Below are 57,671 nucleotides of genomic sequence, written 5' to 3' on the forward strand. Positions count from 1 at the left end.
GGACGTGTTCGGCCGCCCGGCCATAGCGAGTGTCGTAGTCATAATGTTCGTCGCGGCTGTAGTTGCCGGCGGTACCGGCGTCGCCGCTGGTGACCACGTTCCAGCCGGCGCGGCCTTTGCTGATCAGGTCGAGTGAGGCCAGGCGCCGCGCGACGTTATAGGGCGAGTTGTAAGAGGTCGTCAGCGTACCGACCAGGCCCAGGTGCCGGGTGCTTACGGCAAGTGCCGATAACAGCGTCAGCGGCTCCAGCCGGTTCAGGTAGTGGGATGGCGAACCCGGTGTGATGAATTGGCTGTCGACGATGAACATCAAGTCGAACAATGCCGCCTCGGCCTGGCGTGCAATGTCGATGTACCAGTCGACGTTGACGCTGGCATCGGCCGGCAATTGCGGGTCGAGCCACAGATTGTGGCGGCCGGGCCCGCCGCAGCCCATGGTCAGGGCGCCGAGTTTGAGCTGTCTTTTAGTCATGTCCAACGTATTCCTGGAAACGTTCAGGGCTGGGTTCTGGCGACGGCTGGTTGCAAGGACGCCGCGAAGGAGTCGTCGAACAGCTTGGCTGCCGGGTAAGACTTGACCAGTCCCTGGCTTGCGAAAAAGTCCACGGTCTTTTGTGCTTCTACAGGCGACTGGGCTGTCACCGGTTCGACCGTCGTGCGTGCCCGGGCAAACCAGGCGCGGGCAATGTCGGCATCTGCGCGGGTGCGTTTGGCCCAGGCATCTGCATACGCGTCGGCGTTGGCCGGGCTTTGGCGCGTCCAGTCACGGGCTTTCTTCAGGCGTTGGAGAAAATCGCTGATTTGCGCACGCTTGTTATCGACGGCCCTGGTGCTGGCGGCGACGAAACTCTGGGCCGGGATCAGCCCGTCTGCGGTCGCCAATACCCGTGCACCCTGGCGTTCCTGTTGGGTGACGTAGGGTTCCCAGGTGGCAATGACGTCGACCGAACCGCCTTCCAGTGCGTGGGAAGCATCCAGTGCACTGAGGTAGCGCAACTCCAGGGCGTCTTTCGGCACGCCGGCCTTATCCAGTGCGGTCAGCAGCAGTTGCTGGCTCCAGGAGCCTTTCCAGATGGCGGCGCGCTTGCCTTTGAGGTCCGCAAGGCTGTGGATCGAGGAATCCTTTTTCACCAGGATGGCCACGCCCTCGAGGTTTTGCCGGCTGATGGCAATCACCTTGATTGGCGCGCCGAGTGCACCGAGGAACAGCACGGGCGCATCGCCGAGCAGGCCGATGTCGAGGCTGTTGGTATTGAGGGCTTCCGCCACCGGAGACCCGGCGGTGAATTGCTTCCATTCAAGGGTATAGGGCAGATCATCCAGCACCCCCGCCGCTTCCATCACGGCCTGGGCGTTGTAGCTTTGGTCTCCGACCACCAGCGTTTGCGCGTTCGCGGTCAGGCACAGCAGCGTGGCGGCCAACCCGGCCGCCAGTTTTGTCAGGTAACGCACGTTCGTCTCCAGATGCCTTCTCAAGCATTGAAAGTCGATCCGCGCGTGCGGTCTCGGCAGTGTTCGTAGGGAGGGCTACGATGAGGGGCTGACGGCTGCATGTAAAATACTTATAACGCATAACCTAATTCGATATTAATGCGTTAAATGCATTTTTGTGGGTGATCGGCGCGCACGGACATTGCGTACCCGCCTGCACCACCTACACTGATTTGAATTCGGCGACTCTCGCGCCATTTTTTCAGCCGTATGGCCCGATGCCCGCGCACTCATTGCTCAACAAATAAAGCAGTTAACCAACTGATTAATCAGAGTAAATATGAAAGAGCAGCCTCGGCAGCTTGCATCGGCACGGCAACCAGTGGCGCACAGCCGCGCCCTTTTTCGACCACCCCACCTTCTGGCTCCGTTGAGCCTGCTGTGCCTCGCCCTCGCCGGCTGCACCGTCGGGCCCGATTTCTCGCGTCCTGAGGTGCCGGCGAACGCCGATTATTCACGAGAAAAACTCACCTCCACCGCCAAGGCCGATATCGACACCGGCGGTGCGGCGCAGCGGTTGATCGCCGGGATGGATATTCCCGGGCAATGGTGGACGCTGTTCCGCTCACCGGAACTGAACGCGCTGGTGGAGGAAGCCTTGCGCGCCAACCCGGATGTCACCGCCGCCCAGGCGGCATTGCGCCAGGCCAACGAGCTGGTCTATGCCGACCAGGCGTCGCTGTTTCCCTCGGTGAGCGGCAACGTGCAGAAGGCCCGCGAGAAAGTATCGGGCGTCACCTCGGGCCTGCCGGAGTCGCCGATTCTCACGGTGAGTTCGGCGTCGCTGAGCGTGTCCTACGCCCCGGATGTGTTCGGCGGCACGCGCCGGCAAATTGAATCCACCTCGGCCCAGGCCGAGTACGAACGCTTCCAGTTGGAGGCGACCTACCTCACGTTGACCTCCAATGTGGTGAACACCGCAGTCAGCCTGGCCTCTATACGCGACCAGATCGCCGCCACCGAAACCATCATTCGGCTACAGAGTGATCAGCTCGACGTCCTGCAGGCGCAGCGCCGGCTGGGTGCGATCGGTGACACCGACGTGCTCACACAGCAGACCGCGCTGGCGCAAACCCGTGCCACCTTGCCGCCCCTGCAAAAGCAGTTCGCCCAGACCCGCAACCAGTTGATGGCCTACCTCGGCCGGTTTCCCAACCAGGACCGGGACGAGCGCTTCAACCTCGCCTCCCTGCACCTGCCCGAAGAACTGCCGCTCAGCCTGCCTTCGGCCATCGTTGGCCAGCGGCCCGATGTGCGTTCCGCGCAGGCGCAACTGCATCAGGCCAGTGCCAATATCGGCGTGGCCGTCGCCAATCAGTTGCCCCAGTTCAGCATTACCGGGTCGGTGGGCTCCACGGTGGCCAGCGGGACCAAACTGTTTTCGGCGGGCAGTGGGGTCTGGAGCCTCGCCGGGTCGATCACCCAACCGATCTTTGATGCCGGCGCACTCGAACATCGCAAACGCGCTGCCGTGGCCGCCTATGACGCGTCGGCAGCCCGCTACCGTGGCACGGTGATCGGCGCGTTCCAGGACGTGGCCAACGCACTGCGGGCGCTGGAGGCGGATGCCGATGCACTCAACCAGCAGGTGGTGGCCGAGCGCTCTGCCCAAGCCAACCTGGACCTGGTGCAGGCGCAGTTCAAACTCGGTGCCGTGGCGTACATCAACCTGCTCACGGCCCAGCAAACCTACCAGAACACCGTGCTGGCCCGGGTCAGGGCGCAGGCCTCCCGCTACAGCGACACCACCGCGCTCTTCCAGGCATTGGGTGGCGGATGGTGGAACCGTGCCGATGTGGACCCTGCCACCAAGGGCCGGCCTGATCGGTTCGGCCTGCCTTCGTGGAACGAGATCATGCCGGCCAGGAACGAGGCAGCGCCTGCCGATTCGGCACGGTTCAACTGAACTGAACTCTTGAAACAGCGAGAACATCCATGGCTGACGTCATAACCGCCTCTCCCCTGCCCACCGAGCCTGGCGCACCGCGCAAGCGCCGACTGTGGCGGCCGATGATCATCATGATCGTGGTGGTGCTGGTGATTGTCGCGATCATTGCCGGGGTGAAGTTCGTGCAGATTTCGGCGCTGATCGCCCAGTCGAAAATGCCCCTGCCCGCCTCCGTGGTCACGGCCATGAAGGTGCCGTTCAGCGACTGGCAACCGAATGTCAGCGCCGTGGGCTCAATGAAAGCGGTCAGGGGGGTGGATGTGACCACTGAAGTGGGCGGCATCGTGCGCACCATCGGCTTCACGCCCGGGCAAGAAGTGGCGGCTCAGGCGCTGCTCGTCCAGCTGAATGCCGACTCGGACATCGCGCAACTGCATTCCCTTGAGGCCACGGCCGACCTGGCGGTGATCGTCCTCAAGCGTGACAAGGCGCAACTGGCGGTTAACGCCATCTCCCAGGCACAAGTGGACACTGACACCGCCGACCTCAAAGCCAAGCTCGCCGCCGCCGAACAACAGCGCGCGCTGGTGGCGAAAAAAACCATCCGCGCACCGTTTGCCGGGCGCATCGGCATCACCAGCGTCAACCCTGGCCAATACCTCAACCCCGGCGACAAGATCGCCACGCTGCAAACCTTCGATCCGATCTACATCGACTTCACGGTGCCCCAGACTCAAATGGAGGCCATCGCCATCGGCCAAGGGGTTTCGGTAACGGCCGACGGACTGTCGAATCAAACCTTCACCGGCAAGATCAGCACCATCGACACCCAGTTCGACGCCACCACGCGCAATGTCACCGTGGAAGCCACCGTCGACAACCCCAAACAGAACCTGGTGCCCGGGATGTTTGCCCGCGCCGTGGTCAACTCCGGTGCGACGCAGCGCTACCTCACCGTTCCGCAGACATCGGTGACCTACAACCCTTACGGCACCACAGTATTCATTGCCACATCGAGCAAGAACGACAAGGGTGAGGAAGTCCTCACCGCGCAACAGACTTTCATCAAGACCGGGCCGACCCGGGGCGATCAGGTGGCGATCCTGTCGGGCGTGAAGGAAGGTGACCTGCTGATCACCAGCGGCCAGATGAAGCTCAAGAATGGCTCGCCGGTGAAGGTCGATAACAGCGCCGCGCCGCTGAACGATCCTGCGCCGACTCCCCAAGAACACTAAAGGTGTCCCATGAAGCTTACCGATACCTTTATTCAGCGGCCGGTTTGGGCGATTGTCGTCTCGCTGTTCATCCTGATCCTGGGGCTGCGCTCGATCTTCGAATTGCCGGTGAACCAATGGCCACGCACCGAAAATACCGTGGTCACCATCACCACCGCCTACTACGGCGCGGACGCCTCCACCGTTGCCGGCTTTATCACCCAGCCGCTTGAATCGGCCATCGCCCAGGCCCAGGGCATCGACTACCTGTCTTCAACCAGCATCACCGGTGTCTCGACGATTACCGCCACGCTGCGGCTGAATTACGACGCGAGCAAGGCCCTCACCGAGATCAACACCCAGGTCAACTCGGTCAAGAACCAACTGCCGGCGCAGTCCCAGGAGCCGGTGCTGACGGTGGCGGTCGGGCAGACCACCGACGCCATGTACCTGGGTTTCTACAGCGACACCCTGCCCACCAACAACATCACCGATTACCTGGTGCGGGTGGTCAAGCCCAAGCTGGACTCGATCCAGGGGGTGCAAACCGCGGAAATCCTCGGCGGGCGCCAGTTCGCCCTGCGCGCCTGGATGGACCCGAACAAACTGGCGGCGCATAACGTGACCGCCCAGGACGTGTCCACTGCCCTGGCCAACAACAACTACCTGTCTGCCGTCGGTTCCACCCGCGGGCAAACGGTGACAGTCGACCTGACGGCCGGGACCGACTTGCACACGGTGGATGAATTCAAGCGGCTGGTGGTCAAGCAGAAAGGCGATGCCCTGGTGTACCTGGAGGACGTGGCCACCGTCACCCTCGGCGCCGAAAGCTACGACAGCAGCGTGGCGTTTTCCGGCAAGCGTTCGGTGTTCATCGGCATCAAGACGGCGCCGACTGCCAATATCCTGACGGTGGCCGACAGCGTGCGCGAGGCCTTCCCCGAGCTGCAATCCCAGTTGCCCACCGGGGTACGCGGCGAGATCGTGTATGACTCCACGGAGTTCATCAACACCTCGATCTATGAGGTGGTGAAGACCCTGGTCGAGGCGATGATCATTGTGTCGGTGGTGATCTACCTGTTCCTCGGCTCGTTCCGCGCGGTGATCGTGCCGCTGGTGGCGATCCCGCTGTCGCTGGTCGGGACCTTCTTCATCATGTACCTGCTGGGGTACTCGATAAACCTGCTGACCCTGCTTGCCCTGGTATTGGCGATCGGCCTGGTGGTGGACGACGCGATTATCGTGGTGGAGAACGTCGACCGGCATATCAAGGAAGAAGGCAAAGGCGTGCTGGAAGCTGCGCTGGTTGCCGCGCGGGAACTGGGTGGGCCGATCATCGCGATGACCGTGGTGCTGATCGCCGCCTACGTGCCCATCGGGCTGCGCAGCGGCCTTACCGGTGCGCTGTTCAAGGAGTTCTGCTTCTCACTGGCGGGTGCCGTGACCGTGTCGGCCGTGGTGGCGTTGACGCTCTCGCCGATGATGACCTCCCGGCTGTTCAAGTCCGGGCAGGAAGAAGGCCGGTTTGCCCGCAAGCTCGATCAGTACTTCGACTGGTTGCGGGGCCGTTACCACCGCGTACTCTCGGGCGGCCTGAACGTATGGCCGGTGCTGGTGACGTTTGGTTTTGTGCTGTTCCTGCTGGTGGCCGCCAGCGGCATGACCGCCAAAAGCGAACTGTCGCCCACCGAGGACCAGGGGCTGGTGTTCATGCAGATCAAGGGCCCGCCCACCGCCTCGCCGCAGCAGATGGAGCGCATCGCCGACCAGGCCTTCCAGATCGCCAACAAAGAGCCGGAATACGCGCAGATGTTCCAGCTGACCGGGTTGCCTATCCTCAACCAGGGCCTGGGCGGTGTGCTGCTGAAAAACTGGGGCGACCGCTCGCGCTCCCAGGCCCAACTGATATTGGAACTCCAGCAGAAATGGAACCAGGTGCCGGGCGCCACCATTGCGGCCTTCCCGCTGCCATCGCTGCCGGGCGCCCAGGGCTTGCCGGTGCAGTTCGTGATCACCACCACCGACTCGGTGGAAAACCTCAACGAAGTCGCCCAGGCCGTGGTGGCCGAGGCCCAGAAACAACAGCTGTTCTATTTCTCCGACATGGACCTGAAACTCGACAAGCCACAAGCCAAGCTGGTGGTGGACCGGGAAAAAATCGCCGCACTGGGCATGACCCAGGCCGACGTCGGTGCGGCGCTGTCCGCGGCACTGGGCGGCAACTACGTGAACTACTTCTCCACTGCCGGGCGTTCGTACAAAGTGATTCCCCAGGTGTTGCAGGTTGATCGCCTCAACCCGGACCAGATTCTCGATTACTACATCCGCACCCCATCCGGCAGCATGATCCAGGCGCGCACCGTGGCGCATATCGAAACCTCGACCCAGCCGGAATCCATCAACCACTTCCAGCAACTCAACTCGGCGACCCTGTCGGGCGTCAGCGGCGTGGCCCAGGGCGAACTGCTGGCGAAACTGAACACCATTCTGACCAATATTGCGCCGTCGGGTTACACCTCGGACTTCTCCGGCGAATCACGCCAGTTCATGCAGGAATCCGGCGGGTTCTTCGGCCTGCTGATGTTCTCAATCCTGATCGTGTACCTGGCCCTGGCGTTTCAGTTCGAGAGTTTCCGCGACCCGGTGGTGATCCTGTTCTCGGTGCCCCCTGCACTCTTCGGAGCGCTGGCGTTTATCACCATGGGCTTTGCCTCGATCAACGTGTACACCCAGGTGGGGCTGGTGACGTTGCTGGGGTTGATCACCAAGCACGGGATCCTGATCGTGCAGTTTGCCAACGAGTTGCAGCGCGCCGGTCACAGCAAGCGCGAGGCCATAGAAGAAGCCGCCGGCGTGCGTCTGCGGCCGATCCTGATGACCACCGCCGCCATGGTGCTGGGCGTGGTGCCGCTGGTGTGGGCCTCCGGTGCCGGGGCTGCGGGACGGCATGACATGGGCCTGGTGATCTTCGCCGGGTTGTCGATCGGTACCGTGCTGACACTGTTCATGGTGCCGGCGATGTATATGTTTATTGGTTCAACGCACCATCAGGAGACGGAACAGCCGGTCCCCGTGTAGGAGCGAGCTTGCTCGCTCCTGCAGTGGATCAGTGGGTCAGATCACTACCCGCAGCGCCAAGCCTTCATACGCATCCAGGGTGATGGTGAAATCACCCTCGGGTGTCAGATCGCCCTCCACCCGCTCATTGATGATGTCCACCACCGGCCCGGGCGCAATATCGGGCAGGTGCAGGGTTTCAGTAATCGGCGTCGAGCCGAAGTTCAGCGCCGTGATCTGGGTACCTTTGCCCGCCGGCAGCTCGTGCACCATGATCAACAGCCCCGGGTGCTGCACATCCGGCACCAGGATCTGGCGGCTGGCGGCGATGTCGTAGGCTCGGCGCACCGCGAGGATTCTTTGCAGTTGCGAGGCAAACGAATCCGGGTCGGCCAACTGGCTGATCAGGCTGCCATACAAGGTTTTCGGGCGTGGCATCTGCCCGGCGGATTGCTCCGCATCCGGATTCAGGTCCACCAGGTCATAGGCGCCGCGATGGATCCAGCGTGTGTCGCCATCCAGCATCAAGTGGGCCACCTCCTGCGCCGGCAACGGCAATGCGCCCACCAGGTCCCAGCCGGACAGTGCAAACACCCCCGGTTGCATCGCGTTGTACATCACCAGCAGCAGGTGAATCTGGCGGATCTGCTGGATATCCGCCGGGGTAATCGCCTCAAGGTCGCGAATACCCAGCGCCGCCGTGATGATGCTGGCGGTGGTGCAGGACACGCCATTGGTCACGAACTTCAGGTTATACGGCGCGTGTTCGCCAGCCAGGCGTTCGTACATCTGCTCACGGATATGCTCGCGCAGGATGCCGCCGGGAAAGGTCTGCCCCTGATAGAGGTAGGTGTCATGGGCGTGCAACGTCCAGAAGTGCACCAGTTCCAGGGTCAGCTCGTCATGGTTCTGCAAGGCGTGGATCAGCGAGCCGGGGTCGATGCCCAGGGTGTGCATCTCCCGCAGCATCAGGCGCAGGAACTCGGTGTCGCCCATCAATAACGCGTGCTGGTAAGCCGGGCGCGTGATGAAGTCGTAGGACAGGTCGGCGCCGCCGTGGGACATGGCGGCGATGTCGTCCACCGTCAGGTTCAGTTCCTGGAAGCTGAAACCGCCCGCCTTGCGAATCGCGCCGCCCAGGATCTGGTTGCCGGTGATGGACAGCGGATGGCTTTCAGACCAGGCGTTACCTTCCAGTTTTCGTTCCACGCCAAGGAAACCGTTGGCGTCCAGGCGCAGGATTTTCGCCCCCATTACGTCGATGGCGTGCAGGGCGTCGCCGATGATCATCTGCTGCGCGGCGAAGGTCGGGTCCAGCCAGTTCAGCGATGGTTGCCCTTCCTTGAAGTAATGCAGGTACACCCAGCGGCGGGGCTTGCCGTCCACGCCGATGACCACATCAGTCGCGCTCCAGTCGGTTTCCTTGACCCCGGGTTCGAAGAAGATCACCCGTTGCAACTGGCCGACGATGTAGTGCTTGTCCCTGAGCACGTCGACCTGCTGCGGGCTGAGGTTCTGCGCATCGCGGCCCTCGCTGATATCGGGCAGCAGCGGCCAGTCTTCTTCGCGGATCTCCACCATGTGGTAGAGCCCGGGATAGTCCTCGTAGGCCATCTCGGCCAGGCGGAAGTCCGCGCCCTTGCCGGTGTGGGACGGAATCACATCGTCAATGATCACCGCGTTGTGCGCGGCGGCCATGCGGGCCAGCGCCTGAAGCTGGGCTTCGGTGCCCAGTTGCGGGTCGATGTCGAAGCTGATGCGGTCAAAATTGCCGTCAATGGTGGGGGTGTGCTCGGTGCCGGATAGACCGCCCGAGCGTTTCAGCGGGCCGTTATGGATGCCCTGTATGCCGATTTTCGACAGCGCGTGCCACAAGGTTTCATCGCCCAGGGCCTCCAGTACGCTGCCGTTCTCGCGGGTGACGATGGACGCCGGATAGGCCGTGAACCACACCGATGCCAGGGCCGAAGCATCACGGGGCCGGGTATGCGCATACGGCTGTTGCCACAACCGGCCTTGCCCCGAATAAAGCCTGGCGCGTTGCTTGGCGGCATGCAGCATCGATTGTTCCACCAGCCAGGCCACATGTTTCTTATCGGCGTCCGTCATAAATCAATCACCTGCACCCATGAAGTAGTCGGTTGCGGTGGCTGCATATGAACCACCGTTCGTTACTGTATGAGGCCCCGGGCGGCGATTCGTTGCATCCGGGATGGCGACCCTTCCCCGGCCTAGACCCAGCCGCCGTCCACAATGAAGTTCTGTGCGGTACACATCGCCGATACATCAGAGGCCAGGAACAGCGCCATATTGGCGATATGTTCCGGCTCCACACTGCCCGGCAGGCACTGGCTGCGGGCGATCAACTCCCGGGCCGCGTCATCCACCCACATCGCCAGTTGTTTCTCGGTCATCACCCAGCCCGGCACCAGCGTATTGACCCTGATACGGCTGGGCCCAAGCTCCCGCGCCAGGGCCCGGGTCATGCCGTGGGCGGCGGCTTTGCTGGCGGCATATACCGGGTAGCCGCTGGAAGCCATCATCCAGCCGATGGAACCCAGGTTGATGATCGACCCGCCGCCTGCGGCCTTCATCATCGGCACCACGGCCCGGGCCGCGAAAAACCCGTGCTTCAGGTTGACCGAAATCAGTTGGTCGAACCGCTCCGAGTCGATTTCATCCAGGGTGTGCCGAACGTCGTTGGCGGCATTGTTCACCAGCACGTCGATCGGTCCAAGGCTCTGCGCCAGGCACGCTATCGCGGCCTTGTACGCGATCTCGTCGGTGATATCGCAATGGGCGAATTCGACGGCATGGCCCTCGGCCGACAATATCGCCGCCAATCGGTCGCCCTGCCCTTGCGCCCGGTCCACGAAGGCTACCTTGGCCCCCTGGCGTGCGAAGGCACGCACCATGGCCTCGCCTATCCCGGAAGCACCGCCGGAGATCAGCACGGTTTTATCCCGCAGGTCCGGGTACATCGCCTGCGCGCCGGGCTGTTTTTCAGTGTTCATGGGGCAGTCACTCCGCTGTATTTAGTCTTATTTTATATTGCATGTTTTGCGATATTGGCTATAAATCAGCCCTGCAGCCGAATAAATAGTAGAACTATTTAATCAACAACAATAAAGGTAGCTCAGTCATGCGGCAATCCCGATTCCTGCTTACCGGCCTTGGCCTCTCCCTGGCGGTGGCCAGCCTGGGCGCTCAGGCGGCTGGCTTGTCCAGCGAACACAAACCCTTCGGCAAAACCAATGACGGCACCGCCGTCGAGCAGTATGTATTGCGTAACAGCCATGGCGTACAAGCCACGGTCATCACCTATGGCGCGGTCTTGCAGTCGCTGAAAGTACCCGACAAACACGGCCAGTTCGCCGACGTGGTGCTGGGGTTCGATGACGTCCAGGGCTACCAGGCCGGTACCGCGTTCTTCGGCGCGACCATCGGCCGTTTTGGCAACCGCCTGGACAAGGGCAGCTTTGAACTGGACGGCAAACGCTATCAAGTGCCCCTCAACGACGGGCCGAACTCGCTGCACGGCGGCCCGCAAGGTTTCGACAAGCATGTGTGGAAAGCCCAGCCGGTCAAGCAGGACGATTCGGTGGGCGTGACCCTGAGCTACCTGTCCAAGGACGGCGAGATGGGTTTCCCCGGCAACCTGAAAGTCGATGTCACCTATAGCCTCAACGACAAGAACGAACTGCACATCGACTACAAGGCCACCACCGACAAACCCACGGTGCTCAACCTCACCAACCACAGTTACTTCAACCTCGCCGGCGCCGGCAGCGGTGATGTGCTCAAGCAGGTCGCCACCCTGCATGCCAGCCATTACACCCCGGTCAACAGCACCCTGATTCCCACCGGCGAACTGGCCCCGGTCGCCGGCACGCCGATGGACTTTCTCAAGCCCACTGCCATCGGCCAGCACATCAAGGACGATCATCCCCAGCTGAAATTCGCCGAACCTAAACAAGGTGGCTTTGACTTCAACTGGGTGCTGGATGCCAAGGGTGATATCGGCAAACTGGCCGCCGACGTTCGTGACCCGCAGTCCGGTCGCCGCTTGCAACTGTATACCAGCGAGCCTGGCGTGCAGTTCTATACCGGCAACTTCCTCGACGGGACGATCAAGGGCAAGGGTGGCAAGCCTTACGCCCACTGGAGTGCGTTCACCCTGGAAACCCAGCATTTTCCCGACGGCCCCAACCAGCCGAGCTTCCCCTCTACCCGTCTCGATCCTGGCCAGACCTACACGCAGAATACCGTGCTGAAATTCTCTGCTGACTAAACCTGTGGGAGCTGTCGAGCTTTGGCGAGGCTGCGATGACGTCGGCACTATCAATATCCAAGGTACCTGACCCACCGCTATCACAGCCTCCGCTGAAGCTCGACAGCTCCCACAGTACCGGCGTTAGCAGGGCTGCCGGGAAACGTCAGCGGCCATCAGTTCCACAAACCGATCTTTTCCAGCTCCTGTTTGAAGTTCTCGCGGGTGATCAGCGTCACCTCATCCATCGCCGTGTACTTCGGCGGCTCCTTACCCGTAGTGACCCACTCGAACATCATGCTCGCGGTGTTGTAGCCCTCGATGTGCGGGCTGGGCAGCATCGAGCCGAAGAAGCCGCTGTTGGCTTTCTTCAATTCGCCAATGGCATCGGTGCCGTTGATGCCGATGCCGATGACATTCGCCGCCGCAAACCCGGCGCTTTCGGTGGCGCGCACGCCGCCAAGCACGGTGTTGTCATTCATGCCGCCGATGATCAGGTTTTTCGCGCCGCCGGGCAGCTTGACCAGCGCCGAGTTGGTGGCGTCCATGCTGCCGGGGACGTCGAGGGTCTTGAGGGCTGCGTACAGGATGTGGTCATCCGGAATACCCGCAGCCTTCAGGGATTTGACCGAGCCATCAGTGCGCTTTTTACCGGTATCGAGTTCGTTGTAGGTGTTGATCACCGCATAGGTGTCCTTCCAGTCCCAGCCACGTTTTTTCGCTTCAGTGGCCATGGCACTGCCCTGCTTCTCGCCCACTTCAAACGCGGCCATGCCCAGGTAAGGCACGTCTTCCATGAAGTTGCCCTTGGCGTCCACAAAACGGTCATCCACGGCGATCACTTTCAAGCCGTTGGCTTTGGCCTTGGCCATGATCGCCGGGCCGAGGGACACGTCCGGCGGGCAAATCACAAAACCCTTGGCACCGTTGGCCGCCAGGCTGTCGATAGCCGAGAGGGTTTTCTCGCCGTCGGGCACGGCGATCTTGATCACCTCGAAGCCCTTGTCCTTGCCGGCCTTTTCGGCGAAGGCCCATTCGGTCTGGAACCAGGGCTCTTCCGCCTGCTTGACCAGAAAGCCGATCTTCACCGGCTCGGCCGCCAGCAACAGGCTGCTCAGGCCGACGGCGGACACCGCCACAGCGGCGCAGCACAGGGAACGGATACCACGACGACGATTCATAGGGTGACTCCTTGTTGTTGTTTTTGAGTGCGTTAAACAGCCTGTTGGTTATCCTGCAAAGCGGTGGCAGGTTTTCCCCGGCACATCGACCTCAATGGCCAGCACCGCACCGTCCAGCGGGTGATCCAGCGGGCTGGCGGCACTGGTGATGTACAAGGTCTTGAGGTCGGGGCCTGCGAACACGCAACTGGTGGGACGGCTGACCGGCAATTCGATGACCCGGTCAACTTCACCGTCCGGCGTCAGCCGCAGCAGGCAGCTGCCGTCCCAGCGGGCGTTCCAGATATAGCCTTCGGCGTCCATGGCCGAGCCGTCCGGGCCACCCCGGGAGTGAGGCCCGAACCAGACTTGCGCAGGTGCGAGCTGGCCCTGTTCATTAATCGGATATTGATAGAGCGTGCCGTCCAGGCTGTCGCCGAAATGCACGTGGGTGGCGGCGTCGTTCCAGAGCAAGGTGTTGGGAATGCCCAAGCCTTGCAGCAACGGCGTGACCTGCCCGTCGGTATCGACCCGGAACAGGCCGCCGGAACGTCGCAGCACCGGCAAGTCTTCACCGTGCTCGCCGATGTTGTTCTGCATGGTGCCCAGCCACAGCCGGCCCTGGGCGTCGCAGCGGGCTTCGTTGGCACGGTTGCCCGCTTGCGGATCGGCGACGCAAAGCAAGGTCAGGCGCGGATCGCTCGGCGTCGAATCGAGGTCGAGACGATACACGCCGCTGCTCAGGGTCACCAGTGCATCGCCGCTGGCGCACGGAATAAACGCCGAGACCGGCTCAGGCAATTGCCAGGTGTGCAATTGCCCGCCCTGCAGGCGCAAGGCCTGCTGGCCGATGATGTCCACCCAATACAAGGCCTGGCCCGGTACATCCCAGAACGGCCCTTCGCCCAGCCGAGCCCGGTGCGGTGTGACTGCGGTCCACGACATGAAACCTCCTGCTTTCTTGTTGTTTTCAGGTGGTACCGGTTACAGCGCGTCGCGCGACGGCTGCCCATCTACCAGACGCTGAATGCGCAACGGGTTGGCATTCTTCAGCGCGTCGGGGAGCAGGCTATCAGGGTAATTCTGAAAGCACACAGGTCGCAGGAAACGCTCGATCGCCAGGGTGCCCACGGAAGTGCCACGGGCATCCGACGTTGCCGGATACGGCCCGCCGTGGACCATCGCGTCACACACCTCGACGCCCGTGGGGTAGCCGTTGAGCAGGATGCGGCCAACCTTTTGCTCCAGCAGCGGCGTCAACTCGCCGAACTGGGTGAAATCCGCCGGCTCGCCGATGATCGTCGCGGTCAATTGGCCGTGCAGGCCGTGCAACGCCGCAGCGAGTTGGGCCTGGTCGGCGACTTCCACGAACACCGTGGTGGGGCCGAACACTTCCTCCTGCAACACTTCATCGCCGTTGATCAGCAGGCTGGCGTCCGCTTTGAATAGCTGTGGCTGCGCCTGATTGCCGGTTTGCGTCTGGCCCGCCAGGTGCTCGATGCGAGGATGGGCCAGCAGCGTGTGCAGGCCTTTGCCGTAGCTGTTCAAGGTGCCGGCATTGAGCATGGTTTGCGCGGGCTGGCCGCCGATCAGTTGGGCGACCTGTTGGGTGAAGCCTGTGAACGCTGGGGAGGCAATCCCGATCACCAGGCCCGGGTTCGTGCAGAACTGGCCGCACCCCTGCACCACCGAGGCGACCAGGTCGCGGGCGATGGTGTCTGCCCGGGTTTGCAGGGCCTGGGGCAAGACGATCACCGGGTTGATGCTGGACATCTCGGCGAACACCGGGATCGGTTGCGGGCGTGCCGCCGCCATATCGCACAACGCCCGGCCGCCCTTGAGCGAGCCGGTGAAACCCACGGCCTGGATCGCTGGGTGCTTGACCAGCGCTTCCCCCACACCGCCGCCGAAGATCATGTTGAACACGCCGCCGGGCATACCTGTGCGCTCGGCCGCCCGCATGATCGCATCGGCGACCCGCTCGGCGGTGGCCATGTGGCCGCTGTGGGCCTTGAACACCACCGGGCAACCGGCCGCCAGCGCGGCGGCGGTGTCGCCACCGGCAGTGGAAAAGGCCAGGGGGAAATTGCTCGCCCCAAACACCGCGACCGGCCCCAGGCCGATGCGGTATTGGCGCAGATCCGGGCGCGGCAAGGGCTGACGATCCGGCAGCGCCTGGTCGATCCGCGCGCCGTAGAAATCACCGCGCCGCAGTACCTTGGCGAACAACCGCATCTGGCCGCTGGTACGACCGCGCTCACCCTGGATACGCCCGGCGGGCAATGCCGTTTCGCGGCAGACCAGGGCGACAAAGTCATCACCCAGGGCGTCCAGTTCATCGGCTATCGTCTCCAGGAACGACGCACGATGCTGCGCGCTCAGGCTGCGATAGGCCGGGTAAGCCTGAGCGGCGGCGTTCGCCGCGGCGTCGACCTCCTGCGCGGTGGCCTGGTAGAAATCAAAGGGCAATGCCTCGCCACTGGTGGCGTCGATGCTCTGCAGGGTGATGCTGCCGGCAGCGCTGCGCTGGCCGCCGATGTAGTTGTGGCCACAAATCCGGGTCATGCCTGTCTCCTTCAAAGGGTGCCTATGCCGCCAGGTGCCACGCCGCTGTTGGCCACGGCAATGCCGTTGATCAATGGCGCGCCGAATTCGGCCTGGCTGATTTCGAACACATCGCCTGGCTGGGTACGAATGCCGTCGGCAAACGACAAGGTGGCGGTGCCGAAGAAATGGATATGCACGTCACCTGGGCGCAGGAACTGGGTGTATTTGAAATGGTGGTATTCAAGGTTTTCGAGGCTGTGGCACATGTTGGCTTCGCCACTGAGGAATTCGTGCTGCCACAACACCTCGCCATTGCGCACGATACGGCTGGTGCCCGCCAGGTGCCGGGGCAGTTCACCTAGGCGCAACTCGGGACCGTAGCTGCAACTGCGCAGCTTGGAGTGGGCCAGGTACAGGTAATTCTTGCGCTCCATCACGTGGTCGGAAAACTCGTTGCCCACCGCGTAGCCCAGGCGATACGGCTTGCCGTCGTGACCAATCACATACAGCCCGGCGATTTCCGGCTCTTCGCCGGCGTCTTCGGCAAACGCCGGCCACGGGAATGGCTGGCCCGGACGCACCACGATGCTGCCGTCGCCCTTGTAGAACCATTCCGGCTGCACACCGGCCTGGCCAGCAGCCGGTTTGCCGCCCTCCACGCCCCATTTGAAGATGCGCATGCTGTCGGTCATCGCGCTTTCGTCACTGGCGTTCTGGTGCATCTTGTCCCGCGCCGACGCACTGCCCAGGTGGGTCAGGCCGGTACCGCTGACCAGCGTGTGGGCCGGGTCCGGGTGATCCAGCGGTGGCAAGATCTTCTGCGCGGCCAGCAGTTTGGCGTAGTCGTGGCTCTCGGCCAGGCCGAGGTGGTCTATGTGCTGTTGCAGGGTGACGCCAGCCTCGATGGCGGCGAGTGCCAGGTCGCGTACCGTGCGGGCGGCCCGCACCTCGCGTACCTGATCGCCGTCGACCACGCCCACTCGGCGTTCGCCGTTGTTCAATTCAAACTGCACTAACCCCATGAGTGTTCTCCTGATTGCCAATTAAGTACGCGTGGCGCCACGGGCGCTGGCGGCGAACTGGTCGGGCGGCAGCACGTGCCTGCGCTCCAGCAACCGATAGACCACCCCGGTCAACACCACCCCGAACAGCATCACGCACGCCAGGAAGTACAAGCCCGACGCAAGGTTTCCGGTGTACTCCTTGAGGGCGCCGATCACGAACGGCCCGATGTAGCCGCCGAGGTTGCCCACCGAGTTGATCAAGGCGATGCCCGCCGCTGCACTCGCGCCGGCAAAGAAACGTCCCGGCAAGGTCCAGAACACCGCCGTGCAAGAAAACAGCGCAAACGCCACCAGGCACAGCGCTGCCAGTTGCCACAGCGGCACTGTCAGCCAGGCGCTGAGGAACAGGCCGATGGCGCCCAACACGTAGAGCACGGCAAGATGACCGTAGCGATCATTCAGGCGATCGGAACTGCGCGGGACGATCAGCAAACCGATGATCCCGAAGATGTAGGGCACTGCCGACACAAACCCGGTGGTCAGGTCGCTGCCGCCAAACTGCTTGATCAAGGTCGGCAGCCACAGGCCCAGGCCATAAATGCTCAAGGTCACCGGCAGGTAGAACAGCGCCAGCAGCAACACGCGTTTGTCCTTCAGCGCATGCAGCGGGTTGCCGTGCCGGGTCTGGCCGTAGGCTTGCAGGTCTTTGGCCAGCTCGCCGGTGAGCCAGGCCTTCTCCGCCTGGTCCATCCATTTCACCTGTTGCGGCCCATCCGGCAGGTAGCGCAGCACCGGCCAGGTCAGCAGGATCGCCGGGGTGCCGATGACGATGAACAACCACTGCCAGCCGTGCAGGCCGAGTATCCCGTCCATGCCGAGCAAGCCGCCCGCCACGGGGCCGGTGATCATCATCGCGATGGGTTGGGACAGGATGAACAGCCCGAGGATCTTGCCGCGGTGCCTCACCGGGAACCATTGGGTGATGTAGTAGAGGACACCCGGGAAGAACCCGGCTTCGGCGGCGCCCAGCAGAAAGCGCATCACATAGAAACTGTGGGGGCCCTGGACGAATGCCATGCCGATGGTAATCGCGCCCCAAGTCACCATGATTCGTGCGAACCAACGCCGCGCGCCGAAACGGTCGAGCATCAGGTTGCTGGGGATTTCCAGCAGGAAGTAGCCAATAAAGAACAGCCCTGCTCCCAGCCCATACGCCGCATCGCCGATGCCGACATCCGCGCCCATGTGCAATTTGGCGAAGCCCACGGCCGAGCGATCCACGTAGGCAATCAGGTACAGCAAGATCAGGAAGGGAATCAGTTTCAGCGTGATGCGACGTATCAGCCGCTGTTCCTGGCTCATGTGAGCGGTCTCCGATTGTTATTTTTATAGAGCGTTTCGGGTCGCCTCTCGCGGAAAACCGCCAGGGCCAGGCCTCGTTGAATCGGACTATATAGTAATACTATTTAATCAACAACACTTCCAAACACCCGAATTTACGCCTATGTTAAGCCGAGAATGGATCAATATAGTCTTACAATAAGAGAGTCAGCCATGTCCGAGAAAAAGCCCGTCCTGCGCTCCGCCAGCTGGTTTGGTACCGCCGATAAAAACGGCTTCATGTACCGCAGCTGGATGAAAAACCAGGGGATTGCCGATCATCAGTTCCACGGCAAACCGATCATCGGGATCTGCAATACCTGGTCGGAGCTGACGCCCTGCAACGCGCACTTCCGCCAGATTGCCGAGCATGTGAAACGCGGCGTGATCGAAGCCGGTGGCTTTCCAGTGGAATTTCCGGTGTTCTCCAACGGCGAATCGAACCTGCGCCCCACCGCGATGCTCACCCGTAACCTGGCCAGCATGGACGTGGAGGAAGCCATTCGCGGCAACCCCATCGACGGCGTGGTGCTGCTGACCGGCTGTGACAAGACCACCCCGGCGCTGCTGATGGGCGCCGCCAGTTGCGACGTGCCGGCGATCGTCGTCACCGGCGGGCCGATGCTCAACGGCAAGCACAAGGGCCAGGACATCGGCTCGGGCACCGTGGTGTGGCAGCTCAGCGAACAGGTCAAGGCGGGCACCATTACCCTCGACGATTTCCTCGCGGCCGAAGGCGGCATGTCCCGCTCGGCGGGCACCTGCAACACCATGGGCACCGCCTCGACCATGGCCTGCATGGCCGAAGCACTCGGCACTTCCCTGCCCCACAACGCGGCGATTCCCGCGGTGGATGCGCGGCGTTATGTACTGGCGCACATGTCCGGCATGCGTGCGGTGGAGATGGTGCGTGAAGACCTGAAGCTGTCGAAGATCCTGACCAAGGAGGCTTTCGAAAACGCGATTCGCGTCAACGCAGCCATCGGCGGCTCGACCAACGCCGTGATTCACCTGAAAGCCATCGCCGGGCGCATCGGCGTCGAGCTCGACCTGGACGACTGGACCCGCATGGGCCGTGGCATGCCGACCATCGTCGACCTGCAGCCGTCCGGGCGCTTCCTGATGGAGGAGTTCTACTACGCTGGCGGCCTGCCGGCGGTGCTGCGCCGCCTCGGTGAGGCCAACCTGATCCCGCACCCGAATGCCTTGACCGTCAACGGCAAGTCCCTCGGCGAAAACACCCGGGAAGCGCCGATCTACGGCCAGGACGAAGTGATCCGCACCCTCGACAACCCGATCCGCGCCGACGGCGGCATTTGTGTGTTGCGGGGCAACCTCGCGCCACTGGGTGCAGTCCTCAAGCCTTCGGCTGCCAGTGCCGAACTGATGCAGCATCGCGGGCGTGCCGTGGTGTTCGAGAACTTCGACATGTACAAGGCACGGATCAACGACCCGGAACTGGACGTGGATGCCAACTCGATCCTGGTGATGAAAAACTGCGGGCCCAAGGGTTATCCGGGCATGGCAGAAGTCGGCAACATGGGCTTGCCGGCCAAACTGCTGGCCCAGGGCGTGACCGACATGGTGCGGATTTCCGATGCGCGCATGAGCGGCACGGCCTACGGCACCGTGGTGTTGCACGTGGCGCCGGAAGCGGCGGCCGGCGGCCCGTTGGCCGCGGTCAAGGAAGGCGACTGGATCGAACTCGATTGCGCCAATGGCCGCCTGCACCTGGACATCCCGGACGCCGAACTGGCGGCCCGCATGGCCGACCTTGCGCCGCCCGAGCAACTGATTGTCGGGGGTTACCGGCAGCTGTACATCGACCACGTATTACAGGCAGACCAGGGCTGCGACTTCGACTTCCTGGTGGGCTGCCGTGGCGCCGAAGTGCCGCGTCATTCCCACTAATTGGGACGGGAGCAATGCTATGATGCCGCGTATTTCGCCAGAGTAGCCTCCCTGTTATGGATCAGCAGCCGACCAAGCCGCGCAAGAGCATGCACGCCCAAATCGTTCAGGACTTGGGCATGCACATCGTTTCCGGGCGCTTCAAGCCGGAAGAACGGTTGCCCATGGAGGCCACCTTGTGCGAGGAGTACAAGGTCAGCCGCTCGGTATTGCGTGAGGCGACTCGGGTGCTGAGCGCCAAGGGCCTGGTGATTTCCAAGCCCAAGGTCGGCGCTGTGGTGCGCCCTCGGGTGCAGTGGCACTTGCTGGACCCGGACGTGCTGACCTGGCTGATGCAGTCGACACCCCACAGCGAGTTTTTCAACACCCTGGCCGGTGTACGTCGGATCCTCGAGCCGGAAATCGCCGCGATGGCCGCGACCACCGCCACTGACGCCGACATCGCCACCATCGAAAAAGCCTACCTCGGCATGGAAACCGCCAATACCCACGAAACGTTGCTGCAGGCCGACCTGGACTTCCACCGGGCGATTGCCGATGCGACCCGCAACGACTTGCTGGCCTACATGTGCAATATGCTGTCGCTGCCACTTCGCGAGTCCATCAACATCACCAACCGTCGCCCCGACATCCAGGGCCTCAGCCTGCCCCGGCACAAAGCGATCCTCACCGCGATCAAGAACCGTGACGCCCTCGGCGCGCGGCATGCCTCCCTGGTGCAACTGGACGATACCCGGGTGGCGCTGGACACCGTGATGAACGTGCTGACGCCGCTGTAGCGCCAGGCAACCCACCGTCAAGTCGAGGCCGCCCTTGGATTACTTCGCTGCGTTAACCGCCTTTGTCGAAGCCGCCGAGGGCAATAACTTCTCCCGTGCCGCCGACCGGCTTGGCATCAAGGCTTCCACGGTTTCACGCTACGTGAAGGACCTTGAACAGGACCTCGGCATCGCCTTGTTCAACCGCTCTACCCGTACGCTGCACCTGACCGAGGGTGGCCAGACATTCCTGACGCACGCACGCCGGGTGCTGGACGAGCTGGAACAAGCCAAGGCGGCCACCTCCGCGCTGAACGAACAACCACGGGGCGTGCTCAAGCTCAACCTGCCGCCCGCCTTTGCCCGCCACCATATCCTTCCCACCTTGAATGCCTTCCTGGCCCGCTACCCGCAGATCAAGCTGGAACTGGTGCTGGACGACAGCCACGTCAACCTGATTCATGCCGGCGCGGACCTGGCGATCCGCATTGGCACCCTGGCGGATTCCACGTTGAAGGCACGCAAGATCTGCGATGAGCGCTACCGGCTGGTGGCCAGCCCGGCGTTTTGCCGGGAGTATCCGGCGCCGGTCAACCCTGCCGACCTGGCTGCCATGCCGGCGATTCTGGGGGCGGCTGACAGCGCATTTGCCAACGGGCGTGAGGTGTCACCGCTGGTGCATAAAGACAGCATCCGGATCAACGACCTGGACGCACAATTGATCGCCGCACAACAGGGCCTGGGATTTGCCTTGCTGCCCGACTGGCTGGTAGCCAAACCCATTGAAACCGGCGAGTTGCTGGTGTGGTTGCCTGAGTGGGATATCCGCATCGCAGGCCGTGAATCGGCGGTTTGGTTCGTGTATCCACCCAAGCGCATCGTGTCTTCCAAAGTGCGGTGCTTCATCGACTTTATCGTCGAGCAGATGGGCGAAACACCGCACTGGCAGCGTTTCAACTGAAGCGGATATCCAGCGACCGCAGATAGGTTTGCAGCCCCGCATCCTGGATCGGAATCAGGAAGGCTTCCGTATCGGACTCGTTGAAGTGAGCATGCCAGTAGCCTGGCGGGGTGACGAACGCCAGGCCCGGCGACCAGTCGACCCGCACCGGGTTGCGGATCTGCCCATCGGCGTCCAGTTCGGTGCCCACCAGCGAATAGCAGCCCTTGGGGCAATCAATGATGAAATCCAGCGCAATCGACTGGTGTCGGTGGGGCTTCTGAATCGACCCCGGCGGCAGGATGCCGTACATCGCCCACAGCACATGGGTCACGGTGCGAGTCTGCGGGAAGTTGCGATTGCCCAGCAGGATGCTGATACGGCTACGGTCCTGGGCGCGGGGATCATCGGCCGCTTCGCGCAGTTTTGCGTTGGCCAGCTCCGCGGGATACAGCGTCGGCACGAAGCGATCGGCACTGCGGATCACGCCCAGGTAACGCAACAGCGGCTCATCGTGGACGTAATACAGGCGCGCATCCTCCGATGCGCTGAACTGCGCTTGCTGCAGACCTGGCAGCGCAATGAAGCAGCCTTTGGTCCAGTCGATGCGGTGCGCGCCCTGAACCACACTGCCCTGCCCGGCGATGACATAAAACACCTGTGAGGTGGCGTTGGGGTGCAGTTCCAGCGTATCGCCGGCGTTCAGGCGAATGAAGTTCGCACACAGCCCCGGACCGGTGGCCGGACCTTCGCAACCCAAGGCATCGCTGAGGTCCAGCGGCACTACCCGAGAGGGCCCACTGTCGTACAGCGAGGCCGGGAAGCTGTGATAGGGAATGCGGGTGATCAGGTTGGCGCTGATGGGATTGGCGGCCTTGCTGTATTCAAAGTATTCGGCATCGAGCAGGTGCAGCGGTTGGGTATCGGCCACGTCAGGCTTGAATTCGCTATTCATTATGATCACCTCAATCTACGACTGGATTTCGCATGCCCCGTAGGACGTTGCGACGGTGACAGAACTATAGGCACTGTACGGCAGTGGATTAACCCCCCAAGTCGCACAGCAGTTGTGCGACCAGGGGCAGGTAAATTGTTAAAAGTAGTACTTGGCGACCAACTCATACTCATCCTGCCCCGTATAGTCGCCTTGCTTGTTCCTGGCCATATCGAACTTCCTCTCCAGGCCAATCGCCAAAGTGTCATGCAAGGTGATCAGGGCAAAACCGGCCACCGAGTAGCCGCTGCGCCCTGAGCTGTTCTTGTCCGAGAACAGGTTGATCCCGCCATACGCCTTGAAGAATCCCAGCTCGCCCATTTCCGGAAACGAATAGCTGCTGTAAGACTCCAGTGCCTTAGCCTCGCGATAACCACTGGCGGTGGGCGCTGATGCATTCAGGTTGCGGTACTCGCCGTAAACCACCGCGTGATACCAGGGCGCATTGGTGTAGGTCACCCCCGACAACCAGCCTTCGACATTCGGGTGCCGAGTGTTGAGTTGAGCGTGGCCGTCCAGTGAACGCTCGCTCATTTCGGTGTAGCCGTAGGCCAGGCGCAATGACCAATGATCCGCCGGGCGCCAGACAGTACCCACCTGGTACAGCGCATTGCGGGAGCTGTCGACGAATTTGCCGGCGCCCACGCTGCTGGGGTTGACGGAGTTGTGTACCGGGCCGGTGCCCAGGCCATACATCACGCCAAATTCGAAATCGTCGCTTCTTACCCGGTAATACAGGGTTTTGTTCGGCCGGGAGAAGCCCAGCAACTGGTTGCCGCCATACCCATTGAACGTGCCCTGCCCTTTAGTGCCGTAGCCCAAATACCAGTCGGTGATCGAACCCACCATGTCGAAGGTCAGGGACTTTTGCTGACCGTAGCTCAGTTGCCCCCAGCGCGCATTGCGCACGAACACATACTGGAAACGCTTGGTCTGGGCGGCGGTGCCGTCGTAGTAGAACGGGTCGTAGGCCCATTCCTGACGCATGCCCACGGCCCACTGCGAGTCGAGCTGGTGGGTGTAGATCATGTTGATCCGGTGGCCGATGCTGCCGGTGTGACGGCCCTGGATGTAGACCTTGTCGTTTGACGCGAAAATGCCCTGGGCGTGCAGCTCCAACCGATCGCTGTCGGTCTTGATCAGATCGATGGCCATGGCTGGCTGCACGCTGCACAGCGCCAGGAAGCACGCCAGGATAAAACGATGACGCACGCAAAAGCCTTGTCCAGTTGGACGAACAGAGAAATTCATCGGTGAAAGCTCCCGCTGCGCCACCAGGCAATGGCGCAGACGTTCAAGAGGTAGGTGACGCTAAAGCCTGGATATTTTTATTTTTATGGGGTGTAACGGTCAGAACGAGACGACGTGGCTGGCCCTCACGTTGTCCGACGCACTGGCGAGTTTCAAGGTGCGCTGGCCTCGCGGCAGCTCCCAGGATTGGGTCTTCACCGCCCAATACTGGAGCTTGCGCAGCGGCACGGTGATGGACACCGCCCGAGTCTCCCCGGCCTTGAGGCTGACCCGATCAAACCCGACCAGGGTCTGCGGCGCGAACTCGGCACCTTCGACCTTGTGTTGCGGTGCACTCAGGTACAGCTGCGGTACTTCATCCCCCGCAACGCCACCACTGTTGGTCAGTTTGAAATCAACCTTGAGGTCGCCATTGCCCAGGCGATAGGTTTGCAGCGCGCTGTAATCGAAGCGGCTATAGGACAACCCATAACCGAATGGGAACAGCGGTGCCTTATGCTGCGACTCAAACCAGCGGTAGCCGATATTGACGCCCTCGGTGTAACTGACCACGCCATCCAGTTGCTGGCCACGCTCGGGGTACTTGGGATCGGTGGCGGGATAGTCCTGCAGGCTGCGGGCCCAGGTAAACGGCAGGCGGCCTGCAGGGTTGCTGCGGCCGGTGAGGATGTTCGCAGTCGCAGGGCCGCCTTCATCACCTGTCCACCACATCTGCACCAGGCCCTTGACCTTGTCCAGCCATGGCATCGCGACCGGGCTGCTGGTGTTGAGCACCACTACGAGATTGGGATTGATCGCGGCGATTTCTTCGATCAGTTTGTCCTGGTCGCCCGGCAAACCAAACTGTGGGTCGGTACGCGCCCAGGCAAAAAATACGACCTTCTTCGCGCTGCGGGCAGCAGCCAGCGCCTGCGCCCGGTTGGCTTCGCGCATGGCAGGCGTGACCCACGCCAGGCGTACTTGAACCGGTTCACCAGACGTGTCGTTATAGGTGCTGACTTCAATCAGATGTTCGCCACGGCTGAGCTTGACCATCCGCCGCACGTTGTTGAGGCCATCGGTGGTTGGCATCAGGGCATCCTGCCCCGGATGCACCACATCACCGTGCAGGGCGTTTTTCAACGAGCTGCTTTCACCGATGATTTTCCCGTCGACCTTCAGCACGGCACCGGCGCCAAGCATGTGCAGGTTGAGGTTGTAGTCGCCTTCCTGATCGATGGTCAGGTGGGTTTTCCAGCTTGGCAAGGTGTTTGCCGCCAGGGCATTCGCGCCAGTGAACTGCAGTTGTTGGTCACGCTGGTTCTGCCCCTCCTCGACTCTAACCCAACCTGGCTTGCCATCGAACGAAACCCGGTCTGCCGGAATCACGACGCCGGTCATGTCATTGGCCACCGTCACGCTAATCGCGGCATTCGGTTCGATTGCCTTTAGTGCAGTGGCCGGCCCGACTTGTAGCTGCGGCATGCCGATCGCGTGCTCGGCTGAAACTCCCAGCGCAACGGGCTGGACAGCGCCCGGGCCGATCATCGCTATGCCCGTGAGGTCGTCCTTCGATAGCGGCAGTACGTTGTCCTGGTTTTTCAGCAGCACCGCCGAATGCTCACTGGTGCGGCGCACGATGGCGGACAACCCGGCAACCATCGGGGTCGACTGTGGCTGGTGGCTGCCCTTGTCCAACAGGCCGAAACGCTCCATCTGCCCGAGCACGCGCCTGGCGGCCGTGTCGATGTCCTGTTCCCTGACGGTTTTATCCCGCAGGGCTTCAAACAGGTTGCTCGGCTTCTCGTCGTTGGGGAATTGCCCCAGCAGCACGTTTGGCCGCTGGCCGACCATCCACTCCTCCGGCATGGGCCGAGCGAAGACCTTTTTCATGCTGCCCATGGACGTGTGCAGCGCAGGCTGTTGCTGCTCGGTGTCGTCGTAGTAGGAACGCATGATGTCCCAGAATGGGTGCTGTTCATCGATGCGCCCGGGCATCTCCATGTCCATGCCCCGCTTGATGTATTGCGCACTGTGCACGCCGCCCCAGTCAGAGGTGACAAAGCCCTTGAAGCCCATCTGCTTGCGCAGCACCTGTTCCAGCAATTGTTCGTTGCCGCAGGCGAATTCGCCGTTGAGCTTGTTGTAGGAGCACATGATTGACGCTACGCCGGCGTCAACGGCGTCCTGGAACGGAGCCAGGTACACCTCGTGCAGGGCTTGCTCGGGGATGCTCACGTCAAAGCCGGTCATGTCGTAGCCGACCAGGTGCTTGGCTTGCGCCATCACGCCCTGGCCCTGGATGCCCTTGATCAATTCAGCGCCCATGCTGCCGGTCAGGAGCGGGTCTTCGCCATAGGTGTTCCAGCCGCGCCGAAAGCCCGAGTCGCGGAACATGTTGATGAAGGGCTCCAGCGCCACGTCGATGCCCAGGCGCTTTGCTTCCTCGCCAATCACCGTGCCGTTATCAAAGGCATCCTGTTTGCTGAAGGTGGCGGCAAGGCCCATGGTCGAGGTGGGAATGATCGAGGCCTTGCGGGTCAGGATACCGGGTGGCCCGTCTGCCATGCGCAGGGCCGGCACGCCGAGGCGCGGTACGCCCGGCAGGTAGCCGGCCTGACCCTGGTTGGTAGCATCCGCTTCGGTCATGCCGCGGATCAGGTTGAACTTGTCGTCAAGGGTCATCTTTTTCAGCAGGGCATCCACCCGGGCCTCATCGGTTTCCCTGGCCATGGACGGCCCCGCCAGGGTTGAACACAACACCGCCGCTGCCAGCGTCGACAGTCGGAAAAAACCAGGGCATACGCGCCCGTACCGCGTTATTGAGGTAGTCATGAAAAGCTCCGTTACTTCTGGGTTAACGTTGAGTGGGTTCTTTGACAAGCGCCAGGCCCAGCAGGGAAACCAGCCCGCACACAATCAGGTAGAACGCCGGGGCGCTGGGGTTGCCGGTAAGTGAGATCAGCAGCGTGCAGAAGAACTGCGCAAAGCCGCCGAAAATGATGCTGGCCAGGGCGTAGGTCACCGAGAGGCCTGTCGCCCGGACCTGAGCGGGGAAAATTTCCGCAAGCAACACCAGCGAAGGCACGGTATTGCACACCAGCAACGCCGCCAGGGTACTCGCTACAATCACCAGCGCGGGCAAAGTAGGCGAGTGCTGCAACAGCACGAACGCCGGGTAGATCAACAGCAACAAGGCCAGCCGCGACCAGAAAATCATGCGCTTGCGCCCCCAGCGATCACAGGCTCGGCCGGAAGCCACCGCCAGCGCCACTTGCACGGCACCCGCTGCGCAGCCGGTCCAGATCCCGGCAGACAGCGGCAGGTGTAACTGCGCCACGGCAAAATTCGAGAGGTAATGCAGGATTACATAGGAGCCCGAAGTGCCGCCGATGGCGATCAGGATTCCGGCGGCCAACGCACGTTTATGCTCGCCCCAGCTCAAGCGATGGCTGACGTCGTGCTTCACCTGGTCACTTTCCTGCAGGTGCCGGCGCATATACGAGCCCACCGGGATCACCAGCAGCCCGATCACAAATGGCAGACGCCAGCCCCAGGCCATGACTTGTTCCTCGGTCAGGGTGTAGTTCACGCTCAGGCCCACCACTGCACCGAGCAACACGCTCAGGCCTTGGCTGAAGAATTGCCAACTGGTGAAGTAACCTCGTTCGTGGCTGTCGGCTTTTTCCATCAGGTAAGTCGTCGACGCGCCGACCTCGCCGCCAATCGCGAAGCCTTGCAGCAGTCGGGCAAACACGATCAGCAAGGGCGCGGCGATACCTATCTGGCCATAAGTGGGCGCCAGCACAAAAATCAGCGAACCGATGGCCATCAGCCAAAGGGTCAATATCATCGCGGCCTTGCGCCCTACCCGGTCGGCATACTGGCCGAGCAAAATGCTGCCCAACGGGCGCATGAAAAAACCGATGCCATAGGTGGCGAACGCCAGCAGCAGCTGGTTTGAGCCTTCCATGGGAAAGAACTGCTTGCCGATCACCGTGGCGAAAAAGCTGTAGACCGTGAAGTCGTAGAACTCCAGGCCATTGCCGATGGTGACGGCGGCGATGTTGTTTTTCCTGCCGGGCTGGGCCGGTGCCGATGTGCGCACAGACACGGCGGACGCTTCAGTTGAAGTAGTTTCCATGATCGGGTCCGGGCCTCAATTGACAGCAGCAGTGTGCTTGAGCATTTTTTCCACCAGCTTGACCCAGTAGGACGCGCCGACCAAAAGGCACTGGTCGTTGAAGTCGAATTTGGGATGGTGACACATGACGTTCTCCGCACTGTCGCCATTGCCGATGATCAGGTAGGAGCCCGGGCATTTCGCCAACATAAAGGCGAAGTCTTCGCTGCCTGTGAGCGGGCGCATATTCTCGATCAGGCCGTCTTCCCCGCACCATTCCAGAGCTGCACTGCGGGCCAGTTCCGTCTCCGCCTCATCATTGACCAGTACCGGGTAACGCCGGTTGTAATGCACGTCTGCGTTGCCGCCGTAACTCTGTGCGATGTGCTGCGCCAGGGTAGTAATGCGGGTTTGCAGCAGGTCGCGAGTGTCGGCTCGCAATGACCGAACGCTGACCAGCAGCTTGGCGGATGCCGGGATCACATTTGCAGCGGAACCTGCATGAATAGAGCCAACGCTGACGATTGCGGTGTCCAGTGGGTCGATATTGCGCGATACCACACTTTGCAGGCACAAGGTCAAAGTAGCCGCGATCACTACCGGATCCACTGTCTTGTGGGGCACTGCTCCATGCCCTCCCACGCCGTTCAGGGTGATCGTCGCCGTGTCGGATGAGGCCATGAACGGCCCGGCGAGAAAGCCCAGCTTGCCCTGGGGGAAGCCCGGCATATTGTGCATGGCGAAGATCGCATCGCACGGAAACAGCTCAAACAAACCCTGTTCGACCATTTCACGGGCGCCGCCCAAGCCTTCTTCCGCCGGCTGGAAGATCACGTTCAGGGTGCCGCTGAAGCGTCGGGTGTTGGCCAAGACTTTGGCCGCTGCCAGCAGTGTGGCGGTGTGACCATCATGGCCGCAGGCGTGCATTTTGCCGGGCTGGGTGCTAGCGTATTCCAGGCCCGTCTCCTCGGCAATCGGCAGCGCGTCCATGTCGGCCCGCAAGCCTATGCGCGCGCCGTCACCGTTGCGCAATTGCCCTACTACGCCGGTGCCGGCCAGGCCGCGATGCACCTCGAAGCCCCATTCCTCAAGTTTTTGCGCCACCAGGTCACTGGTTGCAAACTCCTCGAAGCCCAATTCCGGATGAGCGTGGATAGCGCGCCTGATGGCTATCATCTCGTCCTGAATCTGTTCGATCTCTGCCAGAATCTTCATTTTTGTTGTCTCCTCAGACCCGATATGGGCTTGATTCTGACCCGTATTGACAGAATGAAAAGACAACCTTTAGGCTCGATGACAACATTTAGTTGTCATCAGGGGCAGCATGAAAACCAACCAGTTCACCGCTTTGGTGGCGGTCGCCGAAACCGGGAGCATCCGCAGCGCGGCCAAATCCGTCGGCCTGACCCAGGCCGCAATCACCCGCACCTTGCGTGATCTGGAGCAGCAACAAGGGGTGGAATTGCTGGAGCGCACCCACACCGGCGTGCGTTTTACCGAGGCTGGCAAAAGCCTGCTGCACCACGCGCGCCTGATACTCAGCGAGATTGAAAAGGCCAAGGCCGACCTGAACCTGATTCGCAGCGGGCAGGCCGAACGCCTGCGTATTGCCGTCTCGCCGTTTATCAACTTCAGCTTTCTGCCGGAATGCCTGAGCCTCTACCAGCAAGAGTACCCCCACGTATTCCTCGAGGTGTTCGAGGGGCTGCACGGCATTTCGGTGCCGCAGCTTCGGGACGGCTATCTGGATTTCGCGGTGATCCAGGCCAGTAATTTCATTACCGAAAACGAGTTCTCCATCGAACCGCTGTTTTCTTATCAGGCCCATGTGGTGGGGCGTAAAGACCATCCGCTACGGCACTCCAGTTCCATTGATGAACTGAATGCCATGAAGTGGCTGGCGAACTACCCGCCTTCGCTGCACAACACGTTTATCAGCGATCTGAACCGGGAGTTTCGCCTGTCACCCCCGCCCAGTCATGTGGTGAGCGTGCACTCGGCGGGGATTTTGCTGCCGGTGCTGTTGCAGACGGACTCGCTGACTGTATTGCCTGACTTATTGCTCAAATCCGCGTGTTTTGCCGATGCGGTTGCGCCGTTGAGTGCGTTCAAAGGCTCCAAATCAAGGATCCTCGGCGTGGTCAGCCGCCGGGGTAACGTGCGCAGCAAAGCTGCAACTGCCTTCATCGGTGTGTTGAAGCAGGTCATCAAGCAACACGCCAGGAATCCCGGTTCACGGTTCAGCGAGAGGCTGTCGCCGAAGGATTTGTTCTTTTGAGTGACCTCTTAACAAGCGATTAATCCGCCTAAAAATTTCTTAATTCCTCCCCGACATACTCCGCCTCAGCCCTCCCTCTGAGAACACACCTATGTCGCCCATCGAAGCTAAATCGCCGCCCGTGAACGCGTTGACCTCGTTTGTCGGGACACTGTGCCTGGCCAGCCTGTCGCTGCTGCCCGGCATCACCCTCGCGGCGCCAGAAAGCGACAAGGCATTTGGCTGGGGACTGGGCCTGGGGGCCGCCGTGACAAATTCCCCCTACCGCGGCCATGACAACGACAGCCAACTCTTGCCGGCGGTGTCCTATGAAAATCGCTGGATCAGCGTGATGGGCCCTGGTATCGACTTCAAGATTCCCAGCGACAGCGCGCTGTCCTTTCGTTTGCAGGCCCGGTACGGGCTGGGTGAAGGCTATGACGCCTCCGATTCCGAGGACCTGGACGGCATGCGTGACCGTGATCCCGGCATCTGGCTGGGGGGCAAGGCCATCTGGCAGAGCCCGGTCGCGCAGTTTTCCGCGCAATGGGCAGGCGATGCGTCAGGCAACAGTGACGGGCAAATCATCCGGCTGGCCGTCGAGCGACGCTTTACCGCGGGAAGCTTCGACTTCACCCCGCGCCTGGCAGCGGTGCACCTGGATGAAGATTACGTCGCTTACTACTACGGTGTACGCGCCCGCGAAGCCACGGCGACGCGTCGGGCCTACACCGGTGACGCCACCGTCAATATCGAGGCAGGGGTACGCGTTGGTTATCAGCTGGAGGCCAACCAGCACGTCTATCTGGACCTGAGCGCCACACGCCTGGGCAGTGAGATTGAAGACAGCCCGATCGTGGACCGATCCACCCTCGGTTCGGCACGGCTTTGGTACATGTACCGTTTTTGACTGACATGGCCGTCGCGGGCCCTGCCTGCGGCGGCTTTACGGTGCTTGCTCACGCCCACGGAGGCCCCATGAAATCACTCGGGACGCTGTTGTTGTCCTGCATCGCCGGCTGCGCCGAGCTGCCGGCCAGCCCTGTATCGCCGGTGCCGGCGAGTTTTGCCAACTACCGCCAGCAAACCCTCTTGCTGCTTGAACGTGACCGACGCTTCCAGGGCACGGACCATGCCCTGGAACTGGCCTGGAACGCCCCTCGCGAATGGCTGCCTGAACACCCCAACGGCAAGGGGATTCTGCTGGTTCACGGCCTGGGGGACTCACCGGGCTCGTTCATTGATATCGCACCACAACTCGCCGGCCAGGGTTATCGGGTGCGCACGCTGTTGCTGCCCGGGCACGGGACTCAACCCGCCGACATGCTGGGCGTCGATATCACCGACTGGCAACACAGCGTGGCGCGGCAAGTGGCGTTGCTGCGCCAGGACGCCGACGAGGTGTACCTGGGCGGTTTCTCCACCGGGGCCAACCTGGTGCTGGAATACGCCATGGACGACCCGGCCATCGCTGGCCTGCTGCTGTTTTCGCCCGCGTTCAAGGCCCGCCTGCCCTTCGATTGGTTGTTACCGTGGCTGTCCAGGGTCAAGCCCTGGTTGCGCCAGCCCGACGGCCCTGCCCCCCAGCAGACGCCGTTGCGCTACCAGAACGTACCCACCAACGGCTTTGCCCAGTTCTACCTCACCAGTACCGTCGTGCGCAGCAGGCTGGCGATGCAGACCTATGACCGGCCAGTGCTGATCGTCAGCGCCGCCCATGATTCGGTGGTGGATGTGGGGTTTGTGCGGGAGACGTTCAGTCAGCGCTTTCCGAACCCGGCATCCCGGATGATCTGGTATGGCGACCTGGTTGCCGGGCAGCGCCACCCTAGGATGCTGGTGCGCAGTGATCAGTTTCCCGCCGAACACATCAGCCAGTTTTCCCATATGAGTGTGCTGTTCTCGCCGGACAACCCCCAGTACGGTCGACAAGGCAAACAGCCGATGTGTTCCAACGGGCAGAACGCCGACGGCTACCGCCAATGCCTGGCGGGGGCCGCTGTGTGGTATTCCGATTGGGGCTATCGGGAAGCAGGCAAGGTGCATGCCCGCCTCACGTACAACCCTTATTTTGAATGGCAGGCCCAGGTTATGGCGCAGGTGCTGGAGGCGGCACAACCCCAGGAAAATACACGCTGATGGACAATCCCTTGCCGGCCAGGCCGCTGCTGGTGATGAGGCTTGCGTGGTGCCCTTGAACGATATTTTTCACCAGCGACAGGCCGATCCCGCTGCCCTGCCCGCCATTGCCGGGAACGCGGTAAAAGCGCTCGAAGATCGACTCCCTCTCGGCGGCCGCCACCCCCGGCCCGTCATCGGCGACTTGCAGGCAAGGCCCCTGGGGCGATGGGCCACAACTGATTTTTACGTGGTCGCCTGGCGCGGTGTAGCGCAGGGCATTGTCGATCAGGTTGCGCAGCAAAATGCCCATGGCGTCGACATCGCAGTCGATCAGGCACGGTTGGGTCTCCACCAGCAGCGTGCGCTGCGCCTGCGCGGCCTGCACCTCAAATTCATCGGTGACATAGCCGATGAGTTCGCTCAAATCGACCTGGGTGCGATGGGGTTTGTGCACCGCCTCCAGGCTCGCCAGGTCCAGCAATTGCTCAGACAAACGTGAGCTGCGCGCCACCACGGCCAGCAGCTTGTGCAAGGTCGCGTCCTTTTCAGCCAGGGTCGTGGCCCGCAGGGCAATTTGCGCATGGGCCTGCAAGGCCGAGAGCGGCGTGCGTAACTCATGGGCCGCATTGGCGATAAAACGCCGTTCACCTTCCAGTGCCTGGTCGAGTTGGCGCAGCAAGTGATTGAACCCCTCCACCAGCGGGCGCAGCTCGACGGGCAGCGCGCCCACCCACAACGGCGTAAGGTCAAAACGATGCCTGCCCCGCAGGGCATTTTCGATCACCAGTACCGGCCGTAGCGCACGCCGCAACACCTGCCACATCAACAGCCCTACCAGCGCCAGCAGCGATGAGGCGATACATAGCGCCACGAAGGCTTTTCGACGCATGTCCGCGCTGATCACACTGTGCAGGTAGCCGACCTGGACCGTCAGTTGCCGGTTGCTGTCGGAAATTGAATAGACCCGCCACTTGCGCCCATCGATCATCGGGCTCGAAAAGCCGTCCAGGAAACTCCCCTGCAACGCCGTCGACGGAGCGCCCGGCGCACCGGCCAGCAAACGGTCGTGGCGCCCCCACACCTGGTACGTCAACAACCCGGCTTCGGCCAGCCCGGCGCTGCGTAGTTGCGGGCTGGCGTCCTTGCCCGGGAGCTGCTCATTGTTCTGCGGGACAGCCAGCAACAGCTGGGTGGCGATGGCTTGCAGCTTGCTGTCCCAGATGCTGCTGGAGCTGACCTGGGTGTAAATCAGCAATGCCGTCAAGGCCAGCGCCCAGCAGATACCGATGGTCAGGAACAGCACACGCATCATGCGTTGGCGCAGGGATTTCATTGACGGGCCCCGGCGATCATATAGCCCTGGCCATGGACCGTGGTGATCAGCTCATCGCCCAATTTGCGCCGCAATTGGTGGATATACACGGCAATGGTATTGCTCTCGATGTTGCTGGCGTGGCCATAAACCACCGCTTGCAAATGATCACGCGCAAGCACGTGACCGGGGCGCTCCAGCAGCGCGAGCAACGTGCGGTATTCATACGCGCTCAATGCCACCCGCTGGCCGCCTCGTGTGACCACGTGACGGCTGCGGTCCAGCACGATATCCCCCAGGGTCAGCAGTGAGATCACCCGCCCTTCACTGCGCCGGCTCACGGCCCGCAAGCGCGCCCACAGTTCGTCGAGCTGGAACGGCTTGACCAGATAATCATCGGCCCCCGCATCCAGGCCGACGATGCGCGCACTCAGTTGCCCGCTGGCCGTGAGGATCACCACCGGTGTGGGGTCGTGTTGTTTGCGCAGGGCCTTGAGCACGCTCAAACCGGACTCACCCGGCAGGCCAAGGTCAAGCAGGACCGCGTTATAGGTATGTTCGACCAAGGCCAGGCGCGCGTGGGAGGCGTCCTTGACATGGTCAATGTTCCAGCTGTTTTGCCGTGCGCCATCGCAAATGGCTTCGGCCAGCATGGCGTCGTCTTCCACCAACAATAAATACACAGCAGGCCCTCGTGTGCTGCTTGGAATGGGGCAACACAATCCACACATACGGGATGATGAGCAAGGGCCAGAACCATAGACCGATTTTTTTAAGAAAGTATTAAAACGGAGGGAGTTGATCGGTTCACGTGCTGTCGCGCCAATAAAAGCGCCGGCAATTAGTTGTGAAAGTTAATAGAAAACAAAGTACTCGCCGTACTTTTTTATAAACCCAACACTAAATAAATTTACATGGGGTATTTATAAAAAATCCGCCGCAGAGCCTGCGGCGGCAAACCAAAGGTTTTTGTCGAAGCAGAGCGGCTAAGACAGGCTCAAAGTTACACCAGCCTGCCGCCTGAAAAAGTGAATATTAATTAATCGAGTTTAAGATCCCTTCACTGGTTCTTTAACACAATTCGGTTAAAAATCGCCCATCGCACACAGGCCAGCAATGCCCGCCAAGGTGGTGCCCGGCTAAAACTACAAGACGCGAAACCCGGCCTCAACGCCAGCCTTAATAACGCCTGCCGAAAAGTTATATACGCCATAAAAAATAAGGTCGTGCACCTGTGCACGCAACTTTTAGCGATTAATTAATCCGGGGAAGTCATTACCATGGTTAAACAGTGGAACCTATTAGCGCTGGTCATATCTACCAGCCTGAGCCAAGTAGCCTTGGCAGACACAGTAACGGATCAGGCCGCCGCCACGGGGTTTGTCGATGGCAGTAGCCTCACCGGGGTCGCGCGCAACTATTACTTGAACCGTAACCGGGAAGAAGGCCGGGCCGACCAGCGCGACTGGACCCAAGGGGTCATGGCCAATTACATCTCCGGCTTCACTCAGGGCACCATCGGGTTTGGCGTCGACGCCTATGCCTACGGCGGGCTGAAACTCGACTCCCAGCGCAAATACGCGAACACCGGCAACCTGCCCCTTGATCGCAACGGCGACCCTCAGGACGCCTACGGCTCGTTGGGGGGAGCGATAAAGCTGCGGATCTCCAAGACGCAGCTCAAGTACGGTGAAATGCAGCCCACCGCGCCAGTGTTTGCCGTCGGGGGTGTCGGGCTGCTTGACCAGACCGCCACCGGCTTTGACCTGACCAGCAACGAAATTGCCGGCCTGAACCTTGAAGCCGGCCACTTCACCGCGACCAACAGCGGCGATACCACCAACCATGAGCACGATATCTTTGCCACCTACGCCAACGTGGCGACCAAAAGTGCCAGTTTTGTCGGTGGCAAATACACCTTCACCCCGGACTTGAGCGCCACGGTGTATGCCGGCGAGTTGCAGGACGTGTGACGCCAGTACTACACCAACCTCAATTACGTGATGCCGCTGAGCAATGGCCAATCCGTGACCCTGGACGGCAACCTGTACCGCACACTGGATACCGGGAGTGCCAACGCAGGCACGATCAACACCACGGCGTACTCGCTGGCGGCGGCCTATTCGTTCCTGCAGGTCCACACGCTGACGCTGTCGTTCCAGAAGATCGATGGCAACGAGCCGTTCGACTACATCGGCGCGGGTGACAACGGTGCTGCCGCGGCCGGCGACTCGATCCTGCTGGCCAACTCGGTGCAATGGTCCGACTTCAACGGCCCTGGCGAAGCCTCCTGGGCCCTGCGGTACGACTTGAACATGGCGACCTACGGTGTGCCGGGGCTTAGCTTTATGAGCCGCTACATCAACGGTTCCGACATTGACGGCAGCCACACCCCGGCCAACAGTGCCTACCTCGGCGCCTACGGCAACGGCGCCAAGGAGCACGAAACCGACGTGGAAGTGAAGTACGTGGTGCAGAGCGGGCCGGCGAAAAACCTCGCGTTCCGCCTGCGCCAGGCCTACCACACCGGCAGTTCCGAGTCGGGCAGTGGCGGCGACGTCAACGATACGCGCCTGATCGTCAACTACCCGTTCAACATCCTGTAAGCCCTTCCCGGGACGTGCCAGCGACACAGGTCGCTGGCACGCTGAACAGCTATTTGGGTTGGCAGTTCTGCGGGAGGCGTTAAACTGCGCGGCCTCACTCTGCAGCAAAACGAGACCTTCATGGCCAACCACGACCTCGCGTTCACCCCCGACCTCGATCCGGACTCCATCTCTTCCGACGTCATCGGCTTCAACGGCATCCTCGTCTCCACGCAAATCCCTACCCGCGCCGACGGCAGCCTGGAGCTTGGCGACATCACCCTGCAAAGCGAATGCACCCTGCAAGCCCTGAAAGTGGCCCTGGAACGCGCCGGCAGCTCGATTGACCGGGTCATGCACCTGACCATCTATCTGACGGACATGGCCGACCGCGCCGCCTTCAACGAAGTCTACAAACGCTATTTCGCCAAGCCCTGGCCAGTGCGCGCAGCGGTTGGCGTGGCCGCCCTGGCGGTGGAAGGCATGCGGGTTGAAGTCACGGCGATGGCCGCCAAGGGTTGATGGGATGCCTGGCGGGCATTTCACAGCTACAATGCCCGCCTCCGTGACAAGCCTGACTAAAAAAACTATGTCCTTGCCCAAGCATCACCTGGAATTGCTCAGCCCTGCCCGCGATGTTGCCATCGCCCGCGAGGCCATCTTGCATGGCGCCGACGCCGTGTACATCGGCGGCCCGAGTTTCGGCGCGCGCCATAACGCCTGCAACGACGTGAGCGATATCGCGCAGTTGGTGGAGTTCGCCCGGCGCTACCACGCGCGGGTGTTCACCACCATCAACACGATCCTGCACGACAACGAGCTGGAGCCGGCGCGCAAGCTGATCCACCAGCTCTACGATGCCGGCGTCGACGCGCTGATCGTCCAGGACCTGGGGGTGATGGAGCTGGATATCCCGCCCATCGAACTGCATGCCAGCACCCAGACCGACATCCGCACCCTGGGCCGGGCCAAGTTCCTCGACCAGGCCGGTTTTTCGCAGCTGGTGTTGGCCCGTGAGCTGAACCTGCAGGAAATCCGTGCGATTGCCGATGAAACCGATGCCGCCATCGAGTTCTTTATCCACGGTGCGTTGTGCGTGGCCTTCTCCGGCCAGTGCAACATCTCCCACGCCCAGAATGGCCGCAGCGCCAACCGTGGCGATTGCTCCCAGGCCTGCCGCCTGCCCTACACCTTGAAAGATGACCAGGGCCGTGTGGTTGCCTTTGAAAAGCACCTGTTGTCGATGAAAGACAACAACCAGAGCGCCAACCTGCGCGCCCTGGTGGATGCCGGCGTGCGTTCGTTCAAGATCGAAGGCCGCTACAAGGACATGGGCTATGTGAAGAACATCACCGCCTATTACCGTCAGCGCCTGGACGAGATTCTCGAAGACCGTCCGGACCTGGCCCGCGCTTCCAGCGGCCGCACCGCGCATTTCTTCCTGCCGGACCCGGAAAAGACCTTCCATCGTGGCAGCACCGACTACTTCGTCACCGACCGCAAGGTCGACATCGGCGCCTTCGACACCCCAACCTTTACCGGCCTGCCGGTGGGTGTGGTGGAAAAAGCCGGCAAGCGTGACTTGCAAGTGGTCACCCATGAGCCGCTGTCCAACGGCGACGGCCTCAATGTGCTGATCAAGCGTGAAGTGGTAGGTTTCCGCGCGAACATCGCCGAGCCAAAAGGTGAGTTCGAAGAAGACGGCGAGAAGCGCTATCGCTACCGCGTCGAACCCAATGAAATGCCGGCAGGCTTGCACCAACTGCGCCCGAATCATCCGTTGAACCGCAACCTGGACCATAACTGGCAGCAGGCTTTGCTGAAGACTTCCGCCGAGCGCCGTATTGGTGTGTCCTGGGCGGCTCGCCTGCAGGAAGACCGCCTGGAACTGACCGTCACCAGCGAAGAAGGCATCAGCGCCAGCGTTGCCCTGCCCGGCCCGTTTGGCGTGGCCAACAAGCCGGAACAGGCGCTCGAAACCCTGCGCGACCTGCTGGGCCAACTGGGCACCACCCAGTACCACGCCACTGCGATCGAGCTGGATGCGCCGCAGGCGTTCTTCATCCCGAACTCGCAGCTCAAGGCCCTGCGCCGTGAAGTGATCGAGGCGCTGACCGAGGCGCGTATCCAGGCCCATCCACGGGGCGGCCGCAAGGCAGAAACCACGCCGCCGCCGGTGTATCCGGAATCGCACCTGTCGTTCCTGGCCAACGTCTACAACCAGAAGGCCCGCGACTTCTATCACCGCCATGGTGTGCAACTGATCGACGCGGCGTACGAAGCCCACGAAGAAACCGGCGAAGTGCCGGTGATGATCACCAAGCACTGCCTGCGGTTCTCGTTCAACCTGTGCCCCAAACAGGCCAAGGGGGTGACGGGGGTGAAGACCAAGGTCGCGCCGATGCAGTTGATCCACGGCGACGAAGTGCTGACGCTGAAGTTCGACTGCAAGCCTTGCGAGATGCACGTGATCGGCAAGATCAAGGGCCACATCCTCGGCCTGCCGCAACCGGGCAGCGTGGTGGGTTATATCAGCCCGGATGACCTGCTCAAGACCATCCCGCGCGGCGCACATTGAGTCGCGGGTGAGCGTCATGCTACGGCGTGACGCTCATCACTGTTTTCGAACGCCACCACCAACCCCGCTGCAATCCCGCCGCCGCCAGCAAAATCGCCGCCACGCCCAGCCATTGCATCCAGCCCAGCCGATGCCCAAAGGCAATCCAGTCGACAAAGATTGCCGCAATCGGGTAGATAAACGACAGCGCCCCGGTGATTGCCGTCGGCAACTTCTGGATCGCGCCATACAGCAGCACGTACATCAAGCCGGTATGCACAACGCCCAGGGTCAGCAATGCGGCCCAGGCATCCATCGACGCCGAAAGGCTGTGCCACTGCATCAACGGTGCCAGCAGCAAGGCGCCTGTGGTCACCTGGATCAACGCCATCAAATGCGGCGGCACCTCCTTCAAGCGCTTGATGATCAGGGCGGCAATCGCGTACAAAAGCGCCGCGCCCAGCGCCAATGCCACGCCCACCAGATAGTCGTCCCCGGTATTTGACTGATCGCCATGGGCAGTGACAATCGCCAGCATTCCCACGAACGCCACGCTCAGCCAGGCGAGCTTCTGCACGGTGATTTTCTCGCCCAGGAACACTGCCGCCAGCATCACCAACATAAACGGCTGCACGTTATACACCGCTGTACTGATGGAAATGGATGCCCTGGCGTAGGACTCGAACAGCAGCAACCAATTGCCCACGATCGCCACGCCGCTGAGCATCGCCAGCCCGAGTTTGCGGTAGTCCAGCAAGTCCAGGCGCAGATAGCCGAGCAGCCAGCACACCACCAGCAACGTCAGCGCGCCGATCACGCAGCGCCAGAACACCACTTCGACTACCGGCACCCCCGATACCAGCACGAACCAGCCGATGGTGCCGGATATGAGCATGGCGGCGACCATTTCCCATGAACCGCGACGTATGGATTTGTCCATGATTGAGCTCCTCAAGTGAGGCTCAATTATGGCAATCTGGCCTGTAGCGACTCCAGATTCTAAATAAGGCGAACCTTGCATTTCGCCTATTCTTATTAGGCAAACCTGAGCAATCGCTTTCGGAGCGACCATGATTGACAGCATTGACCAGCAACTGATCGCCGCGCTGATGGACGATTCGCGCCTGTCCCTCAAGGCCTTGGCGGGTATCACCGGCCTGTCCTCCCCCAGCGTCGGCGAGCGGCTGCGGCGCCTGGAAGAGCGCGGCGTCTTGAAGAACTACACCGTGGACATTGACCCCAAGCATTTTGGCTATCTGCTGCAAGCCATCGTGCGCATCCGCCCACTGCCCGGGAAACTGCAGGAGGTGGAGCGCCAGATCCAGGCGATCCCCGAGTTCACCGAATGCGACAAAGTGACCGGCGATGACTGCTTCATCGCACGCCTGCATGTGCGCACCATGGACCAACTCGACACACTGCTGGATAAGCTCAACGCTTACGCCGAAACCAACACTGCCATCGTCAAGAAAACCCCGGTAAAACGCCGATTGCCACCACTGAGTGATTCATGATTCTGAGTCACTGATGCAGTGACGGGATCGCTATTCTGTCAATCCAGGGCGGTGTTTATGCTTGATCCACACATTGGAATAACAGGCGTAAACACCATGTATGTCATCACCGGAATCACAGGCAAAGTCGGCGGCGCCCTCGCGCGCTTTCTCCTCAACGATCGTCAACCCGTGCGCGCAGTCATTCGCGATGCGGGCAAAGGCGCCGTATGGGCCGCCCTTGGTTGCGAGGTCGCCATCGCCAATATGGACGACACTGCGGCCCTCACTGAAGCATTCAAGGGTGCCACCGGCGTGTTCATCCTGCCGCCTTCGGATTTCGACCCGGAGCCGGGTTTTCCCGAGGCGCGCAAGGTGATTGCCGCCGTCGCTCAGGCCATTGAAGCGGCGGCCCCGCAGAAAGTTGTTTGCCTGTCGACCATCGGCGCCCAGGCCGAGCACCTGAATCTGCTGACCCAACGCACCTTGATGGAACAGGCGCTGAGCGCGTTGAACGTGCCGGTGACCTTTTTGCGTCCGGGCTGGTTTATGGAAAACGCCGCCTACGACGTAGCCACCGCCCGCGAACACGGAGTGATCCACAGCTTCCTGCAACCGCTGGATAAGACCGTACCGATGATCGCCACCGCCGACGTCGGCCGCCTCGCTGCGCAATTGTTGCAGCAACACTGGAGCGGGCCTCGGGTAGTTGAGCTGGAAGGCCAATGGGTCAGCCCGAACGACATCGCTCGCACGTTGACCGAAGTGCTTGGTCGTGGTGTGACAGCACAGGTGGTGCCTCGCGATGCGTGGGAGCCGATGTTTCGTGAGCAAGGCGCGCAGAATCCAATGCCGCGCATGCGCATGATTGATGGGTTTAACGAAGGTTGGATCTGCTTTGAGCAGGCGGACGTGGTTAAGGGTGAGACCACATTGCTCAAGGTGCTGCGGGAGTTGGCTGCAAAAACCTGATGCCATGCCTGCAAGCCAGCTCAGTGATTGGGTACATATCCGTTATTTGGGTAACGGCGGCGTATGGTTTCGCTCTTACAGCGAGTCACTTTGCAAAAGCGGCAAAGTCCACCAAACGGCATTGCTCCGCGGGCCGCCGCTCCGCAATACCTGCGTTCGGCCTCGGACTTATTGGGGATCAAAAGCAAGAGCACAGCGGCCTCCCGGCGGGCTTGAGTGTTAAAAGCAAAGACCAGAGCGAAAACAGATCTGCTTTTCTGTGGGAGCGGGCTTGCTCGCGAAAAACCTGAGAGCGCCGCGTTCATTCAGAATGCCCGCGTCATCGTTAACGACCTTCGCGAGCAAGCCCGCTCCCACATTTGGACCGTGCCCGCTTTAGCTTCTGATTTTGCTCTTCAACACTCAAGCCGGCCGGGAGGCCGCTCTGCTTTTGATCTGCTTTTGATCTTGATCTTAGGCGCCCCGTTAAACCACGCTGGCCGAACGCAGGCTTTGGAGCGTGGGTAACCTGGCAGGACGCCAGGTTAGCCGTCCTGGGCCAGGGATGGCCCATGACGGCGGCCCACGGTCCAAAGCCGGAGTGAGGGCACTCCGAGCCTAAGCGAGGAGCCGAGTGGTGGGGCAAGAGCGTTTTGCTTACTTTTGCGCTGTTCAAAAGTGAGCCGCTGTAAGAGCGGAACCAATAGCAGCCGTTACCCAAATAACGGATATACACCCAAAACCTCCCTAATCGTGCAAAGCCTTAGCCGCCCCCAACAACCCCCGAAACTTCAAATATCGCGCCTGCAAAACAGCCTGTTGAGCGCCGTCCGGGAAAAACCGTTGCTTCACCGGCATCCCCGCCTGCAACAGCGCCGCACCCTGGCCGCTCGACAGGAACCCCAACTTCGCTGCACCAATACACGCCCCCAACTCACTGCCATGCAACGTATAAATCTCCCGCCCAAGAATATTGGCCAACAACTGCGCCCAATACTCACTGCGCGCCCCGCCCCCCACCAACGCACAAGCCCCCACCGTGGCCCCGGCCGACTGCACCGCATTCAGTGCATCCAGCAACCCGAACCCGACCCCCTCCATCACCGCATACCCCAACATAGCCGGCGTGCAGTCATGCCCCAGGCTCATGAAACCACCCCGCAACAACGGGTCGTTATGGGGCGTACGCTCCCCCGCCAAATACGGCAAAAACAACGGATTAGAAACCGGCACGCCCTGCCCGATCGGCCACTCGGCCTGCACCCGATCCAGCAACGCCTGCTCATCAACCGACCCCGTCAACCGCGTCACCCACCGCAAGCAACTGGCCCCGGCCAGCATGGCGCCCATGGTGTACCAGCGATTAGGCAACGCATGACAAAAACTATGCACCGCACTCGCCGGATTCCCCGCCGAGTGATCAGTAATCGCCACGATGGCCGCACTCGTCCCCAACGTGATAAACGCATCACCCGCATTCACCGCCCCTATGCCCACCGCCGCCACCGGGTTGTCCCCGCCACCGCCGGCAATCACCAGGCCCTCGGCCAAGCCCAGTCGCCCCGCCGCAGCCGCATTCAAACAAGCACTGGCCGCGCCACCTTCTACCAGCCGTGGCATCTGCGCCCATCGCAAACCCGTGGCCTGCAGCATCGGTTCAAACCATTCACGGTTGGCCACATCCAGCCACAACGTCCCCGCACCATCGGACACATCACTCACGCGCTCACCACTCAGGCGCAGGCGCAGGTAGTCCTTGGGCGACAGCACGCAATCAATGGCGCTGAATACCGCCGGTTCATGCTCCTGCAACCACAGCAGCTTGGGCGCCGTGAGACCGGCCATCGGCAAGCTGCCGGTGACGTCGGCAAACTCACTGCCCAAGGCTTCAGCCTGGGCCATGGCACGGGAGTCATCCCAGAGAATCGCCGGGTACAACACCCGGTCGTCTTGCCCCAGCAACACCGCCCCGTGCATCTGCCCGGACAACCCGATGCAGCCGACACGGCCGTAGGCATCCGGCTGATCAGTGCGCAGTTGGTCCAGAGCATTCAGGCATGCTTGCCACCAATCCTCAGGCGCCTGCTCGGACCAGCCTGCGTGCGGGCGCGAGACCGTCAGCCGCGCGCCCGCACGGGCGAGGACGTTGCCTTGCTCGTCCATCAGGATCGCCTTGAGTTCCGAAGTGCCGAGATCAATGCCAAGGGAAACCGCGTTGTTCATATCAGGGGCAGCCGCATGAGTTACGAATCTTCAGGGTGGGCGCGAGCCGCACGCTGTGTGTTTTACGCTTGGGCGACGCCATGCGCTCAAGCAGCAGGTTGACCGCCCGGGCGCCGAGTTCCTGGACCGGCTGTGCGATCAGGGTCAGGCGTGGCACGAAGAAATCCGCCCAGTCAAAATCATCGAAGCCCACCAGGGCCATCTGCCCGGGCACGTCGATATTCGCATCACGCAAGGCGTGCATCGCACCCAGGGTCATCAGGTTGTTGCCCGCCATGATTGCCGTGGGCGGTGTTGCCAGCGTCAATAACTGCGCGGTCGCTTGCCGTGCCGGCTCGCTGCTGGAACCACCGTTGACCAGCAATTGCGGGTCAAACACCAACCCTGCCGCCTGCAACGCGGCTTGATAGCCGGCCACGCGCTCATCGGAAGTGCCGAGCCCCGCGCGCCCGGAAATAAAGCCGATGCGCCGGTGGCCATGGCCGATCAAGTGCGCCACCAGGGCCTGGGTCGACTGGGTGTTTTCCACCCCGACCTGATCGAAACGATCACACATCATCCGGTCCACCAACACCGCCGCCACTTGATTGGCCTGCAGGTATTCCAGGGCCAGCGAACCGGTAGACGGCGCCAGCAGAATGCCGTCCACCCGCCGATGGTGCAGCGTCGTGACTACGCGCAATTCCTGCTCGGGATCGTCGTGGGTATCGACAAACAACATCATGTAGCCGTGCTTGGCGCACTCGGTTTCAATCGCGTGCACCGTTTCGCTGAAGTAGTGGTTGGACAGTGCCGAGATCGCCACGCCAATCGTATTGGTGGTGGACCGCGCCAGGGAACGCGCCAGCGTGTTGGGGATGTAGCCCACCTGCCGGATCGCGTCCTGCACCGCTTGCACCGTGTCCGGGCTGACCTTGCGGGTGCCGTTCAAGACGTGGGAAACCGTCGACGTCGACACCCCTGCAATTCTTGCCACATCCTCCATGGTTGCCACGGTGCTCACCCCTGCGCGCTTTTAATGTTTGCTGGACCAACCGCTGTAGGAACCGACGTTATCGCGGGTGATCAATTTTGGCGCCAGCAGGGTAACCGCTTCGGCGGGTTGTTTGTCATTGAGAATGTCATTGCCGACATTGACGGCGGTCTGGGCCATGGCCCATGGGTCCTGGCTGGCGGAGGCCTGGATCAGTGTGTCGGTCTTCAGGGCATTCTCGATGTCCGGCGCGCCGTCCACGGAGGTGATGATGATGCCGCTGCGTTTCAGTTGCTTGGCCGCCAGGTCGCTGCCGATGGCTTGCGGGTCGTTGATTGCGAACAGGCCGTCGATTTTCTGGAAGCGTGTCAGGTAGCCCTGCATCACGTTCAGGCCGCCTTCACGGGAGCCTTTGCCGTCCTGGTCATCAGACAGCAACTTGATATCCGGCGCACTGCCCAGCGCGGCTTTACAGCCTTTGACGCGATCAGTCACGGCGGTGACCTGCGGGCCATTCTGGATAATTACGTTGCCCTTGCCCGAGAGCTTGTCGACGATGAACTGGCAGGCCAGTTTGCCGGCTTCGACGTTGTCGGTCTGCACGGTGGCATTCACGCCCTTCGCATCGACGTCTACCGCCACCACCACGATCCCGGCGTCGCGGGCTTTCTTGATCGCCGAGGCCATGGCCGACGGGTCGACGGCGTTGAGCAGGATCAGGTCGACCTTGGACGAGATGAAGTTGTCGATCTGCGAGAACTGCTTGCTCAGGTCATAGTCGGCCGACACCGAGGTGACTTTCACCGCCGGGTTCAGCTCCTTGGCCCGCGCCGTGGCACCGTCGGCCAGGGTCACGAAATACGGGTTGCCCAGGGACCCCATGCTGATGCCGATGGCTTTCAGTTCACGGGCTTGCACCGCCTGGGACATCAACACGGCAACGCCCAGGGAGGCGACAACAGGAAACATGCGTTTGAAGTTCATGATGACTCTCTTGTGATTGTTGTTTGAGTGAAATCAGGTCCGCGCACCGGACTGGCGATAACGATCCAGCGCTACCGCGCCAATGATCACGATGCCCTTGATGATGTACTGCCAGATATCCGAGACGCCCAGCAGCACCAGGCCGTTGGTCAATACCGCGATGATCAGCGCACCAATCAGCGTGCCGCCGATGGTGCCGACGCCGCCGGTAAAACTGGTGCCGCCGAGGATCACTGCGGCAATCGCATCCAGCTCATAGGATTGCCCCAGTTGCAGGCCATTGGCGGCGAACAGGCGTGACGCGCTCATCACCGCGCCCAACCCGGCCAACGCACCGGACATGGCATAGACGAACAGCAGGACCTTCCACACCTTGATCCCCGACAGCCGCGCCGCTTCCGGGTTGCCGCCCACGGAGTAGATTTGCACCCCCATCACCGTGCGCCGCAGGATGAACCACGACAGCGCAATCACGGCCACGGCAATGATCACCAGCCAGGGCACGCCCAGCACCGAATCGTTGCCAATAAAGGCAAACGGCAAATCAGGGTTGAACACGGTTTTGTCGTCGGCCAACAGGCGTGCCAAACCGCGCATGGCGGTCAGCGCACCGAGGGTGACGATAAACGGCGGCAGGCGCATGAAGGCGATCAGGCCGCCGTTGACCAGGCCCAGCAACAGGCCGAAGCCAACCCCGGCGGCAATCCCGAACATGCCGAACTGCGGTGACATCGACGCTTGCAACGCAACCACAGCCGAAGCCGCAAGAATCGCTCCCACCGACAAGTCGATGCCCGCCGTGAGGATCACAAAGGTCATCCCCGCCGCCAGCACCACGTTGACCGACGCCTGCTGGGTGATGATCGACAGGTTCTGCACCGTCATGAAGTTTTCGCTGGCCAGGGCAAAACCCACCAGCAGCAGCACCAGCACCGGCAACATGCCCACCGTGCGCATCAGTTCGCGAATACGCTCAGCCTTGCCGATCGTTGCCACAGTCATGGTGTTGCTCCCGCTTGTCGTTGAATTAGCCATGGGCGGCCACCTGTTCGCTGCCGGTGGCGAGGTCGATGATCGCCTCCTGGGAAATATCCAGCCCCGATGCCCCGCCCACTTCGGCCACCAGTTGCCCTTCGCGCATGATCAGCACGCGGTCGCAGGTGCCGATGATTTCCGGCAGTTCGCTGGAGATCACCACGATGCCTACGCCGGCCTTGGCCAACTGGTTGATGATGCGGTAGATCTCGGATTTGGAGCCGATGTCCACGCCACGGGTGGGCTCGTCGAGGATCAGCACATGCGGCTTGACCTCCAGCAGCCGTGCCAGCAGCACCTTCTGCTGGTTGCCACCGGACAACGCGCCGACGTTGACCTTGCCCGACGCCACGCGGATCGACAGGGACTTGATCGCATCGCGTGAGCGTTGTGCGGCGTGGCCACGGTTGAGCACACCGCCGGCGTGGGCATCCGCCACACAGGCACAAACGTTGATGTTGTCGGCCACGCTCATGTCGAGAAACAGGCCCTGGGCCTTGCGGTCCTCGGTGAGGTAGACGACACCGGCACGAATCGCATCCGCCGGGTTGCGCAGTTGGGTCACGGTTTTGCCGACCACCTCCAGGGTGCCGGAGGTGCGTGGGTCGGCGGCAAAGATCAGCCGTGCCAGTTCGGTACGCCCGGCGCCCACCAGGCCGGCGATGCCCAGCACTTCACCGGCGTGCAGGTCAAAGCTGCAGTTGCGCACGCGCTTGCCGTCGGCCATGTCGCGCACGCGCATCACCACCTGGCCGGGGTCGTAGGCCGCATGTTCCTTCTTGTAGAAACCTGACAGGTCGCGGCCCACCATCATCTTCACCAGCACTTCGGCCGACAGCACGTCCCGCGCCAGTTCGCCGACGTACTCGCCGTCCCGCAGTACCGAGACCCGGTCCGACAGCTCGTAGATTTCCGCCATGCGGTGGCTGATGTAGATGATCGCCAAGCCCTGGCTGCGCAGCTGTTTGATCAGCGCGAACAGGCGGTCGGTCTCCCGGGAGGACAGTGGCGTGGTGGGCTCGTCCATCACCAGGATTTTCGCGTGGGCATGCAGCGCCCGGGCGATTTCCACCAGTTGGCGCTCGGCGATGGACAGGCTGGCGACGCGGGTGATGGGCAGGAACTCCGCACCGAGCCTTGCCAGCACCTCGGCCACCCCGGCTTCCATGCCCTTGCGGTCGATGGTCCAGCCACGGCGCAGTTCACGGCCCAGGTAAATGTTCTCGGCCACCGTGAGGTTCGGACACAGGCTCAGTTCCTGGTAGATCACGGCAATGCCGAGGGCTTTGGCGGAGGCTGGGTTGTAGCTGGCGACGGGCTGGCCATCGATGCGGATGGTGCCGCCGTCGTCGGCCTGGTAAGCGCCGGAGAGGATCTTCATCAAGGTCGATTTGCCGGCTCCGTTCTCACCCATCAAGGCGTGGATTTCACCGGGGTAGACCTTCAGGCTGACGTTCTTGAGCACCCGCAGACCGTTGAAGGTCTTGCTGATGCCCTGCATTTCAAGCAAGGGTTCAAGGCTCATGACTGAGCTCCTGGTTTTATTATTGTTGTGTTCGGGCGTTTGCCGATGGCAGTCATCGGCAGACCTGATTGCTGCCGACTCTAATCAGATACATTTGCTTACGCAAGCGCTTGCGTCAGCCGTTTATCGTTTGATTAAACGTTTCACCTGATGAATAAATGTTCACCCAGCGACCTGGAGTGACTAATTGCAGATAAAACCGCCGTTTTTCCACCTTCACCTATCCGACTGAGTGTTTTTCTAAAAATAACACCGCGTTTGGCCACTACGATCCCTGTCGGTTGCGGTTTATCTGCTATCGTCCAAAGACCTCATCTCCTCCTCATCGCGCCTGCGCGATCTTCTGTGAGCATGCTCTGCGGCGCCGCCTTTGGCAGCGTCGGGCCTGAAGTTCACGGAACACTGCACGATGGACAACTCTTCAGTCGACAGCCCGGCGGAGCCGCAATCCCGGGCTGAAAAAATCGTCGAATTCAAACGCCAGAAAACCCTGCTCAAGGCCGGCGCCTTGCAAGATGCGATCTTCAACAGCGCCTACTTCTCCAGCATCGCCACCGACGAAAAAGGCGTAATCCAGATTTTCAACGTCGGCGCCGAACGCATGCTTGGCTACGCCGCCGCCGATGTGCTGAACCGCGTCACACCGGCCGACATTTCCGACCCCGCCGAGCTGATCACCCGCGCCGCTGCCCTCAGCCAGGAACTGGACACACCGATCACGCCGGGCTTTGAGGCCCTGGTGTTCAAGGCCTCCCGGGGCATCGAAGACATTTACGAACTGACCTATATCCGCAAGGACAACAGTCGCCTGTCGGCCATGGTGTCGGTGACCGCCCTGCGCAACCGCAACGACGCGATCATCGGCTACCTGCTGATCGGCACCGACAACACCGCGCGCAAGCAGGAAGAGGCGCAACGCAAAGGCTTTGAGCGCGCCCTGGAAGAGAAGAACCTGGAGCTGGAACACGCCAGCCACATGAAGTCCGAATTTCTCGCCACCATGTCCCACGAACTGCGCACGCCGCTGAATGCGGTGATCGGTTTTTCCGAGGCGCTCAAGGACGGCCTGGTGGGCGACATGAGCGATATCCAGCGCGAGTACATCGGCGATATCTTCACCAGCGGCCAGCACTTGCTGTCGCTGATCAACGACATCCTCGACCTGTCCAAGGTCGAGGCCGGCATGATGGACCTGGAACTGGAAGCCGTGGAGTTGGCCGGCCTGTTGGCCAACAGCCTGCTGATCGTGCGGGAAAAGGCCGCATTGCAGCGCATCCAGTTGAAACTCGAAAGCCCGGACGACTTCGGCGCGCTGGAACTGGACCTGCGAAAGACCAAGCAGATCATCTACAACCTGCTGGCCAATGCGGTGAAGTTCAGCGAGCACGGCGGCTCGGTGACGCTCTCGGTGCGCGAGGTGAATCGTAGGCAAGTGGGGCAGATTCCCGGGGACTGGCCCACCCACGGCTTTGCCCTGCAGCCCAGCGAACATCAACAGTTCCTGGAATTGAGCGTGAGCGACACCGGCATCGGGATCGCCCGGGACGACATGAGCAAGCTGTTCAAGGCCTTCAGCCAGATCGACAGCAGCCTGGCGCGCAAATTCGAAGGCACGGGCCTGGGTTTGGCGATGGTCAAGCAACTCACCGACCTGCACGGCGGCAGTGTCGCCGTGGCCAGCCGCGAAGGCGAAGGCGCGCGGTTTGTGGTGTGGCTGCCGCTGCACCGTGCCGCAGATGCGGAGGCCCCATGGCCGAAATCCTGATCGTCGAAGACAACGAGGCCAATATGCGCCTCGCCCGCCTGCTGCTGGTGAACGCCGGCCACAGCGTGTTGTGGGCCGCCGATGCCGAGACCGGGCTGACCCTGGCCCGGGAAAAACAACCGGCATTGATCCTGATGGACATCCAGTTGCCGGGCATGGACGGCCTGGCAGCCACGTCACTGCTCAAGCAGGACCCTCATACCGCGCACATCCCGGTGATCGCCCTGACGGCCATGGCCATGAAGGAAGACCGTGACAAGACCCTGCGGGCCGGCTGCGATGCCTACATCATCAAGCCCCTGCGCTACAAAGAGCTGTACCAGGTGATCGACACGCTGCTGCAAAAGAACATTACTCCCTCGACTTGAGTCCTCTCCATGGCCAGCCAACCCGCAACGCTGTTGATCGTTGATGATGAAATCCAGGTGCGCAAGCTGCTGGAAACCCTGCTGCGCCACGAGGGTTACCAGACCGTGAGCGCCGCCAGTGGTGAAGAAGCCTTGCAGTTGGTGGCGCAGCGGCCGCCGGACTTAATCCTGCTGGACATCATGATGCCGGGCATGGACGGCTATGAAGTGGCCAACCAGCTCAAGGGCAACCAGGCCACGGCGAACATTCCGATCATCATGCTTTCGGCATTGAGTGAGTCCAGCGCGCGGCTCAGTGGCCTGGAAACCGGTGCTGAAGAATTCATCAGCAAGCCGGTGGAGCGGGTCGAGTTGTGGCTACGGGTACGCAACCTGCTGCGGCTCAAGGCCCACGGCGATCGGTTGAAAAACCATAGCCAGTTGTTGGAGCAGCAACTTCAACACCACCAAAATGAGTCCTCGCGGTTGAATGTGCATGATCTGGCGCGCCTGGACCTGGAAAAAGCCCTGCGCCTGGCGGTCGAGCGCGAAGAATTCGTGCTGCATTACCAACCCAAGGTCGAACTGGCCAACGGTCAGGTGTGCGCCCTCGAGGCCCTGCTGCGCTGGGACCGGCCCGGTTACGGTGCGGTGTCTCCAGCGGTCTTCATACCGATCCTGGAAAGCCAGGGCTTGATCGTCACGCTCGGGCGTTGGGTGATCGACAACGTGTGCCGCCAGATCGCAGCGTGGCAATCCGGCACGGTGGGCGCGGTGGAGGTATCGGTCAACGTTTCGGGGCATCAATTGATCGAGGGTGACCTGATTGCCGATATCGCCCAGTCCCTCGCCCAGGCCGGCGTGGAAGCGCATTGGCTGGAAGTTGAATTGACCGAAGGCTCGCTGATGGAGAACACCCAGCACACCATCGCCAGCTTGCAGCGCCTGCGGGCGATGGGGGTGAAGATCTCCATCGACGACTTCGGCACCGGCTATTCCAGCCTGGCCTACCTGCGGCGGTTCCCGATTGATACGCTGAAAATCGATATCGCGTTTATCCGCGAAGTCACCAGCAACCCGCAGGACGCGGCTATCACCCGCACCATCATCGAACTGGCCCACAGCCTGAAGCTGCGAGTGGTGGCCGAAGGCGTGGAAACCCAGGCGCAGCTGGAGTTTCTGCGGGAAGCCGGCTGCGATCAGATCCAGGGGTATCTGTTCAGCCGGCCTTTGCCGATGAAGGAGCTGGAGCGCCTGCTGCTGGATAAGCGCAGCCTGGTCAGGCCGCAGCCTCACTGACTTCGAACAACCCCACCAGCTTCTGCAACTTGTTGGCATTGACCCGCACGGTTTCCGCGCTGGTCTGCAACACCCCTACGGTCAGGCGCATTTGCTCCGAAGAGTGGCTGACCTGCTTGATGGTCTTGCCATAGTCGAGGCTGCGGGCGTTGAGCTGCTGGATGATGCTGAACATGCTCTCCACCGCCTGGTGCAGGTGCACGTTCTCCGAGGAGGCGTCCTCGGCCAGGCGCAGGCTGCTGTCGACGTTGGTCACGCCGTTTTCCATGAAGCCTACGGCCTTGCGGGTTTCGCCTTGCAGGCCCTCGACCATCTGGCGAATGTCTTCCGCTGCGTTGGAAGTGCGTGACGCCAGGGTGCGGACTTCGTCGGCCACCACCGCAAAACCGCGGCCATGCTCGCCTGCCCGCGCCGCTTCGATGGCCGCATTCAGGGCCAGCAGGTTGGTCTGGTTGGTGATGTCGCTGATCAACCCGGTGATGTTGCTGATCTGTGCCATGCGGCTGTCCAGCAGTTGCACGCTTTCCGAGGAGCGCTGCACCACATCGCGAATCGACTGGGTGCCGACCTGTACCGCGAGGAATTGCTCGCGGGCCCGGCTGACCACCTCGTCCATGGCCTGCTTCATTTGCTCGGCGCTCACCGAGGCTTGCTGGATTTCTCCCAGTTGCTCTTCAACGATGATCATCATGCGGTGGGTGGCGTCGGCCACTTCATGGGACATCAACCCGGCCGCCTCGCTGCGGCCGAGCATCAATTGGTTGGTGTTGCCAACGCTGTGGCTGGCCTTGACCACCTGGCCGACCACCGAATCCAGGCGGTCGATGAAGCTGTTGATCCAGCGGCTCATGTCGCCGGTTTCGTCGTTGACCATGCGCCCGCTGTCCAGGCGTTGGCGCAGGTTGCCCTCGCCTTCGGCAATGGTGCGGATGACCTCGGTCATTTCATTCAGGCGTGCGGCCAGGCGCCTGGGGCCCAGGCGGCTGAACAGCAAGGCCGCGACGACCATGCTCAGCACCTCGCACGCATCGGTCCAGGCGGCGGGCAAACCACTGTAGTGACGGACCAGGAAGTTGCAGGCAAACAGGCCGGCCATGGTCGCCAGATAGGGCTTCATCAAGCCGTGGCTCAGGGAGCGCCGGCGGTAGACCTCTTCCAGGTCGGCCTCGCACATCATGCCCCAGCGATCCGGCGAGCCCGGCAGTTCGAAGGTCACGCCCTTGCCCACCACCGGGATGTGACGGTAGTCGGAATAGCCGGGATAGGTGACAAACAGATTCGAGCCCTTGCGGATGGTTTCCCGCACGCCGGGGTGCAGTTGTTGGGTGGCGGGGTCGATAAACCGCAATTCCAGTTCGGTATGGCGCTGGATCTGTACGGTTTTCCAGGGTGTGTGCACGCCGCTCTTGAGATTTTCACCGTGGGTGAAGGTGCCGTCCTCGAAGCGTGAGCGGGACAGCGCAATGCCCGGCTGCAGCGCCGGGTCGAAGCGCGATTGCACCATGAACAGGTAGTTATCGCCGGACTCGGGGAAGATATGCCCGGCCTCGCGCTGGATCAAATCCCCGAGTATGTCGTTGGGCACCCGACCGCAGAGGCAGCCGACCACCCTGCCCTCGCGGGTCAATGGTTGGTAGAACATCAGGGTCACTTCGTCATGGAAGCGCGAAGACGAAGGGCCGATCTGCAAGGTCAGCGGGTCGCTGTAGGGACCGTGGAGGAATGGCGCCTTGAGCCCGGCGGCCAGGGCTTGTTGATTGAGCGCGCGGTGACTGGCCTGGCTCCAGGTACTCGCCAGTAATTCGCCCTTTGGGTCGACGATAAACAGCTCGGAGAAATCCCCGGCCTGGTGCAGTTTTTCCAGCAGCAGGCTGTTGTCGGTGAGCACGGAATCGCGGGCCAGTGTCGTGGCCAGTTCGTTGAGGTGTTCCCACTGTTCGCGGGTCCAGGTTTGCAGGAGTTTGACCCGGGTTTCGGCAATGGCCTCGAAGGTTTGCTCCATCACCGGGTACACCGCGCGGTTGAGGTGGCAGGACCAGCCCATGGCGAACTTGCCGGTTTTGCCCCACCAGGGCAGCCAGCTTTTCTCGGCGGAAGATAACTGCATCGTGCTGCTCGACAGGCTGCTCATGGCGGACTCCGGAGTGATGTCTAATTGCCATATTTCAAGGCAATTAATGCGCCAATTAGCTAGCTTGCTATTGATTAGGCTGTTTGGCCTGCCATGCGGGTCAACGGGAGCGAGCTTCCTCGCTACAAAAAGCTGCATGCAATCAAGAGCATGCACCAGCGGGTGGCAGTGAGATCGCTTGTCGGGTGGGATGTCCCAGGGGGGCCGTGGTTTTCGAGATCGAATATCGGCGGAATTTTGGGGGCATATCCGTTATTTAGGTAATGGCGGCTTATGGTTTCGCTCTTACAGCGAGTCACTTTGCAAAAGCGGCAAAGTAACCAAAGCGCTCTGCCCCGCCTGTCGGCGCCTCGCCTAGGCTCGGCGTTCCCTCACTCCGGCATTACTCCGCGGGCCGCCGCGATGGGCCATCCATGGCCCAGCGCGGCTAAACCGGCGTCCTGCCGGTTTACCCGCTCCGCAATACCTGCGTTCGGCCTCGGGCTTATTGGGGCAGTCAGAGCAAGATCAAGATCAAAAGCAAGAGCACGGCGGCCTGAGAGCCGACCTGAGTGTTAAAAGCCAGATCAAAAACCAGAGCGAAAGCAGAGCCGCTTTTCTGTAGGAGCTGGCTTGCCGGCGATGCGGACACCTCGGTGCATCAGGTACACCCAGTTGATGCCATCGCCGGCAAGCCAGCTCCTAAAGTGGACCGTGCCCGCTTTAGCTTTTGATTTTGCTCTTCAACACTCAAGCCGGCCGGTAGGCCGCTGTGCTGTTGATCTGCTTTTGATCTTGGGCGCCCCGTTAAACCACGCTGGCCGAACGCAGGCTTTGGAGCGTGGGTAACCCGGCAGGACGCCGGGTTAGCCGTCCTGGGCCAGGGATGGCCCATGACGGCGGCCCACGGTCCAAAGCCGGAGTGAGGGCACTCCGAGCCTAAGCGAGGAGCCGAGTGGTGGGGCAAGAGCGTTTTGCTTACTTTTGCGCTGTTCAAAAGTGAGCCGCTGTAAGAGCGGAACCAATACCAGCCATAACCGAAGAAACGGATATGTACTCCCGCCTAAGGATCCAACACCCCCCCGCTGTACCCCTCAGACAACCGCGTCCCGGTAAACTTGGCCACCACCGAACCCTGTGAAACCAGCCGCTCCCGATGCCCCGTCACCATCCGCCCGGTTTGCGCCGCATGCAGCACAACCTCAGAAGCCGGATCCCCAGGCCGCCGAATAATCCGCGCAAACCGCTCACCCTTTTCCACCTGTTCACCCAAACCTTTCTCAAACACCAACACCCCGGCACACGGCGCCAGGATGGTCTCCATGCAGCCCATATCCACCACCTGCCCGTGCCATTGCGCAATCACCGGCGCCTCATCAATCACCCCACTGGCACAAAGCCAACCCCAGATCCCATCACCATCCTGCCCGGCCAGGGCATCACTCACATCCGCCTGCCCACGCAATTCAATCGTCGCCGCCAACCGCGGCTGCCCATGATCAATGATGGTCTCCTCAAACGACCCATCACCACCCTCGTCCCAGACAATCACCACATCCACCTGCAACGCCGCCGCAAGCGCCCGGCCCGCGGGCCAAAAGCTGCGGTGGATGTAGAGATATGGCAGGGCTTCATCATCGGTGTGCAGGTCCAGCACCAGGTCAGCATCGGCGGCCAGTTGCACCAGGCTTTTCTGCCATTGCGCCAGGTTGCTGGCCGGCCGCTCCATGGCCAATGAATGATCAAACGCCCGGTTGAAATTCTGCCCGGTGGCTTCGTGAAACCGCCCCAACAACCGCCCCTGGCGAAACTGGCCAATGCCAAACGGGTTGGCCTGGGGCACCACCGTCACCGTGCCCTTGAGCCGGCCCTGATCCTGGCAGGCCTGCAAACGCGGCAGCAGTTGATGCAACACCAGCATCCCGGCGATTTCATCGGCATGCACACCGGCCTGCAGGTGCACCCGAGGGCCGTCGCCGTCACCCTCGAAGCGCCAGGCGCCAATGTGCAGGGTGTTCCCGGAATCCCCGGGGACTTGCCACGAAAGGTCTTTTGCCATGCCGTTGCCCTCCTCTTGTTGGTTCTGCAGGTATATATTGAACACACGTTCAACCATGTATCTTCACCGAGGGTGTGCCTGTGGCCGAAGACCGTCGCGACCTGTTGATTGCCGCCACCCTCACCAGCCTCGCCCGTGACGGGCATGCCGGCATTTCCGTGCGGCGCATCGCCGCTGAAGCCGGGGTTTCGGTGGGGTTGCTCAATCACCATTTCGGCAGCATCGATGCACTGATCGCCGAGACCTACCACAAACTCGCCAGCGAACTGACCACCGCCCTGTGGCAGGAAGTCGACCAGGCCGTGGGCCCTGCCGCGCGGCTCGATGCATTCCTCGCCGGTTCGTTTTCCTCGCGGGTCATGGACCCGAAACTGTTGGGCGTCTGGGTGGTGTTCTGGAGCCTGATCCGCCACTCGAACCACGTGAATGACTCCCATGAAAAAAGCTACCGCGCCTACCTCGAACTGATCCGCCAGTTGCTCGACGACTTGGCCGAGAGCGAAGGCTTCGTGATCCACGACACGCGCCTGGCCGCCATCGGCTTATCGGCGATGCTCGACGGACTCTGGCTCGAGTGGTGCCTCAACCCCGGCACCTTCAGCCCCGCCAACGGGCTGCACATCTGCCGTTGCTGGATACAGGGGCTGCGTCACGGAGCATTCGGCGCCGACCACATCCTGTGACACGGGGTGCCGGGCGCTGAGCATGGCCAGGGTGCCGCTGATGGCGATCAGCACGGCGCCGAAAATCAGCGACACGTCCATCACCGTGCCCCAGACCAGGCTCGACAGCAGGAACGCCCAGATCAAACCAGTGTATTCAAACGGCGCCAGCAGCGTCGCCGTGGCCCGGCGGAAGCTCGCAAACAGCAGGAACTGGCCAATCCCGCCCACCAGCCCCGCGCCGAGCATGCCCAGCCATGCCGGGGTCGGCGATGGCGTGTGGGTCCAGGGCAGCGTCAGCGCCATGCAGATTACAAACACCACATTGGTGATCAGCATCTGCTCCAGCACCGAGGTGTTGTCGTCCACCTGGCGCAACTGGATATAGGTAAACGCCCAGCACAGTGCTGCCGCCAATGTCAGGGCGATTGGCAACGGATCGAGCATGTTGCTGGGGCGACAAGCGATCACCACGCCGACAAAGCCGATGATCAGCGAAATCCACTGGCCGCGACTGGCGCGCTCCTTGAGGATCAATGCCGCGAGCAACGTGACCATGATCGGTGCGGAAAAATACAGCGTGGTCATTTCCGCCAGGGTCAGGTCTCTGGCGGCGGTGTAGTACAGCAGCCAGGCCAGCAGCGACAGCAGGCCGCGGATGATCAACAGCTTGCGGCTGACCGAGTGCCAGGCTCGCTTGAGCAAACCCATTCGCCCGGCGATCACGCACGCGGCGACCACCACCAGGCTGCGCCAGAACAGGATGGTGAACACTGAATAGTCGGCCACCAGCCATTTGATCCCGGCGTCCTGCAGCGCCAGGAACGCATAGGCCAGCGAGCACAGGGCAATCCCTTGCAACGAGCGATCGGTTTTCATCCGGCAGACCTGCGCAACGGTGTGCCGCGTCGCTCGGCAATGGCGTACAGGGCTTCAATCAAAAAGGTCAGGCACAGGTAGACCCCGGCCACCAGCAGCAGCGGCTGGTAGATCTGCAAGGTCTGGGCGCGTACCACGTTGGCGGCGCCAAGCAGGTCGACCACGGCAATGGTCGAGGCCAGCGCCGTGGACTTGAGCAGCATCACCGTCTCCCCCGCCAGGGTCGGCAGCAGCAGGCGCATGGCCCGTGGCAGGCGCACCCGCAACAGTGCCTGGCGTGGCGTCATGCCGAACGCCGAGGCGGCTTCCATTTCACCCTTGGGCACGGCCAGCAGCCCGCCGCGAATCACTTCACCGACGTACGCGCCCACCGACAACACCAGGGCGAACACGATGTACCAGTAACCGTCCCGCAGGAACGGCCAGAGGAAACTCCCGCGAATCATCGGGAACTGGGCAAACAGGCTGCCCAGGCCGTAATAGAAGATGTAGATCTGGATCAGCAACGGCGTGCCCCGCAGCACACTGGTGTAGCCCAGTGCGCAACGGGCCAGCCACTTGCGCCGG

At 61.7% G+C, this 57,671-nt stretch carries 43 protein-coding genes and 2 pseudogenes (2 of these 45 only partly in view); 19 read left to right on the top strand and 26 right to left on the bottom strand.

What is annotated here, in order from left to right; genetic code table 11:
- Together C0058_RS16310 and C0058_RS16315 are read right to left on the bottom strand one after the other, a co-directional pair.
- A protein-coding gene (locus C0058_RS16310; protein WP_102369082.1) for an LLM class flavin-dependent oxidoreductase crosses the window boundary here: on the bottom strand, nt 1-472 show its start. Its footprint begins 860 nt before the window's first position; the window shows 472 of its 1,332 coding nt (coding positions 1-472); it begins with the start codon at nt 470-472; the stop codon falls past the left edge of the window.
- A gap of 23 nt (nt 473-495) precedes the next feature.
- Nucleotides 496-1,452 carry an ABC transporter substrate-binding protein gene (locus tag C0058_RS16315; protein ID WP_008433361.1) on the bottom strand — a complete coding sequence of 319 codons (957 nt, stop codon included), beginning with the start codon at nt 1,450-1,452 and terminating at the stop codon, nt 496-498.
- Between the two features lie 409 nt (nt 1,453-1,861).
- On the opposite strand from C0058_RS16315, the gene C0058_RS16320 reads away from it, so the two are divergent.
- From C0058_RS16320 to C0058_RS16330, 3 genes are all read left to right on the top strand, one after another.
- Nucleotides 1,862-3,397 (top strand): efflux transporter outer membrane subunit, encoded by a 1,536-nt coding sequence (locus C0058_RS16320; protein WP_102369083.1) that lies wholly within the window; start codon nt 1,862-1,864, stop codon nt 3,395-3,397.
- 104 nt (nt 3,398-3,501) lie between these two features.
- The gene (locus C0058_RS16325; RefSeq protein WP_008433355.1) at nt 3,502-4,614 is read left to right on the top strand and encodes an efflux RND transporter periplasmic adaptor subunit; all 1,113 of its coding nucleotides are present in this window, start codon (nt 3,502-3,504) and stop codon (nt 4,612-4,614) included.
- 9 nt (nt 4,615-4,623) lie between these two features.
- Complete coding sequence (locus tag C0058_RS16330) at nt 4,624-7,671, top strand: efflux RND transporter permease subunit (protein WP_102369084.1); 3,048 nt, start codon at nt 4,624-4,626, stop codon at nt 7,669-7,671.
- 36 nt (nt 7,672-7,707) lie between these two features.
- Here C0058_RS16330 and treS read toward each other — a convergent pair whose 3' ends face one another.
- Nucleotides 7,708-9,759, bottom strand: coding sequence for a maltose alpha-D-glucosyltransferase (gene treS / locus C0058_RS16335; RefSeq protein WP_008433350.1), 2,052 nt, complete (start codon nt 9,757-9,759; stop codon nt 7,708-7,710).
- 122 nt (nt 9,760-9,881) lie between these two features.
- Nucleotides 9,882-10,664: an SDR family NAD(P)-dependent oxidoreductase gene (locus C0058_RS16340; RefSeq protein WP_003217767.1), complete on the bottom strand. Its 783-nt coding sequence runs from the start codon at nt 10,662-10,664 to the stop codon at nt 9,882-9,884.
- 128 nt (nt 10,665-10,792) lie between these two features.
- On the opposite strand from C0058_RS16340, the gene C0058_RS16345 reads away from it, so the two are divergent.
- Nucleotides 10,793-11,941 carry an aldose epimerase family protein gene (locus tag C0058_RS16345; RefSeq protein ID WP_102369085.1) on the top strand — a complete coding sequence of 383 codons (1,149 nt, stop codon included), beginning with the start codon at nt 10,793-10,795 and terminating at the stop codon, nt 11,939-11,941.
- A gap of 155 nt (nt 11,942-12,096) precedes the next feature.
- On the opposite strand, the gene C0058_RS16350 is transcribed toward C0058_RS16345, so the two are convergent.
- The 5 genes from C0058_RS16350 to C0058_RS16370 are packed head-to-tail and all read right to left on the bottom strand — an operon-like array spanning nt 12,097 to nt 17,993.
- Nucleotides 12,097-13,101, bottom strand: coding sequence for a substrate-binding domain-containing protein (locus tag C0058_RS16350; RefSeq protein WP_003217769.1), 1,005 nt, complete (start codon nt 13,099-13,101; stop codon nt 12,097-12,099).
- Between the two features lie 48 nt (nt 13,102-13,149).
- Nucleotides 13,150-14,025, bottom strand: a complete 876-nt coding sequence (locus tag C0058_RS16355; RefSeq protein ID WP_102369086.1) for an SMP-30/gluconolactonase/LRE family protein — start codon at nt 14,023-14,025, stop codon at nt 13,150-13,152.
- A gap of 39 nt (nt 14,026-14,064) precedes the next feature.
- Nucleotides 14,065-15,645, bottom strand: coding sequence for an aldehyde dehydrogenase (NADP(+)) (locus C0058_RS16360; protein WP_102369087.1), 1,581 nt, complete (start codon nt 15,643-15,645; stop codon nt 14,065-14,067).
- An 11-nt stretch (nt 15,646-15,656) separates the two neighbouring features.
- Nucleotides 15,657-16,649 (bottom strand): AraD1 family protein, encoded by a 993-nt coding sequence (gene araD1, locus C0058_RS16365; RefSeq protein ID WP_102369088.1) that lies wholly within the window; start codon nt 16,647-16,649, stop codon nt 15,657-15,659.
- 21 nt (nt 16,650-16,670) lie between these two features.
- Complete coding sequence (locus C0058_RS16370; protein ID WP_087693837.1) at nt 16,671-17,993, bottom strand: MFS transporter; 1,323 nt, start codon at nt 17,991-17,993, stop codon at nt 16,671-16,673.
- A gap of 192 nt (nt 17,994-18,185) precedes the next feature.
- On the opposite strand from C0058_RS16370, the gene C0058_RS16375 reads away from it, so the two are divergent.
- From C0058_RS16375 to C0058_RS16385, 3 genes are read left to right on the top strand one after another with little or no spacing between them, the layout of a single operon-like run.
- A complete protein-coding gene (locus tag C0058_RS16375) occupies nt 18,186-19,922 on the top strand; it encodes an IlvD/Edd family dehydratase (RefSeq protein ID WP_102369089.1) in 1,737 nt (578 codons plus the stop codon).
- A gap of 56 nt (nt 19,923-19,978) precedes the next feature.
- Nucleotides 19,979-20,701, top strand: a complete 723-nt coding sequence (locus C0058_RS16380) for a FadR/GntR family transcriptional regulator (RefSeq protein ID WP_003217775.1) — start codon at nt 19,979-19,981, stop codon at nt 20,699-20,701.
- A gap of 34 nt (nt 20,702-20,735) precedes the next feature.
- Entirely contained in the window at nt 20,736-21,641 is a 906-nt protein-coding gene (locus C0058_RS16385) for a LysR family transcriptional regulator (RefSeq protein ID WP_102369090.1), read from the top strand.
- On the opposite strand, the gene C0058_RS16390 is transcribed toward C0058_RS16385, so the two are convergent.
- The 5 genes from C0058_RS16390 to C0058_RS16410 all read right to left on the bottom strand — a co-directional run bounded on the left by C0058_RS16390 (nt 21,634) and on the right by C0058_RS16410 (nt 29,182).
- Nucleotides 21,634-22,575 (bottom strand): cupin, encoded by a 942-nt coding sequence (locus C0058_RS16390; RefSeq protein ID WP_102369091.1) that lies wholly within the window; start codon nt 22,573-22,575, stop codon nt 21,634-21,636. The two genes, C0058_RS16385 and C0058_RS16390, sit on opposite strands and share 8 nt — an antisense overlap.
- Before the next feature lie 138 nt (nt 22,576-22,713).
- A complete protein-coding gene (locus C0058_RS16395) occupies nt 22,714-23,826 on the bottom strand; it encodes a porin (protein WP_102369092.1) in 1,113 nt (370 codons plus the stop codon).
- Between the two features lie 138 nt (nt 23,827-23,964).
- The gene (locus tag C0058_RS16400; RefSeq protein WP_023658844.1) at nt 23,965-26,679 is read right to left on the bottom strand and encodes a beta-glucosidase; all 2,715 of its coding nucleotides are present in this window, start codon (nt 26,677-26,679) and stop codon (nt 23,965-23,967) included.
- A 22-nt stretch (nt 26,680-26,701) separates the two neighbouring features.
- Entirely contained in the window at nt 26,702-27,988 is a 1,287-nt protein-coding gene (locus C0058_RS16405) for an MFS transporter (RefSeq protein WP_256579480.1), read from the bottom strand.
- A 15-nt stretch (nt 27,989-28,003) separates the two neighbouring features.
- A complete protein-coding gene (locus C0058_RS16410; protein WP_003217783.1) occupies nt 28,004-29,182 on the bottom strand; it encodes a M20 aminoacylase family protein in 1,179 nt (392 codons plus the stop codon).
- 109 nt (nt 29,183-29,291) lie between these two features.
- Between C0058_RS16410 and C0058_RS16415 the strand changes: the two genes are divergently transcribed.
- From C0058_RS16415 to C0058_RS16425, 3 genes are all read left to right on the top strand, one after another.
- A complete protein-coding gene (locus C0058_RS16415) occupies nt 29,292-30,245 on the top strand; it encodes a LysR family transcriptional regulator (RefSeq protein ID WP_003217786.1) in 954 nt (317 codons plus the stop codon).
- 91 nt (nt 30,246-30,336) lie between these two features.
- Nucleotides 30,337-31,134: a MipA/OmpV family protein gene (locus C0058_RS16420; RefSeq protein ID WP_003217787.1), complete on the top strand. Its 798-nt coding sequence runs from the start codon at nt 30,337-30,339 to the stop codon at nt 31,132-31,134.
- A gap of 68 nt (nt 31,135-31,202) precedes the next feature.
- Nucleotides 31,203-32,363 (top strand): carboxylesterase, encoded by a 1,161-nt coding sequence (locus C0058_RS16425; protein ID WP_023658846.1) that lies wholly within the window; start codon nt 31,203-31,205, stop codon nt 32,361-32,363.
- Here the strand turns inward: C0058_RS16425 and C0058_RS16430 are convergent.
- Both C0058_RS16430 and C0058_RS16435 read right to left on the bottom strand, forming a co-directional pair.
- The gene (locus tag C0058_RS16430; RefSeq protein ID WP_102369093.1) at nt 32,314-33,678 is read right to left on the bottom strand and encodes an ATP-binding protein; all 1,365 of its coding nucleotides are present in this window, start codon (nt 33,676-33,678) and stop codon (nt 32,314-32,316) included. The genes C0058_RS16425 and C0058_RS16430 overlap by 50 nt on opposite strands.
- Nucleotides 33,675-34,340, bottom strand: coding sequence for a response regulator transcription factor (locus C0058_RS16435; RefSeq protein WP_003217793.1), 666 nt, complete (start codon nt 34,338-34,340; stop codon nt 33,675-33,677). The genes C0058_RS16430 and C0058_RS16435 overlap by 4 nt, the downstream gene beginning before the upstream one ends.
- Nucleotides 34,341-34,937: 597 nt before the next feature.
- Between C0058_RS16435 and C0058_RS16440 the strand changes: the two are divergent.
- The 3 genes and pseudogenes from C0058_RS16440 to C0058_RS16450 all read left to right on the top strand — a co-directional run bounded on the left by C0058_RS16440 (nt 34,938) and on the right by C0058_RS16450 (nt 38,820).
- Nucleotides 34,938-36,263: pseudogene (locus C0058_RS16440) on the top strand (OprD family porin).
- A 120-nt stretch (nt 36,264-36,383) separates the two neighbouring features.
- Complete coding sequence (locus tag C0058_RS16445; RefSeq protein WP_003217799.1) at nt 36,384-36,764, top strand: RidA family protein; 381 nt, start codon at nt 36,384-36,386, stop codon at nt 36,762-36,764.
- Between the two features lie 67 nt (nt 36,765-36,831).
- Nucleotides 36,832-38,820 (top strand): U32 family peptidase, encoded by a 1,989-nt coding sequence (locus tag C0058_RS16450; RefSeq protein ID WP_102369094.1) that lies wholly within the window; start codon nt 36,832-36,834, stop codon nt 38,818-38,820.
- A gap of 19 nt (nt 38,821-38,839) precedes the next feature.
- On the opposite strand, the gene C0058_RS16455 is transcribed toward C0058_RS16450, so the two are convergent.
- Nucleotides 38,840-39,739: a DMT family transporter gene (locus tag C0058_RS16455; protein ID WP_102369095.1), complete on the bottom strand. Its 900-nt coding sequence runs from the start codon at nt 39,737-39,739 to the stop codon at nt 38,840-38,842.
- 130 nt (nt 39,740-39,869) lie between these two features.
- Between C0058_RS16455 and C0058_RS16460 the strand changes: the two genes are divergently transcribed.
- Both C0058_RS16460 and C0058_RS16465 read left to right on the top strand, forming a co-directional pair.
- Nucleotides 39,870-40,313, top strand: coding sequence for an Lrp/AsnC family transcriptional regulator (locus C0058_RS16460; RefSeq protein WP_003217805.1), 444 nt, complete (start codon nt 39,870-39,872; stop codon nt 40,311-40,313).
- Nucleotides 40,314-40,409: 96 nt separating this feature from the next.
- Nucleotides 40,410-41,264: an NmrA family NAD(P)-binding protein gene (locus C0058_RS16465; RefSeq protein ID WP_102369096.1), complete on the top strand. Its 855-nt coding sequence runs from the start codon at nt 40,410-40,412 to the stop codon at nt 41,262-41,264.
- 726 nt (nt 41,265-41,990) lie between these two features.
- Here the strand turns inward: C0058_RS16465 and xylB are convergent.
- Genes xylB through C0058_RS16495 form a run of 5 tightly spaced genes read right to left on the bottom strand, consistent with a single transcriptional unit; the run spans nt 41,991 to nt 47,983 of the window.
- On the bottom strand, nt 41,991-43,466 hold the full coding sequence (gene xylB / locus C0058_RS16475; protein WP_102369097.1) for a xylulokinase: 1,476 nt from the start codon (nt 43,464-43,466) through the stop codon (nt 41,991-41,993).
- Between the two features lies 1 nt (nt 43,467).
- The gene (locus C0058_RS16480; protein WP_102370272.1) at nt 43,468-44,460 is read right to left on the bottom strand and encodes a LacI family DNA-binding transcriptional regulator; all 993 of its coding nucleotides are present in this window, start codon (nt 44,458-44,460) and stop codon (nt 43,468-43,470) included.
- Nucleotides 44,461-44,481: 21 nt separating this feature from the next.
- A complete protein-coding gene (locus C0058_RS16485; protein ID WP_102369098.1) occupies nt 44,482-45,423 on the bottom strand; it encodes an ABC transporter substrate-binding protein in 942 nt (313 codons plus the stop codon).
- A 33-nt stretch (nt 45,424-45,456) separates the two neighbouring features.
- Nucleotides 45,457-46,425, bottom strand: a complete 969-nt coding sequence (locus C0058_RS16490; RefSeq protein ID WP_003209708.1) for a hypothetical protein — start codon at nt 46,423-46,425, stop codon at nt 45,457-45,459.
- Between the two features lie 25 nt (nt 46,426-46,450).
- Nucleotides 46,451-47,983, bottom strand: coding sequence for a sugar ABC transporter ATP-binding protein (locus C0058_RS16495; RefSeq protein WP_102369099.1), 1,533 nt, complete (start codon nt 47,981-47,983; stop codon nt 46,451-46,453).
- 409 nt (nt 47,984-48,392) lie between these two features.
- Here C0058_RS16495 and C0058_RS16500 point away from each other — a divergent pair, with 409 nt between their 5' ends.
- Genes C0058_RS16500 through C0058_RS16510 form a run of 3 tightly spaced genes read left to right on the top strand, consistent with a single transcriptional unit; the run spans nt 48,393 to nt 51,394 of the window.
- Complete coding sequence (locus tag C0058_RS16500) at nt 48,393-49,748, top strand: HAMP domain-containing sensor histidine kinase (protein WP_102369100.1); 1,356 nt, start codon at nt 48,393-48,395, stop codon at nt 49,746-49,748.
- Nucleotides 49,733-50,116, top strand: coding sequence for a response regulator (locus C0058_RS16505; protein ID WP_008430409.1), 384 nt, complete (start codon nt 49,733-49,735; stop codon nt 50,114-50,116). Before C0058_RS16500 ends, C0058_RS16505 begins: the two co-directional genes overlap by 16 nt.
- A 9-nt stretch (nt 50,117-50,125) precedes the next feature.
- Nucleotides 50,126-51,394: an EAL domain-containing response regulator gene (locus C0058_RS16510; RefSeq protein WP_003209700.1), complete on the top strand. Its 1,269-nt coding sequence runs from the start codon at nt 50,126-50,128 to the stop codon at nt 51,392-51,394.
- Here the strand turns inward: C0058_RS16510 and C0058_RS16515 are convergent.
- Together C0058_RS16515 and C0058_RS16530 are read right to left on the bottom strand one after the other, a co-directional pair.
- A complete protein-coding gene (locus C0058_RS16515) occupies nt 51,375-53,663 on the bottom strand; it encodes a methyl-accepting chemotaxis protein (protein WP_371857001.1) in 2,289 nt (762 codons plus the stop codon). The two genes, C0058_RS16510 and C0058_RS16515, sit on opposite strands and share 20 nt — an antisense overlap.
- Nucleotides 53,664-54,567: 904 nt before the next feature.
- Nucleotides 54,568-55,563 (bottom strand): succinylglutamate desuccinylase/aspartoacylase family protein, encoded by a 996-nt coding sequence (locus C0058_RS16530; RefSeq protein ID WP_102370273.1) that lies wholly within the window; start codon nt 55,561-55,563, stop codon nt 54,568-54,570.
- 158 nt (nt 55,564-55,721) lie between these two features.
- Here C0058_RS16530 and C0058_RS16535 point away from each other — a divergent pair.
- Nucleotides 55,722-56,150: pseudogene (locus tag C0058_RS16535) on the top strand (TetR family transcriptional regulator C-terminal domain-containing protein); the annotation flags it as partial.
- Here the strand turns inward: C0058_RS16535 and C0058_RS33065 are convergent.
- Nucleotides 56,106-57,104, bottom strand: coding sequence for a DMT family transporter (locus tag C0058_RS33065; RefSeq protein WP_008433732.1), 999 nt, complete (start codon nt 57,102-57,104; stop codon nt 56,106-56,108). The pseudogene C0058_RS16535 and the gene C0058_RS33065 sit on opposite strands and share 45 nt — an antisense overlap.
- On the bottom strand, nt 57,101-57,671 hold the 3' portion of the coding sequence (locus C0058_RS16545; RefSeq protein ID WP_003217050.1) for an ABC transporter permease. Its footprint extends 128 nt past the window's final position; 571 of the gene's 699 nt are visible here — the last part of the coding sequence; its start codon lies off the right edge, out of view — the gene reads right to left on this strand; the stop codon is at nt 57,101-57,103. Before C0058_RS16545 ends, C0058_RS33065 begins: the two co-directional genes overlap by 4 nt.

This window comes from Pseudomonas sp. NC02, from assembly GCF_002874965.1.
In the GTDB taxonomy this organism is placed as follows: domain Bacteria; phylum Pseudomonadota; class Gammaproteobacteria; order Pseudomonadales; family Pseudomonadaceae; genus Aquipseudomonas.

What these genes read in the sequence shown, in the direction of transcription:
- C0058_RS16325 (WP_008433355.1), top strand. Translation starts at nt 3,502, where the DNA reads ATGATCATCATGATCGTGGTGGTGCTGGTGATTGTCGCGATCATTGCC.
- C0058_RS16330 (WP_102369084.1), top strand. Translation starts at nt 4,624, where the DNA reads ATGAAGCTTACCGATACCTTTATTCAGCGGCCGGTTTGGGCGATTGTC.
- treS (WP_008433350.1), bottom strand. Translation starts at nt 9,759, where the DNA reads ATGACGGACGCCGATAAGAAACATGTGGCCTGGCTGGTGGAACAATCG.
- C0058_RS16340 (WP_003217767.1), bottom strand. Translation starts at nt 10,664, where the DNA reads ATGAACACTGAAAAACAGCCCGGCGCGCAGGCGATGTACCCGGACCTG.
- C0058_RS16345 (WP_102369085.1), top strand. Translation starts at nt 10,793, where the DNA reads ATGCGGCAATCCCGATTCCTGCTTACCGGCCTTGGCCTCTCCCTGGCG.
- C0058_RS16350 (WP_003217769.1), bottom strand. Translation starts at nt 13,101, where the DNA reads ATGAATCGTCGTCGTGGTATCCGTTCCCTGTGCTGCGCCGCTGTGGCG.
- C0058_RS16355 (WP_102369086.1), bottom strand. Translation starts at nt 14,025, where the DNA reads ATGTCGTGGACCGCAGTCACACCGCACCGGGCTCGGCTGGGCGAAGGG.
- C0058_RS16360 (WP_102369087.1), bottom strand. Translation starts at nt 15,645, where the DNA reads ATGACCCGGATTTGTGGCCACAACTACATCGGCGGCCAGCGCAGCGCT.
- araD1 (WP_102369088.1), bottom strand. Translation starts at nt 16,649, where the DNA reads ATGGGGTTAGTGCAGTTTGAATTGAACAACGGCGAACGCCGAGTGGGC.
- C0058_RS16370 (WP_087693837.1), bottom strand. Translation starts at nt 17,993, where the DNA reads ATGAGCCAGGAACAGCGGCTGATACGTCGCATCACGCTGAAACTGATT.
- C0058_RS16375 (WP_102369089.1), top strand. Translation starts at nt 18,186, where the DNA reads ATGTCCGAGAAAAAGCCCGTCCTGCGCTCCGCCAGCTGGTTTGGTACC.
- C0058_RS16380 (WP_003217775.1), top strand. Translation starts at nt 19,979, where the DNA reads ATGGATCAGCAGCCGACCAAGCCGCGCAAGAGCATGCACGCCCAAATC.
- C0058_RS16390 (WP_102369091.1), bottom strand. Translation starts at nt 22,575, where the DNA reads ATGAATAGCGAATTCAAGCCTGACGTGGCCGATACCCAACCGCTGCAC.
- C0058_RS16400 (WP_023658844.1), bottom strand. Translation starts at nt 26,679, where the DNA reads ATGACTACCTCAATAACGCGGTACGGGCGCGTATGCCCTGGTTTTTTC.
- C0058_RS16405 (WP_256579480.1), bottom strand. Translation starts at nt 27,988, where the DNA reads ATGGAAACTACTTCAACTGAAGCGTCCGCCGTGTCTGTGCGCACATCG.
- C0058_RS16410 (WP_003217783.1), bottom strand. Translation starts at nt 29,182, where the DNA reads ATGAAGATTCTGGCAGAGATCGAACAGATTCAGGACGAGATGATAGCC.
- C0058_RS16415 (WP_003217786.1), top strand. Translation starts at nt 29,292, where the DNA reads ATGAAAACCAACCAGTTCACCGCTTTGGTGGCGGTCGCCGAAACCGGG.
- C0058_RS16420 (WP_003217787.1), top strand. Translation starts at nt 30,337, where the DNA reads ATGTCGCCCATCGAAGCTAAATCGCCGCCCGTGAACGCGTTGACCTCG.
- C0058_RS16425 (WP_023658846.1), top strand. Translation starts at nt 31,203, where the DNA reads ATGAAATCACTCGGGACGCTGTTGTTGTCCTGCATCGCCGGCTGCGCC.
- C0058_RS16430 (WP_102369093.1), bottom strand. Translation starts at nt 33,678, where the DNA reads ATGAAATCCCTGCGCCAACGCATGATGCGTGTGCTGTTCCTGACCATC.
- C0058_RS16445 (WP_003217799.1), top strand. Translation starts at nt 36,384, where the DNA reads ATGGCCAACCACGACCTCGCGTTCACCCCCGACCTCGATCCGGACTCC.
- C0058_RS16450 (WP_102369094.1), top strand. Translation starts at nt 36,832, where the DNA reads ATGTCCTTGCCCAAGCATCACCTGGAATTGCTCAGCCCTGCCCGCGAT.
- C0058_RS16455 (WP_102369095.1), bottom strand. Translation starts at nt 39,739, where the DNA reads ATGGACAAATCCATACGTCGCGGTTCATGGGAAATGGTCGCCGCCATG.
- C0058_RS16460 (WP_003217805.1), top strand. Translation starts at nt 39,870, where the DNA reads ATGATTGACAGCATTGACCAGCAACTGATCGCCGCGCTGATGGACGAT.
- C0058_RS16465 (WP_102369096.1), top strand. Translation starts at nt 40,410, where the DNA reads ATGTATGTCATCACCGGAATCACAGGCAAAGTCGGCGGCGCCCTCGCG.
- xylB (WP_102369097.1), bottom strand. Translation starts at nt 43,466, where the DNA reads ATGAACAACGCGGTTTCCCTTGGCATTGATCTCGGCACTTCGGAACTC.
- C0058_RS16485 (WP_102369098.1), bottom strand. Translation starts at nt 45,423, where the DNA reads ATGAACTTCAAACGCATGTTTCCTGTTGTCGCCTCCCTGGGCGTTGCC.
- C0058_RS16490 (WP_003209708.1), bottom strand. Translation starts at nt 46,425, where the DNA reads ATGACTGTGGCAACGATCGGCAAGGCTGAGCGTATTCGCGAACTGATG.
- C0058_RS16495 (WP_102369099.1), bottom strand. Translation starts at nt 47,983, where the DNA reads ATGAGCCTTGAACCCTTGCTTGAAATGCAGGGCATCAGCAAGACCTTC.
- C0058_RS16500 (WP_102369100.1), top strand. Translation starts at nt 48,393, where the DNA reads ATGGACAACTCTTCAGTCGACAGCCCGGCGGAGCCGCAATCCCGGGCT.
- C0058_RS16505 (WP_008430409.1), top strand. Translation starts at nt 49,733, where the DNA reads ATGGCCGAAATCCTGATCGTCGAAGACAACGAGGCCAATATGCGCCTC.
- C0058_RS16510 (WP_003209700.1), top strand. Translation starts at nt 50,126, where the DNA reads ATGGCCAGCCAACCCGCAACGCTGTTGATCGTTGATGATGAAATCCAG.
- C0058_RS16515 (WP_371857001.1), bottom strand. Translation starts at nt 53,663, where the DNA reads ATGCAGCTTTTTGTAGCGAGGAAGCTCGCTCCCGTTGACCCGCATGGC.
- C0058_RS16530 (WP_102370273.1), bottom strand. Translation starts at nt 55,563, where the DNA reads ATGGCAAAAGACCTTTCGTGGCAAGTCCCCGGGGATTCCGGGAACACC.
- C0058_RS33065 (WP_008433732.1), bottom strand. Translation starts at nt 57,104, where the DNA reads ATGAAAACCGATCGCTCGTTGCAAGGGATTGCCCTGTGCTCGCTGGCC.